The organism is Mycobacteriales bacterium (genome assembly GCA_035995165.1).
In the GTDB taxonomy this organism is placed as follows: Bacteria; Actinomycetota; Actinomycetes; order Mycobacteriales; family CADCTP01; genus CADCTP01.
On the sequence record DASYKU010000019.1, the window covers coordinates 1 to 57,237 of the forward strand.

The 57,237-nt window shown below is 73.4% G+C and carries 55 protein-coding genes (1 of these 55 only partly in view); 18 read left to right on the forward strand and 37 right to left on the reverse strand.

Annotated features, from left to right (window positions below; translation table 11 throughout):
• The 3 genes from VGP36_02965 to lysS form a co-directional block, all read right to left on the reverse strand.
• On the reverse strand, positions 1–1,932 hold a 1,932-nt coding region (locus VGP36_02965; protein HEV7653684.1), incomplete at its 3' end, for an ATP-dependent Clp protease ATP-binding subunit.
• A 422-nt stretch (positions 1,933–2,354) separates the two neighbouring features.
• The gene (locus VGP36_02970; protein ID HEV7653685.1) at positions 2,355–2,708 is read right to left on the reverse strand and encodes an Lsr2 family protein; all 354 of its coding nucleotides are present in this window, start codon (positions 2,706–2,708) and stop codon (positions 2,355–2,357) included.
• A 67-nt stretch (positions 2,709–2,775) separates the two neighbouring features.
• Positions 2,776–4,272: a lysine--tRNA ligase gene (lysS, locus tag VGP36_02975; GenBank protein ID HEV7653686.1), complete on the reverse strand. Its 1,497-nt coding sequence runs from the start codon at positions 4,270–4,272 to the stop codon at positions 2,776–2,778.
• A 90-nt stretch (positions 4,273–4,362) separates the two neighbouring features.
• Here lysS and VGP36_02980 point away from each other — a divergent pair, with 90 nt between their 5' ends.
• A complete protein-coding gene (locus VGP36_02980) occupies positions 4,363–5,124 on the forward strand; it encodes a class I SAM-dependent methyltransferase (protein HEV7653687.1) in 762 nt (253 codons plus the stop codon).
• On the opposite strand, the gene VGP36_02985 is transcribed toward VGP36_02980, so the two are convergent.
• Genes VGP36_02985 through VGP36_03000 form a run of 4 tightly spaced genes read right to left on the reverse strand, consistent with a single transcriptional unit; the run spans position 5,106 to position 10,391 of the window.
• A complete protein-coding gene (locus VGP36_02985) occupies positions 5,106–5,858 on the reverse strand; it encodes a type III pantothenate kinase (protein ID HEV7653688.1) in 753 nt (250 codons plus the stop codon). The two genes, VGP36_02980 and VGP36_02985, sit on opposite strands and share 19 nt — an antisense overlap.
• Before the next feature lie 5 nt (positions 5,859–5,863).
• Positions 5,864–8,500, reverse strand: a complete 2,637-nt coding sequence (locus tag VGP36_02990) for an L-aspartate oxidase (protein ID HEV7653689.1) — start codon at positions 8,498–8,500, stop codon at positions 5,864–5,866.
• Positions 8,497–9,321: a pantoate--beta-alanine ligase gene (gene panC / locus VGP36_02995; GenBank protein ID HEV7653690.1), complete on the reverse strand. Its 825-nt coding sequence runs from the start codon at positions 9,319–9,321 to the stop codon at positions 8,497–8,499. The genes VGP36_02990 and panC overlap by 4 nt, the downstream gene beginning before the upstream one ends.
• Positions 9,318–10,391 carry a DUF2520 domain-containing protein gene (locus VGP36_03000; protein HEV7653691.1) on the reverse strand — a complete coding sequence of 358 codons (1,074 nt, stop codon included), beginning with the start codon at positions 10,389–10,391 and terminating at the stop codon, positions 9,318–9,320. Before VGP36_03000 ends, panC begins: the two co-directional genes overlap by 4 nt.
• 122 nt (positions 10,392–10,513) lie before the next feature.
• On the opposite strand from VGP36_03000, the gene VGP36_03005 reads away from it, so the two are divergent.
• Positions 10,514–11,584 carry an SAM-dependent methyltransferase gene (locus tag VGP36_03005; protein ID HEV7653692.1) on the forward strand — a complete coding sequence of 357 codons (1,071 nt, stop codon included), beginning with the start codon at positions 10,514–10,516 and terminating at the stop codon, positions 11,582–11,584.
• Here the strand turns inward: VGP36_03005 and VGP36_03010 are convergent.
• A complete protein-coding gene (locus VGP36_03010; protein HEV7653693.1) occupies positions 11,581–13,128 on the reverse strand; it encodes an ankyrin repeat domain-containing protein in 1,548 nt (515 codons plus the stop codon). The genes VGP36_03005 and VGP36_03010 overlap by 4 nt on opposite strands.
• A 171-nt stretch (positions 13,129–13,299) precedes the next feature.
• On the opposite strand from VGP36_03010, the gene VGP36_03015 reads away from it, so the two are divergent.
• Positions 13,300–13,632: a hypothetical protein gene (locus VGP36_03015; protein HEV7653694.1), complete on the forward strand. Its 333-nt coding sequence runs from the start codon at positions 13,300–13,302 to the stop codon at positions 13,630–13,632.
• A gap of 144 nt (positions 13,633–13,776) precedes the next feature.
• A complete protein-coding gene (locus VGP36_03020) occupies positions 13,777–14,847 on the forward strand; it encodes a hypothetical protein (protein HEV7653695.1) in 1,071 nt (356 codons plus the stop codon).
• Between the two features lie 24 nt (positions 14,848–14,871).
• Here the strand turns inward: VGP36_03020 and VGP36_03025 are convergent, their stop codons facing one another.
• Genes VGP36_03025 through VGP36_03040 form a run of 4 tightly spaced genes read right to left on the reverse strand, consistent with a single transcriptional unit; the run spans position 14,872 to position 19,644 of the window.
• Complete coding sequence (locus tag VGP36_03025; GenBank protein HEV7653696.1) at positions 14,872–15,483, reverse strand: ATP/GTP-binding protein; 612 nt, start codon at positions 15,481–15,483, stop codon at positions 14,872–14,874.
• Positions 15,464–15,820, reverse strand: a complete 357-nt coding sequence (locus VGP36_03030) for a DUF742 domain-containing protein (GenBank protein ID HEV7653697.1) — start codon at positions 15,818–15,820, stop codon at positions 15,464–15,466. Before VGP36_03030 ends, VGP36_03025 begins: the two co-directional genes overlap by 20 nt.
• A gap of 30 nt (positions 15,821–15,850) precedes the next feature.
• Entirely contained in the window at positions 15,851–16,264 is a 414-nt protein-coding gene (locus VGP36_03035; GenBank protein HEV7653698.1) for a roadblock/LC7 domain-containing protein, read from the reverse strand.
• 5 nt (positions 16,265–16,269) lie between these two features.
• Positions 16,270–19,644 carry a nitrate- and nitrite sensing domain-containing protein gene (locus VGP36_03040; GenBank protein ID HEV7653699.1) on the reverse strand — a complete coding sequence of 1,125 codons (3,375 nt, stop codon included), beginning with the start codon at positions 19,642–19,644 and terminating at the stop codon, positions 16,270–16,272.
• Positions 19,645–19,966: 322 nt separating this feature from the next.
• On the opposite strand from VGP36_03040, the gene VGP36_03045 reads away from it, so the two are divergent.
• The 4 genes from VGP36_03045 to VGP36_03060 all read left to right on the forward strand — a co-directional run bounded on the left by VGP36_03045 (position 19,967) and on the right by VGP36_03060 (position 24,242).
• Entirely contained in the window at positions 19,967–21,277 is a 1,311-nt protein-coding gene (locus VGP36_03045; GenBank protein HEV7653700.1) for an ABC transporter substrate-binding protein, read from the forward strand.
• A gap of 279 nt (positions 21,278–21,556) precedes the next feature.
• Positions 21,557–22,342 (forward strand): ABC transporter ATP-binding protein, encoded by a 786-nt coding sequence (locus tag VGP36_03050; GenBank protein ID HEV7653701.1) that lies wholly within the window; start codon positions 21,557–21,559, stop codon positions 22,340–22,342.
• Between the two features lie 11 nt (positions 22,343–22,353).
• Entirely contained in the window at positions 22,354–23,535 is a 1,182-nt protein-coding gene (locus VGP36_03055; protein HEV7653702.1) for an ABC transporter substrate-binding protein, read from the forward strand.
• Entirely contained in the window at positions 23,532–24,242 is a 711-nt protein-coding gene (locus VGP36_03060) for a class I SAM-dependent methyltransferase (GenBank protein HEV7653703.1), read from the forward strand. Before VGP36_03055 ends, VGP36_03060 begins: the two co-directional genes overlap by 4 nt.
• A 3-nt stretch (positions 24,243–24,245) precedes the next feature.
• Here VGP36_03060 and VGP36_03065 read toward each other — a convergent pair whose 3' ends face one another.
• From VGP36_03065 to dacB, 20 genes are all read right to left on the reverse strand, one after another.
• Positions 24,246–25,091 (reverse strand): ABC transporter permease, encoded by an 846-nt coding sequence (locus VGP36_03065; protein ID HEV7653704.1) that lies wholly within the window; start codon positions 25,089–25,091, stop codon positions 24,246–24,248.
• Positions 25,092–25,186: 95 nt separating this feature from the next.
• Positions 25,187–26,200, reverse strand: coding sequence for a 2OG-Fe(II) oxygenase family protein (locus VGP36_03070; protein HEV7653705.1), 1,014 nt, complete (start codon positions 26,198–26,200; stop codon positions 25,187–25,189).
• A gap of 41 nt (positions 26,201–26,241) precedes the next feature.
• Positions 26,242–27,663 (reverse strand): amidohydrolase, encoded by a 1,422-nt coding sequence (locus VGP36_03075; protein HEV7653706.1) that lies wholly within the window; start codon positions 27,661–27,663, stop codon positions 26,242–26,244.
• Between the two features lie 2 nt (positions 27,664–27,665).
• Positions 27,666–28,847, reverse strand: a complete 1,182-nt coding sequence (locus VGP36_03080; protein HEV7653707.1) for an ABC transporter substrate-binding protein — start codon at positions 28,845–28,847, stop codon at positions 27,666–27,668.
• Positions 28,848–28,921: 74 nt separating this feature from the next.
• Positions 28,922–29,674, reverse strand: coding sequence for an ABC transporter permease subunit (locus VGP36_03085; GenBank protein HEV7653708.1), 753 nt, complete (start codon positions 29,672–29,674; stop codon positions 28,922–28,924).
• A 304-nt stretch (positions 29,675–29,978) separates the two neighbouring features.
• On the reverse strand, positions 29,979–30,785 hold the full coding sequence (locus tag VGP36_03090; protein ID HEV7653709.1) for a class I SAM-dependent methyltransferase: 807 nt from the start codon (positions 30,783–30,785) through the stop codon (positions 29,979–29,981).
• Positions 30,782–31,519, reverse strand: coding sequence for an ABC transporter ATP-binding protein (locus VGP36_03095; protein ID HEV7653710.1), 738 nt, complete (start codon positions 31,517–31,519; stop codon positions 30,782–30,784). Before VGP36_03095 ends, VGP36_03090 begins: the two co-directional genes overlap by 4 nt.
• Positions 31,520–31,565: 46 nt before the next feature.
• Positions 31,566–32,573 (reverse strand): DUF6779 domain-containing protein, encoded by a 1,008-nt coding sequence (locus VGP36_03100; protein HEV7653711.1) that lies wholly within the window; start codon positions 32,571–32,573, stop codon positions 31,566–31,568.
• 34 nt (positions 32,574–32,607) lie between these two features.
• Positions 32,608–33,519, reverse strand: coding sequence for a glycine betaine ABC transporter substrate-binding protein (locus VGP36_03105; GenBank protein ID HEV7653712.1), 912 nt, complete (start codon positions 33,517–33,519; stop codon positions 32,608–32,610).
• A gap of 122 nt (positions 33,520–33,641) precedes the next feature.
• Positions 33,642–34,967 carry a sensor domain-containing diguanylate cyclase gene (locus tag VGP36_03110; protein HEV7653713.1) on the reverse strand — a complete coding sequence of 442 codons (1,326 nt, stop codon included), beginning with the start codon at positions 34,965–34,967 and terminating at the stop codon, positions 33,642–33,644.
• A 108-nt stretch (positions 34,968–35,075) separates the two neighbouring features.
• A complete protein-coding gene (locus tag VGP36_03115) occupies positions 35,076–35,561 on the reverse strand; it encodes a DUF3180 domain-containing protein (protein ID HEV7653714.1) in 486 nt (161 codons plus the stop codon).
• The gene (folK, locus tag VGP36_03120) at positions 35,558–36,028 is read right to left on the reverse strand and encodes a 2-amino-4-hydroxy-6-hydroxymethyldihydropteridine diphosphokinase (protein ID HEV7653715.1); all 471 of its coding nucleotides are present in this window, start codon (positions 36,026–36,028) and stop codon (positions 35,558–35,560) included. Before folK ends, VGP36_03115 begins: the two co-directional genes overlap by 4 nt.
• A gap of 63 nt (positions 36,029–36,091) precedes the next feature.
• Positions 36,092–36,454 carry a dihydroneopterin aldolase gene (gene folB, locus VGP36_03125; GenBank protein HEV7653716.1) on the reverse strand — a complete coding sequence of 121 codons (363 nt, stop codon included), beginning with the start codon at positions 36,452–36,454 and terminating at the stop codon, positions 36,092–36,094.
• The gene (gene folP, locus VGP36_03130) at positions 36,447–37,349 is read right to left on the reverse strand and encodes a dihydropteroate synthase (protein HEV7653717.1); all 903 of its coding nucleotides are present in this window, start codon (positions 37,347–37,349) and stop codon (positions 36,447–36,449) included. The genes folB and folP overlap by 8 nt, the downstream gene beginning before the upstream one ends.
• Complete coding sequence (gene folE / locus VGP36_03135; protein ID HEV7653718.1) at positions 37,346–37,903, reverse strand: GTP cyclohydrolase I FolE; 558 nt, start codon at positions 37,901–37,903, stop codon at positions 37,346–37,348. Before folE ends, folP begins: the two co-directional genes overlap by 4 nt.
• Positions 37,904–37,920: 17 nt before the next feature.
• Positions 37,921–40,476, reverse strand: a complete 2,556-nt coding sequence (gene ftsH, locus VGP36_03140; GenBank protein HEV7653719.1) for an ATP-dependent zinc metalloprotease FtsH — start codon at positions 40,474–40,476, stop codon at positions 37,921–37,923.
• A gap of 210 nt (positions 40,477–40,686) precedes the next feature.
• Entirely contained in the window at positions 40,687–41,235 is a 549-nt protein-coding gene (hpt, locus tag VGP36_03145) for a hypoxanthine phosphoribosyltransferase (GenBank protein ID HEV7653720.1), read from the reverse strand.
• A gap of 24 nt (positions 41,236–41,259) precedes the next feature.
• Entirely contained in the window at positions 41,260–42,237 is a 978-nt protein-coding gene (locus VGP36_03150; protein ID HEV7653721.1) for a tRNA lysidine(34) synthetase, read from the reverse strand.
• Positions 42,238–42,313: 76 nt separating this feature from the next.
• The gene (locus VGP36_03155) at positions 42,314–43,393 is read right to left on the reverse strand and encodes a zinc-dependent metalloprotease (protein HEV7653722.1); all 1,080 of its coding nucleotides are present in this window, start codon (positions 43,391–43,393) and stop codon (positions 42,314–42,316) included.
• Between the two features lie 45 nt (positions 43,394–43,438).
• Entirely contained in the window at positions 43,439–44,824 is a 1,386-nt protein-coding gene (gene dacB / locus VGP36_03160; protein HEV7653723.1) for a D-alanyl-D-alanine carboxypeptidase/D-alanyl-D-alanine-endopeptidase, read from the reverse strand.
• Positions 44,825–44,913: 89 nt separating this feature from the next.
• Here dacB and VGP36_03165 point away from each other — a divergent pair, with 89 nt between their 5' ends.
• Positions 44,914–45,429 (forward strand): inorganic diphosphatase, encoded by a 516-nt coding sequence (locus tag VGP36_03165; GenBank protein ID HEV7653724.1) that lies wholly within the window; start codon positions 44,914–44,916, stop codon positions 45,427–45,429.
• A gap of 164 nt (positions 45,430–45,593) precedes the next feature.
• On the opposite strand, the gene VGP36_03170 is transcribed toward VGP36_03165, so the two are convergent.
• Positions 45,594–45,779: a hypothetical protein gene (locus tag VGP36_03170; protein ID HEV7653725.1), complete on the reverse strand. Its 186-nt coding sequence runs from the start codon at positions 45,777–45,779 to the stop codon at positions 45,594–45,596.
• 51 nt (positions 45,780–45,830) lie between these two features.
• Between VGP36_03170 and VGP36_03175 the strand changes: the two genes are divergently transcribed.
• From VGP36_03175 to VGP36_03190, 4 genes are read left to right on the forward strand one after another with little or no spacing between them, the layout of a single operon-like run.
• A complete protein-coding gene (locus VGP36_03175; GenBank protein ID HEV7653726.1) occupies positions 45,831–46,415 on the forward strand; it encodes a class I SAM-dependent methyltransferase in 585 nt (194 codons plus the stop codon).
• A gap of 36 nt (positions 46,416–46,451) precedes the next feature.
• Positions 46,452–47,030, forward strand: a complete 579-nt coding sequence (locus VGP36_03180; GenBank protein HEV7653727.1) for a helix-turn-helix transcriptional regulator — start codon at positions 46,452–46,454, stop codon at positions 47,028–47,030.
• Positions 47,027–48,481: an MFS transporter gene (locus VGP36_03185; protein HEV7653728.1), complete on the forward strand. Its 1,455-nt coding sequence runs from the start codon at positions 47,027–47,029 to the stop codon at positions 48,479–48,481. The genes VGP36_03180 and VGP36_03185 overlap by 4 nt, the downstream gene beginning before the upstream one ends.
• A gap of 24 nt (positions 48,482–48,505) precedes the next feature.
• Complete coding sequence (locus VGP36_03190; protein HEV7653729.1) at positions 48,506–49,474, forward strand: DUF72 domain-containing protein; 969 nt, start codon at positions 48,506–48,508, stop codon at positions 49,472–49,474.
• A gap of 7 nt (positions 49,475–49,481) precedes the next feature.
• On the opposite strand, the gene VGP36_03195 is transcribed toward VGP36_03190, so the two are convergent.
• Complete coding sequence (locus VGP36_03195; GenBank protein ID HEV7653730.1) at positions 49,482–49,979, reverse strand: pyridoxamine 5'-phosphate oxidase family protein; 498 nt, start codon at positions 49,977–49,979, stop codon at positions 49,482–49,484.
• A gap of 30 nt (positions 49,980–50,009) precedes the next feature.
• Here VGP36_03195 and VGP36_03200 point away from each other — a divergent pair, with 30 nt between their 5' ends.
• The 3 genes from VGP36_03200 (at position 50,010) to VGP36_03210 (ending at position 52,718) form a co-directional block, all read left to right on the forward strand.
• Positions 50,010–50,609: a hypothetical protein gene (locus VGP36_03200; protein HEV7653731.1), complete on the forward strand. Its 600-nt coding sequence runs from the start codon at positions 50,010–50,012 to the stop codon at positions 50,607–50,609.
• A gap of 104 nt (positions 50,610–50,713) precedes the next feature.
• A complete protein-coding gene (locus tag VGP36_03205; protein HEV7653732.1) occupies positions 50,714–50,971 on the forward strand; it encodes a PspC domain-containing protein in 258 nt (85 codons plus the stop codon).
• Between the two features lie 202 nt (positions 50,972–51,173).
• Complete coding sequence (locus tag VGP36_03210; protein ID HEV7653733.1) at positions 51,174–52,718, forward strand: M28 family metallopeptidase; 1,545 nt, start codon at positions 51,174–51,176, stop codon at positions 52,716–52,718.
• 325 nt (positions 52,719–53,043) lie between these two features.
• Here the strand turns inward: VGP36_03210 and VGP36_03215 are convergent, their stop codons facing one another.
• On the reverse strand, positions 53,044–53,781 hold the full coding sequence (locus tag VGP36_03215) for a DUF1775 domain-containing protein (GenBank protein HEV7653734.1): 738 nt from the start codon (positions 53,779–53,781) through the stop codon (positions 53,044–53,046).
• Positions 53,782–53,819: 38 nt separating this feature from the next.
• Entirely contained in the window at positions 53,820–54,920 is a 1,101-nt protein-coding gene (gene trpS, locus VGP36_03220) for a tryptophan--tRNA ligase (GenBank protein ID HEV7653735.1), read from the reverse strand.
• 30 nt (positions 54,921–54,950) lie between these two features.
• Here trpS and VGP36_03225 point away from each other — a divergent pair, with 30 nt between their 5' ends.
• Both VGP36_03225 and VGP36_03230 read left to right on the forward strand, forming a co-directional pair.
• Complete coding sequence (locus VGP36_03225) at positions 54,951–55,298, forward strand: MmcQ/YjbR family DNA-binding protein (protein HEV7653736.1); 348 nt, start codon at positions 54,951–54,953, stop codon at positions 55,296–55,298.
• 144 nt (positions 55,299–55,442) lie between these two features.
• Positions 55,443–56,273 (forward strand): aldo/keto reductase, encoded by an 831-nt coding sequence (locus VGP36_03230; GenBank protein ID HEV7653737.1) that lies wholly within the window; start codon positions 55,443–55,445, stop codon positions 56,271–56,273.
• Position 56,274: 1 nt separating this feature from the next.
• Here VGP36_03230 and VGP36_03235 read toward each other — a convergent pair whose 3' ends face one another.
• On the reverse strand, positions 56,275–57,237 hold the 3' portion of the coding sequence (locus tag VGP36_03235) for an amidase family protein (GenBank protein ID HEV7653738.1). The gene runs 372 nt beyond the window's last position; the window shows 963 of its 1,335 coding nt (coding positions 373–1,335); its start codon lies off the right edge, out of view — the gene reads right to left on this strand; the stop codon is at positions 56,275–56,277.

Below are 57,237 nucleotides of genomic sequence, written 5' to 3' on the forward strand. Positions count from 1 at the left end.
ACCGTCGGTCAGCCGGCCGTCCTCCAGCACCTGCAACAGCGTGTTGAAGACGTCCGGGTGGGCCTTCTCCACCTCGTCGAACAGCACCACCGAGAACGGCTTGCGCCGCACCTTCTCGGTCAGCTGGCCACCCTCGTCGTAGCCGACATAACCGGGAGGGGCACCGACGAGTCGGGACACCGTGTACCGGTCGTGGAACTCCGACATGTCCAGCTGGATGAGCGAGTCGTCGTCGCCGAACAGGAACTCCGCCAGCGCCTTGGACAGCTCGGTCTTACCGACACCGGACGGGCCGGCGAAGATGAAGGAGCCACCGGGGCGCTTCGGGTCCTTCAGACCCGCACGAGTACGCCGGATCGCCTGGGAGACGGACTTGATCGCCTGCTCCTGGCCGACCACGCGGCGGTGCAGTTCCTCCTCCATGTTCAGCAGCCGGGCAGTCTCCTCCTCGGTCAGCTTGAACACCGGAATACCGGTCCAGGTCGCCAGCACCTCGGCGATCTGCTCGTCGTCGACCTCGGCGACGACGTCCATGTCGCCGGCCTTCCACTCCTTCTCGCGAGTGGCCTTGGCCGCGAGCAGCTGCTTCTCCCGATCACGCAGAGAGGCGGCCTTCTCGAAGTCCTGCGCGTCGATCGCGGACTCCTTCTCGCGCCGCACGCCGGCGATCCGCTCGTCGAACTCGCGCAGGTCCGGCGGCGCGGTCATCCGGCGAATACGCATCCGGGAACCGGCCTCGTCGATCAGGTCGATCGCCTTGTCCGGCAGGAAGCGGTCGGAGATGTAGCGGTCGGCCAGACCGGCCGCGGCGACCAGCGCGGCGTCGGTGATCGACACCCGGTGGTGCGCCTCGTACCGGTCGCGCAGGCCCTTGAGGATCTCGATGGTGTGCGCCACGGTCGGCTCGCCCACCTGGATGGGCTGGAAGCGCCGCTCCAGGGCGGCGTCCTTCTCCAGGTGCTTGCGGTACTCGTCGAGCGTGGTCGCGCCGATCGTCTGCAGCTCGCCGCGGGCGAGCATCGGCTTGAGGATGCTCGCGGCGTCGATCGCGCCCTCGGCCGCGCCCGCACCGACCAGCGTGTGCAGCTCGTCGATGAACAGGATGATGTCGCCGCGGGTGCGGATCTCCTTGAGGACCTTCTTCAGGCGCTCCTCGAAGTCACCGCGGTAGCGGGAGCCGGCCACCAGGGCGCCCAGGTCCAGCGTGTAGAGCTGCTTGTCCTTGAGCGTCTCGGGGACCTCGCCCTTGACGATCGCCTGGGCCAGGCCCTCGACGACCGCGGTCTTGCCGACGCCGGGCTCCCCGATCAGCACCGGGTTGTTCTTGGTGCGGCGGGACAGCACCTGCATGACCCGCTCGATCTCCTTCTCCCGGCCGATCACGGGGTCGAGCTTCGACTCCCGCGCCGCGGCCGTGAGGTTGCGACCGAACTGGTCGAGCACCAGGCTCGTCGACGGCGTGCCCTCGCTCGCCGTGCCGGCCGGCTCCTTGCCCTGGTAGCCGGACAGCAGCTGGATGACCTGCTGCCGGACCCGGTTGAGGTCCGCACCCAGCTTGACCAGCACCTGCGCGGCGACACCCTCGCCCTCGCGGATCAGGCCCAGCAGGATGTGCTCGGTACCGATGTAGTTGTGGCCGAGCTGCAACGCCTCCCGCAGGGAGAGCTCGAGCACCTTCTTCGCCCGCGGCGTGAACGGGATGTGCCCGGAGGGAGCCTGCTGCCCCTGGCCGATGATCTCCTCGACCTGGGAGCGCACGCCCTCCAGCGAGATACCCAGCGACTCCAGCGCCTTGGCGGCGACACCCTCGCCCTCGTGGATCAGGCCGAGGAGGATGTGCTCGGTACCGATGTAGTTGTGGTTGAGCATGCGGGCCTCTTCTTGCGCCAGCACGACAACTCTGCGAGCCCGGTCAGTGAACCGTTCGAACATGTGTCATCTCCTCACGTGCCCTCCCCCGGAGGGTTCCCTCTCCGATGAGGGAGGACACCGTCCGGGGACTGGTTCCCGGGCCTCGGCGCCCCGTTCCACTTCCCCACTCTAGCCGCGAGCAGTTCCGCCGTCCTTCCCAGAGGGGCAGGGGCGGAACCACGCTGACGACTCGTACGCCTTCCCGACGTGACGTCCCCGCCCGTCACCTGTCCAACTGTGCGCCCGACCGCGGCGTTCCACCGGCTGGTACGCCGACGGCGAACACCCCTCATGCATACGGCGCCGGGCCGCGCCCGGTTCGGCGCAGGCCCCCCGGACGCGGCGAGGGCGCCGGCGAACTCGTCGCCGGCGCCCTCGCGCCCGTACACACCGCCCCCGCTCCGCCCGGGTCGCGCGCTGCTCGCGCGCGGCCGGCCGGCCGGTCAGGCGGACTGGTTGTACTGCTCGATGATCGTGGCCGGGATCCGGCCGCGGTCGCTGACCTTCAGGCCCTTGCCCTTGGCCCAGGACCGGATGGCCGCGGCCTGGTCGCGGTCCATCGCCGTGCTGCCGCCGCTGCTGCGCCGGCTCGAGGAACGCCCGGTCGACGCACCGGAGGAACGGCCCGCCTTCCGCGCGGAGCCGACATACTTGGCGAACGCATCACGCAACTCGTTCGCGTTCTTCGCCGAGAGGTCGATCTCGTAGTTGCTGCCGTCCAGCGCGAAGCTGACCGTTTCCGAAGCCTCGCCACCGTCGAGGTCGTCGACGAGCAGCACCTGCACTTTCTGTGCCATGCGTGTCCTCTTTTCCGGGGGTCGGTGTCGTCAGCATATGGACAACTCCCCGGAATTCCAAGCGCACTTACTCGGGTCGTGTCAAGGGGAACAGGATCGTCTCACGAATGCCTCGCGCGCCGGTCAGCAACTGCAGAAGACGATCGATACCGAATCCGATCCCACCGGTCGGCGGCATCCCGTACTCGAGTGCTCTCAGGAAGTCCTCATCCAAGAGCATCGCGTCCGGGTCGCCGGCCGCGGCCTGCTCGGCCTGTTCCACCAGGCGGGCCCGCTGCACGACCGGGTCGGTCAACTCCGAATAGCCGGTGCCGCGCTCGACACCGCCCGCGTAGAGATCCCACTTCTCCACCAAGCCCGGGTCCGTACGGTGCGCACGGACCAGCGGGGAGGTGTCCAGCGGGAAATCGCGGACGAACGTCGGCGCCACCAGCGTGTGCTGAACCAGCGCCTCGAACAGCTCTTCGACCAGCTTTCCGGCGAGCCAGGCCGGATTCACCTCGAGATCATGCCGAGCGGCGATCTCTCGAAGCCGCGGCAAAGGTGCGGTGGGTGTCACCTCTTCACCCACCGCGTTTGATACCGCGTCGTAGAGGCGGATCGACGCCCATTCCCCACCGAGATCGTATTCGGTCCCGTCAAAATGTGTCACAACCGTTCCTCCGGAGAGCGCAACGGCCGACGCCTGGATGAACTCACGCGAGAGCGTGGCCATCGAGTCGTAGTCGCCGTACGCCTCGTAGGCCTCGAGCATGGCGAACTCGGGGCTGTGCGTGGCGTCCACGCCCTCGTTGCGGAAGTTCCGATTGATCTCGAAGACCTTCTCGATCCCGCCGACGACCGCCCGCTTGAGGAACAACTCCGGCGCGATCCGCAGGTACAGATCGATATCGAGCGCATTGCTGTGGGTCACGAACGGCCGGGCGGCGGCGCCGCCGTGCTGCAACTGGAGCATCGGCGTCTCGACCTCGACGAAGCCGCGCCGGTGGAACTCCTCGCGAATGGTCCGCACGACCGTGTAGCGGGCCTCGACCATGCGCTTGGCCTCGGGCCGGACGATGAGGTCGACGTACCGCTGCCGGACCCGGGTCTCCTCGCTCATCGGCTTGTGTGCGACCGGGAGCGGGCGCAGCGCCTTCGCGGTCAGCTGCCAGGCCTCGGCCAGCACCGACAGCTCGCCGCGCCGGGAGGTGATCACCTCGCCCTCGACGAACACCTGGTCGCCGAGGTCGACGTCGGCCTTCCAGGCCGCCAGCGAGTCCTCCCCGACCTTGGCCAGGGAGAGCATCGCCTGCAGCTCGGTACCGGACGCGCCGCCCTCGCGCAGCGTCGCGAAGCAGAGCTTGCCGGTGTTGCGCATGAAGAGGACCCGGCCGGTCACGCCCACGCGGTCGCCGGTGCTGGTGTCCGGCGGGAGGTCCTGGTGCGTGGCGACCACCTCGGCCAGGCTCGCGGTCCGAGCCACGCCGACCGGATACGGATCGGCGCCGGCGGCCTTCAACCGGTCGAGCTTCTCCCGCCGGACGAGTTCCTGCTCGGAATACTCCTGGTCGTCGTCGGTCACGGGAGGGATCGTCCCCTCGGCGGCTGCCTGCGTCACGGCGAACGAGCCTATCGGCCGTTCAGCACCGGCCGGTCAGTAGCCTCGGTGGACGTGGACCAGTACGAGGACCGGCGCACCTCCTGGACCGCGGCCGAGGTCGCGGTCACCTACGACCGGGGCCGCCCGGGCTACCCGGCGCAGGCCGTCGCGTTCGCGCTGGAACCGCTGCGCGGGCGGCCGGACCTGCGTGCGGTGGACGTCGGCGCGGGAACCGGCAAGCTGACCCAGGTGCTCTGCGCGGCCGGCGTCGAGACGGTCGCGGTCGAGCCCGCCACCGGGATGCTCAAGGTGCTCAAGCACGTGGTGTCGCGGGCCCAGGTGCTGGCCGGCAGCGCCGAGGAGCTGCCGCTGCCGGACGCCTCGGTCGACCTGGTCGCGGTCGGGCAGGCGTTCCACTGGTTCGACCTGCCGCGGGCGGTGCCGGAGCTGGCCCGGGTGCTGCGCCCCGGCGGCCGGCTGGCGCTGTTCTACAACTCCCGGGACGCCTCGGTGGCCTGGGTACGGGCGCTGGCCGGCATCGTCGGCGACCACGCCGACCACGCGGGCGCGCACCGGCAGCAGGATCCCGCCGTGATGGGCCCGTTCCAGCCCGAGGAGCTGCGCAGGTTCCGGCACGAGCAGGAGCTGGACGCGGCCGGGCTGGTCGACCTGGTCGGCTCCCGCAGCTACGTCATCCGGCTGCCGGACGAGGAGCGGGCGGCGCTGCTGGGCCGGGTGGTGGAGCTGACCCGGCTGCACCCGCAGCTGGTCGGCCGGCAGCACTTCGCCATGCCGTACGTCACCAGCGTGCAGCGCTACACGTTGCGCTCGTAGACCAGCCGCAGGCCGACCAGGGTCAGGTCGGGCTCGTGCTCCTGGATGGTCTCGCTCTCCTCGACCACGATCGGGGCCAGCCCGCCGGTCGCGATCACGGTCGCGGACCGGCCGAGCTCGGCCTCGATCCGCCGGACCAGGCCGTCGATCTGGCCGGCGAAGCCGTAGAGGATGCCGGACTGCAGCGCCTCGACCGTGCTCTTGCCGATCACCGCGCGCGGGCGGGTCAGCTCGACCTTGACCAGCCGGGCGGCCCGGGAGGCGAGCGCGTCGATGCTGATCTCGATGCCGGGGGCGAGCACCCCGCCGAGGAACTCGCCCTTGGCGCTGACGACGTCGAAGTTCGTCGACGTACCGAAGTCGACGACGATCGAGGGGCCGCCGTAGAGGTGGTACGCGGCCAGCGCGTTGACGATCCGGTCCGAGCCGAGCTCGCGCGGGTTGTCGTACAGCAGCGGGACGCCGGTGCGGACGCCCGGCTCCACGATCACCTTGGGCAGGTCGGGGTAGTAGCGGTCGAGCATCACCCGCAGCTGGGCCAGCACGGCCGGCACCGTCGAGCAGGCCGCCACCCCGTCGATCACGAGGCCGCCGAGCAGCCCCCGGAACGTCAGCGCGAGCTCGTCGGCGGTGTCCCGGGCGTCGGTCTTCACCCGCCAGGACTCGACCAGCTTCGGCCCGTCGAACACGCCGAGGACCGTGTTCGTGTTGCCGATGTCGATCGTGAGCAGCACGGGGGTCAGGATTCCCGGAGATCGAGCGCGATGTCGAGCACCGTGGCCGAGTGGGTGAGCGCGCCGACGGAGATGTAGTCGACGCCGGTCGCGGCGACGGCCTCGGCCGTGTCCAGGGTCAGCCCGCCGCTGGCCTCGGTCCGGGTGTGCGCGGGGCGGGTGATCGCCACCGCCTCGGTCATCTCGGCCGGGCTCATGTTGTCCAGCAGGATCAGGTCGGCGCCGGCCCCGACGGCCTCGCGCACGTCGTCGACCGAGTCGCACTCGACCTCCACCGGCAGGTCCGGGTACGCCGCCCGGACCAGCGCGAAGGCCCTGGCGACGCCGCCGGCCGCGATCACGTGGTTGTCCTTGACCAGCGCGGCGTCCGACAGCGACATCCGGTGGTTGACGCCGCCGCCCTGGCGGACCGCGTACTTCTCCAGGGCGCGCAGGCCCGGGGTGGTCTTGCGGGTGTCCCGGATCCGGGCGCCGGTGCCGGCGACCGCGTCGACCCAGGCCGCGGTGGCGGTGGCGACGCCGGAGAGGTGGCAGAGCAGGTTCAGCGCGGTCCGCTCGGCGGTGAGCAGGGACCGGGTCGGGCCGGTCACGGTCGCCAGCACGTCGCCGCGGCGGACCCGGTCGCCGTCGCCGGCCCGGAGCGTCACCCGGACCGTAGGGTCGACGGCGGCGAAGACGGCCGCGGCGACGGGGAGGCCGGCGACGACGCCGGCGGCCCGGGCGACCAGGTCGCCGGCCGCGCTCTGCTCGGCCGGGACGGTCGCGGCGGAGGTGACGTCGGTGCCGCCGGCCAGGTCCTCGGCCAGCGCGCGGGCGATCACGTCGGTCACGTACGCCGGATCCAGCCCGGCCCGGACCAACGCACCCTCCGCCGTCCCGCTCGTCACCCCGTCGGCCGTCTGCCCGCCGCCGGCCGGGCCGACGCCGGTCGCTCCGCCGCGGGCCGGGCCGACGCCGGTCGCGGCGCCGGCGCCGGCGGGGCCGCCGGTGGAGGGGGTCCCGCTGGTCACCCCGGCGGCCTGGTAGGTCTCGGTGAGTACGCCGTCGGCGCCGAGGCCGGCGAGCAGGTGCCCGTGCCAGCGGGCGTCGTCCCGGTCCGGGAAGTCCTCCCGCCAGTGACAGCCGCGGGTCTCCTCCCGCCGGATCGCGGCCGCGACCAGCGCGCTGGACACGGTGTGCAGGTTGGTCGCGTCCCAGGCCTCGGGCCGCGGCTCCACGCCGTCCCGGTCGGCGACGGCCAGCGCCCGCGCCGCCTCGTGCAGGCTCGCGTCGGTCCGGATCACGCCGGCCCCGGCGGACATCCGCCGGGCCAGCTCGTCTCGCCCGGCCGGGTCGACCAGGCCGGTCTCCAGCCCGGCCGGCACCGGGTCGGTCTGCGGCGGCAGCCCGCGGGCCAGGTCGATCCCGATCCGGCCGGCGAACACCAGCCCCTCCAGCAGGCTGTTGGACGCCAGCCGGTTGGCGCCGTGCACGCCGGTGCAGGCGACCTCGCCGCAGGCGTACAGCCCGGGGACGGTGGTCCGGCCGGACAGGTCCGTACGGACCCCGCCGGAGGCGTAGTGCGCGGCCGGGACCACCGGGATCGGCTCGCTCGCCGGGTCGATGCCGGCCTGCCGGCAGCGGGCCACGATCGAGGGGAACCGGCGCTGCAGCAGCTCCGCGCCGAGCGGCCGCGCGTCCAGCCAGACGTGGTCGAGGCCCTCGGCCTGCATGACCCGCAGGATCGCCTTCGCCACCACGTCCCGCGGCGCGAGGTCGGCCAGCCCGTGCACGCCCTGCATGAACGGCTTGCCGGCCGCGTCGACCAGGACCGCGCCCTCGCCCCGGACGGCCTCGCTGACCAGCGGCTGCTGACCGTGCGCCCCGGCCCCGAGCCAGAGCGCCGTCGGGTGGAACTGGACGAACTCCACGTCGGTCACCACGGCCCCGGCCCGCAGCGCCAGCGCGACGCCGTCGCCGGTGGAGACGGCCGGGTTCGTGGTCGCGGAGAAGACCTGGCCCATCCCGCCGGTCGCCAGCACGACCGCCCGGGCCAGCACCGCGCCGACGCCGTCCGGCGTCCCCTCGCCCAGCACGTGCAGGGTGATCCCGGCGGCCCGGCCCTCGGCCCCGGTGAGCAGGTCCAGCACGAGCGCGTGCTCGACCAGCGTGATGCCGGGATCGCGGGCGACCGCCTCCTCCAGCGCGCGCTGCACCTCGGCCCCGGTCGCGTCGCCGCCGGCGTGGACGATCCGGTTGCGGTGGTGCCCGCCCTCCCGGGTCAGCGACAGCCCGCCGGCGGGGTCCTGGTCGAAGCTGGCACCGAGCCCGATCAGCTCCCGGACCCGGTCCGGCCCCTCCTCGACCAGCACCCGGACGGCGGCCTCGTCGCAGAGCCCGACCCCCGCGACGAGCGTGTCCTGCTCGTGCTCGCGCGGCGAGTCGCCCGGGTCCAGCGCGGCCGCGATCCCGCCCTGGGCCCAGCGGGTCGAGCCGTCCTCGACGGTGAGCTTGGTGACGACGGTGACGGCGTGCCCGGCCGAGCGGGCGTGCAGCGCGGCCGACAGCCCGGCGATGCCGGAGCCGACCACGACCACGTCGGTCTCGTGGGTCCAGCCGGGGTCGGCGGCGGCCAGCCGGCGCGGCAGGCGCGGGTCGTTCATGCGGGTCCCAGGGTCAGCGGCAGGTTGTCGATCAGCCTGGTCGTACCCACCCGGGCCGCGACCAGCAACCGGGCCGGGCCGGTGGCGGGGGCCGGGCCGAGGTCGGGGCCGCGCAGGGCGAGGTAGTCGACGTCGACGCCGCGCAGCTGCTCGGTCGCGGCCATGAGCACGAGGCCCGCCCCGGCCGCGCCCGCGGCCGCTCCCGCGCGCAGCGCCCGGGACAGCGCGAGGGCCTGCTCGCGGTCCTCCGAGGACAGGAAACGGTTGCGGCTGGACAACGCCAGCCCGTCCGGGTCCCGTACGGTCGGGGCGCCCTCGATCCGGACGCCCAGCTCCAGGTCCGCGACCGTACGGCGGACGAGGGTGAGCTGCTGGTAGTCCTTCTCGCCGAACACGGCGACGTCCGGGCGGACCAGGCCGAGCAGCTTGGTCACGACCGTGAGCACGCCGGCGAAGTGGCCGGGGCGGCTGGCGCCCTCCAGCAGGTCGCCGAGCGGTCCGGGGTCGACGGTGACGGCGGGCGGGCCGTCCGGGTACATCTCCGCGGCCGAGGGGGCGAAGACGAGGTCGACGCCGAGGTCGGCCAGCCGGGCCAGGTCGGCGTCCAGGGTGCGCGGGTAGCGGTCCAGGTCCTCGCCCGGGCCGAACTGCAGCGGGTTGACGAAGAGCGAGACGGCGACGGCGTCGGCCTTCTTCGCCGCGTACCGCACGAGGTCGGCGTGGCCGTCGTGCAGGGCGCCCATGGTCGGCACCAGCGCGAGCGTGCCGGTTGAGCTGCCCCGGGCGGCGGCCAGCTCGGCCCGGGTGTGCACGAGGCTCATGCCGCCCGCCCCTTCCGCTTCCGCACGGGGACCGTCACGGCGTCGGTACGGCGCGGCTCGGCCGCGGCGGACCGCGCAGTCCGCCGATCGGCCGCCGCGGGACGGGGCTCGACCGGCGCGCTCAGCGCGTCGCGGGCCGGGCCCCGGGGCTCGGCCAGGGGCGCGCTGGAGGCGGTGCGGGGGTCGGGGATGGACTCGGCGGTGGCGAGGACGTCGAGGAGCGGGGCGGCCTGGGTCGGGGTGATCCGGTGCGCGGCCAGCGCGCGCCCGGCGGTCAGCCGGGCCATCGCCGCGTACCCGGCGACCGCGTCCGGCGCCTGCTCGCCGAGCACCCGCAGGTGACCGGCGACCGTGCCGGCGTCGCCCCGGGACACCGGCCCGGTCAGCGCCGCGTCGCCGTCGCGCAGCGCGTTGTCCAGGGCCGCGGTCAGCAGCGGCCGCAGCACCTGGCCGGGCTCGGCGACCCCGGCCCGGGCGAGCAGGTCGGCGGCCTCGTTCACGAGCGTGACCAGGTGGTTCGCGCCGACGACGAGCGCGGCGTGGTAGAGCGGGCGGGCCGCCTCGGCCACCTCGACCAGGTCCCCGCCGAGGTCGGCGACCAGCGCGGCCGCGTCGGCGAGGTGGTCGGTGGTCACCCCGAACGTCGTGCCCGGCAGCCGGCCCAGGTCCTCCGGGCCGCCGGTGAACGTCATGGCCGGGTGCGCGGCGATCGTCCGGGCGCCGGCCCGGGCCGCGGGCGCCAGCACGGCCGCGCCGTGCGCCCCGGAGGTGTGCACGACCAGCTGCCCCGGCCGCCAGACCCCGAGCTCGGCCAGCCCCGCGACCACCGGCCCGAGGACGTCGTCGGGCACGGCCACCAGAACCAGGTCGGCCCGCGCGGCGACCTCGTCGGCGGGCAGCAGCGGGACGCCGGGCAGCAGCCGGCGGGCGCGCTCGACCGAGCCGGCCGAGACCCCGGTGGCGGCGACGACGTCATGTCCGGCGGCGGCGAGGGCCGCGCCCAGGACGGCGCCGACCCGGCCGGTTCCGATCACGCCGACGGCCAGACGGCGGCGCTTCGATGCGCTCATATGCGATCCAGTCCTCGAGAAGGGGTACCGGTCGGGGCAAATGTACGTCCGCGCGGCGGCCCCCGGCGCTGTGATCTGCATTGCCCCCGCGTGACGCGGCGATGTCCCCGTACGCTGCGCCGATGCGGGAGGCGCGGCCCTGGCGGGAGGCCTGGGAGGCCGCGGTCTACGGGCCGGGTGGGTTCTGGACCCGGTCGGCCCCCGCCGCCCACTTCCGTACATCCGTGCACGTCTCGGACCTGTACGCGGGCGCGATCGCCGAGCTGCTGGGCCGGGTGGACACCGCGCTCGGCCACCCCGATCGGCTCGACCTGGTCGACGTCGGCGCCGGCGGGGGCGAGCTGCTGGCCGGCGTCGAAGCCCACCTCGACTCCGGCGTACGGCGGCGATTGCGCACGATCGCGGTGGAGGTCGGGCCGCTGCCGGCGCTGCGGGACGTGCGCCTGCTGCCCCCGGTGACCGGGTTGCTGGTCGCGAACGAGTGGCTGGACGACGTGCCGCTGGACGTGGTGGAGGTGGCGGAGGACGGGCCGCGGCTCGTCCTGGTCGACGCCGACGGCACCGAGTCCCTCGGTCCGCCCCCCGACCCCGCCGACCGGACCTGGCTCGACCGCTGGTGGGCCCTGGGCGCCCCCGACCCGACCCGCCTCGGCGGCTCGGGCGGGCCGGGCGGGTTGGGCGGGGTCGGGGAGCGGGGGGAGGTGGGGCGGAGTCGGGACCGGGCCTGGGCCGCCGCGGTCGGGCGGATCGCCCGCGGCGTCGCGCTCGCGGTCGACTACGGGCACGAGGCGACCGGCCGTCCCCGGCACGGCACGCTCACCGGCTACCGCGACGGGCTCCAGGTCCCGCCGGTGCCGGACGGCTCCTGCAACCTGACCGCGCACGTCGCGCTGGACTCCGCCGCCGCCGCAGGCCGTACGGCCGGGGCCGGCGACACCCGCCTCGACGACCAGCGCACCGCGCTGCTGGCCCTCGGCGTGGACCCGCGCCGGCCGCCGGTGAACCTCGCCCGCACGGACCCGGCCGCGTACGTCGAGGCGCTCCGCACCGCGGCCGAGGCCGGCGAGCTCACCGACCGGGCCGGCCTGGGCGCGTTCGGCTGGCTCGTCCAGGGCGTCGGCATCAAGGTCCCGTTCCCCCCGATCGCGAGCCGCGCCCGGGTCCGCCGCGCCCCCGCGCCGCCACCCCCCTAACCCGCCGGGCCAGTCGCGGCCGACCCGCCCGCCGGGCCGCTCCCGGCCGACCCGACCGCCGGGCCAGTCCCGGCCGACCCGCCCGCCGGGCCGGTCGCGGCCGACCCGCCCGGCTCGGGCGAGTCGGGCGCCAGGGCGGGCTCGGCGGCGCGGAGGTAGGTGACGAGCTCGGGGTGGTGGGCGTGGACGGCCCAGTCGACCGGCCGCCCGCCGAACCGGTCGTCCCGCGCGTCCAGGTCCGCGCCCAGCTCGACCAGCCGCCGCGCCAGCTCCAGCGACCCGGCCCAGGCCGCGGTGTGCAGCGCGGTCTGCCCGTCCGCCGGCGCGCTGACCGGGAACCCGAGCCGGACCGCGAGCCCGGGGTCGGCGCCGGCGTCGACCGCCTCCGCGACGAGCCCCGGTCGCGCCGCCAGCGCCGCCGGCAGCACCGCCGGGTCGACCCCGTCCTCGTCCCCGGCCAGGACGGCCGCGACCAGCGCGTCCACCGGCGACAGCGTGATCGGCGTCGCCCCCGCCGCGAGCAGCAGCGCGACGATCTCCCGGTGCCCGGCCGCCGCGGCCAGTGACAGCGCCCGGCCCTCGGGCGAGACCGCGTCCGGGTCGACCCCGTGCCCGAGCAGGAGCCGGACCCGCTCGGTGAACCCGTGCGCCGCGGCCCAGGTCAGCGGCCGGGCCAGCATCTCCGCGGGCGTCTCCAGCGCGCCGCCGAGCCGCTGCCGCCAGACCCCGGACGCCTCCCGGCCCAGCCCGTACTCGAACAGCAGCGGGAGGAAGTCGTCGTCGGGGACGAACATCCGGTTGTAGAGCGTCTGCCCGTCGTTGGGGTCGGCTCCGGCCGCGAGCAGCAGCCGGCCGAGCTCCAGCGATCGGGGGTGCCGCGGCTGCCGGCCCGGTCCCTGCTCGCCCTCGCCGAAGACGCCGGTGAGCGCGGTGAACGGCGGCGTCAGCCCGTGCCAGGCGTACCCGGCGTCGGGGTCGGCGCCCGCGTCCAGCAGCAGCGTCGCGGCCCGCAGCGGATCGGCCTGCGGCACCCGCGAGTACGTGAGGTAGAGCAGCGGCTCCCACCCGTACGGGCCGCCGGGCCGGGACGCGGCCCCCGGATCGGCGTCCAGGTGCGCGGCCAGCGCGACCGCGTCGCCCGCGGCCGCGGCCGCGAAGACCGACCCCTCGGCCAGCGCCGGCCGGAACGACACGACCGCCGCCGCCCACCGGTCCGGCCCGTCGTCGCCGGAGTAGACCAGGCAGGCCAGCCGGCAGTAGTCGTCGGCCGGGTCGGCCGAGGCCGGCGTCGCGTCCGGGTCGCGGCGGAACTCGGCCAGCCGCTCCAGCTGGGCCCGCGCCACCGGCCAGGACGCGAAGCCGCACTCGCGGGCCACGACGAGCTGCGCCGCCGACAGGGCGAAGGAGGGCCCCGGCTCGAACCGGTAGCGGGCGACCAGCGCGACCGCGTCCCGGTCACCTGTCCGGACGGATCGCTGCAGTCGCCGGGCGAGCCGGCGCAGGTGGGCGATGCTCGGATCGTCGGGCAGCCGAAGGGTGGGCACGCGGACTCCTCTCGTCACCCGCCGTCCGCGAGGCCGGGCCGAAAGGAGGCGTACGGGCCGTGCTGAAAGCCGTGCTCAGGTGGGGTGAACCTGCCCGCGGACCGGTGGCGCCCTGCGCGCCCGGTCCGAAGATTAACGCGCTCCGAACGTGACTGCGCTACTTTCTCCGCCGTGCGTGAGCTGCAGCAGTACGTGGCGGAGACGGCGGACCGGCTCGGGTTGCATGCGACGCCGGCGACCCTGCTCCTCGACCTGCAGGCGCGGGTCGGGGCGCTGGCCGACGAGGTGGTCCGGGCGACCGAGCACGGGCGGCGCCCGTTCCGGCCGACCCAGGACTGGGAGGCGTTGCTCGGCGACGTGACGTTCGCGCTGATCACGCTGGCCGACCAGACCGGGATCGACGCCGACCGGGCGGTCCGGGTCGCGGCCGACCGGATGTACCGGTCCGCGATGGCGCAGCAGCGCCAGCAGCCCGCCACAGAAGCCTGGCCCTTCTCCGGTTGACCCGCCCACCGCCCCGAGCCGGACCGCCCGGACCACGGCGTGAGCCGGCCGGTCGAGCCCACCCGGACCACGGCGTGAGCCGAATCCCCGAGCCCACCCGGACCACGGCGTGAGCCGAACCCCCGAGCCCACCCGGACCACGGCGTGACCCGGACCCTCGTCGTCGGGACCGGAGCGGGGGCCGAGCACCTCGGGGCCGAGGTGGTCCTGCCGCTCGGCCCGGCGCACCCGTCCGCGCACGGCGTCCTGCAGGTCCGCCTCACCCTCGACGGCGACACGATCGTCGCCGCCGAGCCGATCGTCGGCTTCATGCACCGCGGCGCGGAGAAGCTGTTCGAGGTCCGCGACTACCGGCAGATCACCGTGCTGGCCAACCGGCACGACTGGCTGTCGGCGTTCGGCAGCGAGCTGGGCGTCGTCGCCGCGGTCGAGCGGATGCTCGGCCTGGAGGTGCCGCCCCGGGCGGTCTGGCTACGGACCCTGCTGGCGGAGCTGAACCGCATACTCAGCCACCTGATGTTCCTGGGCGGACACGAGCAGCGGGAGATCGTGCAGACCGTCCTGGAGGAGGCGACCGGCGGCCGGATCCACTTCATGGCCAACCGGGTCGGCGGCCTGAAGGACGACGTCCCGGCCGGCTGGACCGACCGCGTCCGCCGGACCGTCGCCACCGTCCGCGCCGCCGTCCCCGAGATTCCCGAGGTCGCCCCCGGGATCGGCGTCCTCACCCGGGCCGACGCGCAGTCGTACGGGGTGAGCGGCCCGGTCGCCCGCGCCTCCGGCCTGGACGTCGACCTGCGCCGGGACGAGCCGTACCTGGCGTACGGGCAGCTGCCGGTCGCCGTGGTCACCCGGACGGCCGGCGACGCCCGGGCCCGGTACGAGTGCCTGCACGACCAGGTACACGCGTCCCTCGACCTGGCCGACGCCGTGCTGGACCGGCTGCCGGAGCTGACCGGCCCGGTGAACGTCCGGCTGCCCAAGACGGTGAAGGCGCCCGAGGGCGCCGTCTACGAGTGGACCGAGAACCCGCTGGGGATCAACGGCTACTACCTGGTCTCGCGCGGCGAGCGGACGCCGTGGCGGCTCAAGCTGCGCTCGGCGTCGTTCAACAACGTCCAGGCGCTGAAGACGCTGCTGCCCGGGACGAAGGTCGAGGACCTGGTCACGGTCCTCGGCTCCCTCTTCTTCGTCGTCGGCGACATCGACCGGTAGGGGCGACATCGACCGGCGCCGACCTTACCGCCGCGCGGTCAGCTCCTCCTGCGTACGCCGCATCGCGTGCTCGACCAGCGTGATCAGCGTCTGCTTGGTCGACTCCCGCGACCGGGCGTCGGTCTGGATGACCGGCGTCTTCCCGCCGACCGCCAGCGCCTCCCGCACGTCCTCGATCGAGTGCGTGAGGATCCCGTCGAACCGGTTGACCGCGACGATGAACGGCAGCCGCCGCGCCTCGAAGAAGTCGATCGCGGCGAAGCAGTCGGTCAGCCGGCGGGTGTCGACCAGTACGACCGCGCCGATGGCGCCGCGGACCAGGTCGTCCCACATGAACCAGAACCGGTGCTGTCCGGGCGTGCCGAACAGGTAGAGGATCAGGTCGCTGTCCAACGACACACGGCCGAAGTCCATGGCCACCGTGGTGGTGGTCTTGTTGGGCGTGTGCGAGAGGTCGTCGACCCCCGCGCTCGCCTCGGTCATGACGGCCTCGGTGGTGAGCGGCTCGATCTCGGAGACCGCGCCGACCAGCGTCGTCTTGCCGACGCCGAACCCACCGGCGATGACGATCTTCGCCGAGGTCGTCGCCGCGCTGGAGTCCACGTAGGCGGTCTGCCTAGAGGTTTCGAAGTCCATTCAGCACCCTCTGCATCAACGCAAGATCAGGTCGGTCGGTCGTGGCCTGCGCCTGGTGCACGCGGACCAGGCCCTCCTGGGCCATGTCACCCACGATGACGCGGGCCACCCCGAGCGGCATCCGAAGATACGCGGCGATCTCCGCGACCGAGCGGGCGCGCCGGCACAGGTCGCAGATCTGCTGGCGCTCCGGCGCCGTCGACTCCGCGCTCCGGTCCCCCAGCCTGGTCGTGGAGACCAGCGCCTCGATGGCCAGCTCGTAGTCCGGCCGGGTCCGCCCACCGGTGACGGCGTACGGCCGTACCAGCGGACCCTGCTCGGGCTGGAAACTGCTCACCCCGCGGCTGCTCTCTGGGAGGAGTGGACGTCATCGGGGCAGGACGGCCTGCAGCTCGTTGCGCACTGCCGGCGTGAGCACGTCACCGGTGCGCTCCACGAGCAGCGCCATCTCGTAGCCGACCAGGCCGACGTCGCAGCTGGTGGCCGCGAGCACGGCCAGGCACGAGCCGTCGCTGATCGACATGAGGAACAGGAAGCCCCGCTCCATCTCGATCACCGTCTGCACCACGTTGCCGGCCTCGAAGCACCGGGCGGCACCCTGGGTGAGGCTGGTCAGCCCGGAGGCCACCGCGGCGAGCTGGTCCGCGCGGTCACGCGGCAGTCCCTCCGAGGAGACCAGCAGCAGCCCGTCGGCGGAGACGACCACCGCGTGCGCCACCCCCGGCACCCGGTCGACGAAGTTGGTGACGAGCCAGTTGAGGTTCTGGGCCGCGGGGCTCAACGACATCACGACTGCTCCTGGGATTGCTGGACGAGAACTTCGGACGGGTCGCGCTCCCCGTTGTCGCCATTGTCCGCACGGTCGGCGTGCCGACCGCGTCGGACTCCCTGGTGGTAACTCGCCAGCCGGCTGCGCACGGCCTCCGGTGACCGGTACGCCGGCCGCGCGGGCTCGGGCGGCGCGGCCTGCGGGCCGTCCGCCCCGCCGGGCATGAGGTGGGCCTGGGGCACCCGCATGGGCAGCCCCGCCCGGGTGGTGCCGCCGCTGGTCGGCTGCAGCAGCCGCTCGGCGGCGCGCCAGCCCTCGTCGGCCGGCGAGGCCCATGCCTCGTCGGGCGCCGGGGACTGGGCCGGAACCGGCTGGGGCGTGGGGGGCGCCGCCGCAGCCGGAGGAGCACCTGCCGCCGCTGGAGCCGCGGGGGCCGGCGGGGCCGCGGGGGCGGCACCGGACTGCGTCCGGGGGGTGGCCGGCCGCTGCCGGAACCACTCGGACTGCAACTGCTCGAAGATCGGGGTGCGCTCCTCCGGCCCACCGGCGGTCGGCGTCCCGAAGGGTGTGCCCGGGCCGATCGCGGAGGCGGCCGAACCGAGGCCGATCGCGGGCTGCTCCGGCCGGGCCGGCGGGCCGCCGAGCGGCGGCACCGGCCGCGGCCCGGACCCGGAGTCCGGGGCACCGCGGGTCGGCAGCGGCGACCGCGCGGGCAGCTGCTGCTGCTCGGCCAGGCCGGCGCCGCTGCCCGGGGCGGGCGGCACGACGCCGTTGCCCAGGTGCCCACCGCCGTTGGAGTTCGCGTTCGGCGCCGGCGGCAGCACCGGCCGGCCGGTGGGGATGCCGTTGGCCGGGGCGCCGTTGACCGGCAGGTCGACGCCGCGCATGCCCTCGGCACCGCCGGCGCTGGCGCCGTCGCCACCGCTGGCCGAGGCCGGCGTACGCCGCGGCAGCGGCGAGGAGCCCGGGACCGGCTGCTGGTCGGGCGGACCGCCCGGCCGGCCGCCGAGGGACCGGCGCGGCAGGTCCGCGCCCGGGCCGGGGCCCAGCGGGCGCGGGCCCGGGCCGACCGGGCCACCGAAGGCGGGACCACCGGGGGCACCCGGCGGCAGCGAGAGCGCGCCGGGGTTGCGGCCGGGGCGGCCGTCGGCCGGGCTGCCGGTCATCAGCGGCGGCTGGCCGCCGTGGGCCTCGTCCGCCCGCGGATCGAACCGGTTGGCCAGCACGTCGATCGGGACTCGCACGAACGCGCTGACGCCGCCGGTCTCGGACTGGCGCAGCCGGACGGTGATGCCGTGCCGGGTGGCCAGCCGGCCGACCACGTACAGGCCCATCATCCGGGAGACGGAGACGTCGAACTCCGGCGGGTTCGCGAGCCGCTCGTTGGAGTCCGAGATCTCGTGCGCGCTCATGCCGATGCCGCGGTCCTCGATCTCCACCATCGCGCCGCCGTCGGACAGCCGCTGGCTGTGCACCAGCACCTTCGACTCGGGCGAGGAGAAGACCGTCGCGTTCTCCAGCAGCTCGGCCACCAGGTGGACGAGGTGGTTGACCGCGTGGCCCATCACCTCGACGTCCGGGACGCCGGTCAGCTGGATGCGGTGGTACTGCTCGACCTCGGAGGTGGCCGCGCGCAGCACGTCCACCAGGGGGATCGGCCGGCCCCACCGGCGGCCCGCGTCCTCACCCGCGAGAACCAGCAGGTTCTCCGAGTTGCGGCGCATGCGGGTCGCGAGGTGGTCCAGCTTGAAGAGGTTGGCCAGCTGATCCGGGTCCTGCTCGCCGGTCTCCAGCTCGTCGATCAGCTTGAGCTGGCGCTCGACCAGACCCTGCGACCGGCGGGAGAGGTTGACGAACATGTCGTTGACGTTGCGGCGCAGACCGGCCTGCTCGGACGCCAGCCGGACCGCCTCGCGGTGGAGCTGGTCGAAGGTCGCCGCGACCTCGCCGATCTCGTCCCGCGTGTCGATGCCGATGGGTTCGACTTCTGCCGGTGCCGCCGGCGCGTCTGGTCGTTGCAGCCGGGCGATCGCGTCCGGCAGCCGGTGTTCGGCGACGTCACGGGCGCCGGCCTGCAGCCGCCGCAGCGGGACGATCATCGAGCGGGCGATCAGCAACGAGGTCAGGAACGCGATCACCAGGATCGCGGCGATCACGACGCCGGTGGTGATGGCCTGCCGCTGCGCGTCGGACCGCAGGTCGCGGGTGGTGCCGACGACGCCGTCCAACAGGCTCGTCTCGACCACGCGCATGGCCTGCAGGTACGTCGTGGCGGCCGAATACCACTGCTGCGCGTCCAGCGACAGCGTCTGGTCGTTCTGCTGCCGGCTGACGGTGTCCTCGAGCCGCTTGACCGCGAGCACGGCCTGGCCGTTGACCAGGGTGTCGTACTGGGTCAGCTGGTCGGGGGTGGCGTCGGCGCGGAACCGCTGCAGTGCCGCCAGCCGCTCGGCGATCGCGGAGGACAGCTCCTGCTGCTGGCCGAACTGGAACCGGCCCGGAGCCTGGGCCTGGTTGCCGCTCTTGTCGGTCTCGATGCCGCCGTTGGACGCGACGCTGTAGAGCAGCGCCCGCTCCTGGGACAGCGTCTCCTTCAGGTCGCCGAGCGCGGTGAGGCCGGCGACCTGGCTGTTCAGGTCGGTGTTGGCGGTGCCCTGACCGATCTCACGGTTGATCTGCAGCAGCGAGTTGATCATCGCCGTGTACTTGCCGGTGAGCGCGCCCTCGGTGAGCAGCTGCTGGCGCAGCGACGACCGCAGCGAGGTCAGCCCGTCCAGCTGGGTCCGGGCGTCGTCGATCCGGGTCTGCGCCTGCGAGCCGACGTCACCCAGCGCCGCGTCCGCCGACCGGTACGCCGCCAGCGCGCTGTCCACGTTGCGCTGCTGGGACTGAAGCGCGATCAGCTCGCTCGCGATCGGGACCGGCACCGTCTTGGCGGGCGCGGTGTCGGTGGCCTGGTTCTCCGGAGCCGCGTTGAAGTCGGTCGCCTTCTTGATCGCGGCCGAGTTGTCGGGCAGCCGCCCCTCGGCCACCCAGCCGGCCGCGATGTCCCGCTCGGCCTGCAGCTCGTGCTCGAGCGCGCTGGCGTTCCGGCCGAACTCGGCCACCGCCGCACCGCGGCCGAACTCGCGGGCGCTGCCGATCTGGGCGCCCATGTTGATGCTGGCCAGCACGAGGAACGCGATGGCCGGCACCAGCAGCACGGCGGCGAGCTTGGAGCGCACCTTCCAGTGCCGCGGCGACAGGCCGGCCCGGGTCCGCCCCTGCTTGGGCGGGGTGGGCGCAACGGTGGCGCCGCCGGGGGCGTTCTCTCGGGGGGCCTCGGACGGGCGTTGCAGCGTCATCGTGCCGCCGCCGCCCGCTCCGGGCTGGCCGTCCTGCTCACCGCGCATGCGACCTGCTGCAGACGCGGAACCACCACCCTGGGGCGGCGGACTCGAGGCGGCCGAGTGCTCCGCGGGTAGTCTTTCCACCAGCTCTCGCGACCTTCCCACGTGCCGACGCGGTTTCCGAGTACTTCTCGGGCACTATAGGGCCACGGGCGACCCCGCCGTGAACGCTGTGACGCTAGTCAGCTCTCCGCGATCAGCCGGTCACATTGCGCTGCACTTGGCTCGGCGTCACCCGTGACGGGGTAGCCTGCGCGGGTCCCGGCATCCCCGGCTCCCCGGAGTCCGAGACCCTCCCCGCCCCCGCAGTTGAGGACCAGTCTCCATGACCGTCCGGCGACCCGTCCGCCGCAATCGCCTCGCCCTGCTGATCGTCCCCGTGCTGGCCCTCGCGGTCGCATGCACCGGTGGCAGCGGGAGCGACTCCCCCGCCGCCGCCAGCGGTCAGACGCTGAAGATCGGCCTGCTGACCCCGCTGAAGGGTCCGGACGCGACCGCCGGGACGGAGGCTCTGCGCGGCGCCCAGCTCGCGGTCGACGTGATCAACGGGCTGAACCCGTCGATCCCGCTGCCGCTGGCGGCCGAGGCCGGGCTGCCGAACCTGGGCGGGGCCAAAGTGACCCTGCTGCACGCGGACACGTCCGCCGGCAACGACCCCCAGGTGGTCGCGGGCACCGCGGTGACCACCATGGTCTCCGACCAGGGGGCCCAGGCCCTCATCGGCGCGTACGACCCCCAGGTCACCGAGTACGCGAGCCAGCGCTCCGAGCGGTACGAGATCCCGTTCATCAACGCCGACAGCCCGGCCACCTTCCTCACCGACGCCGGCCGGGACTGGTTCTTCCGGGTCGGCCCGTCCTGGCGTACGTCCGGGCAGGCGTTCTTCTCGCTGCTGAGCGAGCACGACGCGAGCCCCGGCAGGATCGTCGTGATGCACGCCAACGACAAGGCCGGCCAGGACGTGGTGACCACGGTCAAGGAGCTGGCGGCCGAGTCCTCCCCGGACCTGAACGTGACGGACGTCGGCTTCAGCGAGGACGGCTCGGACATCGGCAAGGCGGTCGACGCGGTGCGGGCGAAGAACCCCGACACCCTCTTCCTCTACGTCACCCCGGCCACCGTGCAGGCGACGCTGCAGGCGTTCGCGGCCCGGCAGTACAAGCCCAAGGCGGCGCTGTCGTTCTCGCTCGGCTACCTGAACGCGGCCGCGTTCGCCCCGGCCGCCGCGGCCGCGGACGGGCTGATGCGCTCGGTGTCCTGGTCGATCGAGGCGGCCGAGCGCAACCCGGCCGCGCGCGCGGTCACCGCGCTCTACCAGCGCCGCTTCAACAGCACGATGACCGAGGCGGCCGCGTCGGCCTTCACCGCGGTGATGACGGTGGCCCAGGCCGCGAACAACGCGGGCAGCACCGACAACCAGCGGATGCGCAGCGCGCTGCTCAGCCTGAACGTGCCGGGCGAGCAGACGATCATGCCGTGGGCCGGCATCCAGTTCGACGAGACGCACCAGAACACGCTCGCGCAGAGCCTCATCGAGCAGTACCACAACAGCGCGTACAAGATCGTCTACCCGAACGACGCGGCCGGGGCGAACTCGGCCCTGGTCTACCCGGCCCCCAACTCCGTCGGCGGCTGATCCCTCCCGCTCCACCCCGGCCCGGTCACGCCCCCTGAGGGGCGGACCGGGCCGGTTTCATGGTCGGGTCGGGTGCGTACTCCGATCGGGCTAGTACCTGGGGGCCGCGGTCACTGGCCGGATGCCCCCACTTGCCTGTGCACACAGCTCGTTGGGTACGGTCACTAGTCAAGTGACCTGATCCCGCCCTTCTCGGACACACGTCGTGATGAAGGCTTGTCTCCGGTCACTACGAGTGAGTTAGAGAAGGGTCGAGGCCGGATCATGGACGGCAGCGCCATGGCGCGCTCTTCGGCGACTCTGCCGACCGCCCTGAACTTCAGCGGGGTGGCCAAGCGGTTCGCCACCGGCACCCTCGCGATGTCCGGCATCGACCTGCGGCTGCGGCCCGGCGAGTTCGTGGGGATCGTCGGTCCGTCCGGCTGCGGCAAGAGCACGCTGCTGCGGCTGGCGGCCGGGCTCAGCAAGCCGACCAGCGGCACGGTCGAGGTCGCGGCCGGTCGCCCCGGGTACGTCTTCCAGGACCCGGTGCTACTCCCCTGGCGTTCGGTCGCCCGCAACATCGAGCTGCCCGCGGAACTGCGCGAGCTGCCCAAGCGGGACCGCCGGCGCCGGGTGGCCGAGGCCATCGACCTGGTCGGTCTGAACGGGTTCGAGCGGCACCTGCCCCGGATGCTCTCCGGCGGCATGAAGATGCGGGTCTCGCTGGCCCGCGCACTGCTGCTCGACCCGGACCTGCTGCTGTTCGACGAGCCGTTCGGCGCGCTCGACGAGCTCACCCGGGAGCGGCTCAACGACGAGCTGCTCCGGCTCTACACGGCCCGGCGCTTCACCGGGCTGTTCGTGACGCACTCGGTCGCGGAGGCGGTCTTCCTCTCTTCCCGGGTCGTGCTCATGTCGCCCCGGCCGGGACGGATCATCGCCGACGTCCCGGTGCCGTTCGAGTACCCGCGCTCGCGCGGGCTCCGCTTCACCCCCGAGTTCACCGCCCTCACCGCCCGGGTCTCGGCCCGGTTGCGGGGCCTTGACGGTGACGAGCCACAGCAGAGCGGTTCCCACACCTGAACAGGAGAGCCATGCGAGCACGCAGGTCCCGGCGGTTCGTCGTGACGGCCTTGGCCGCCGTCACCGCGATCATCGCCGCCGGCTGCAGTAATTCCAGCACGGGCTCCGGCGGCCAGACCGTCGCGAGCAGCGCCGCCTCCGGGGGGGCGAGTTCGCTGAAGGGGGTCTGCCCCGACACCGTGACCTTCCAGACCAACTGGTGGGCCCAGGCCGAGTACGGCGGGCTCTACCGTCTCGTCGGACCGAACCCGACGATCGACGGCGCGAAGAACACCGTGACCGGCGCGCTGGTCGACAACGGCACCGACACCGGCGTCAAGATCAAGATCAACGCGGGCGGGCCGGCGAACAACTTCACGCCGTCCACCTCGCTGCTCTACACCGACAACTCGATCACCTTCGGCGGTGCCGACCTCGACCAGGTCGCGCAGGTCAGCGGCAGCGGCAAGCCGGTGCTGTCGGTGTTCGCCCCGCTGGACCTGAGCCCGGTCGTGCTGCTCTGGGACCCCAAGCAGCACCCGGACTTCAACACGATCGCCGACATCGGCCAGACCGACACCAAGGTCATCTACTTCCAGGGCGCGACGTACATGGCGTACCTGACCGGCGCGGGGCTGCTGCGCCAGAGCCAGGTCGCGCCGAGCTACGGCGGCACCCCGGACCAGTGGAAGGCCGCGAAGGGCGACCTGGTCCAGCAGGGCTTCGTGACCAACGAGGTCATCCGCTACCAGACCGACCCGTCCGTGTGGGGCAAGCCGGTCTCCTTCCAGCTGATCGCCGACTCCGGCTACCCGGTCTATCCGGAGACGCTGACCATCCGGCCCGACCGCAAGGCCGAGCTCGCGCCCTGCCTGAAGAAGCTGGTGCCGATCATGCAGCGGTCGACGGCGGCGTACTTCGCCAGCTCGGCCCAGACCAACGCGTTCATCGGCGATGTCAACGCCAAGATGCCCAAGTCCTTCGGCTACTCGAAGGAGCAGGGCGACGCGGCGTTCAAGGCGATGAAGGACAACGCGATCATCGGCAACGGCCGCAACAACGCGGTCGGTGACTTCGACATGACCCGGGTGCAGCGCATCCTCACCATCGTCACGCCGATCTTCGCGGCGCAGAAGACGCCGATCAAGGACGGGCTGACCCCGGACCAGATGGTCACCAACGAGTTCATCGACCCCTCCATCGGGGTGAAGTGACGAGCGAAGGCGCTCTGTTCGACCCGCTCGCCGAGCTCTACGAGCGGTACGCGGAGATCAACGACGGGATCTACCGGCCGTGGCTCACCCAGGCGGTGGCCACGGCCGGCCCCGGCGGCCCGCAGGCCCGGGCGGTGGACCTGGGCTGCGGGTCGGGCCGGTTCGACGGCCTGCTCGCCGACCGGTACGGCTCGGTGCTCGCGGTCGACATCGCCGCGCGGGAGATCGAGCTGGCCCGGGCCCGGCACGCCCGGGTCAACGTCACGTACGCCGAGCGCAGCCTGCTCGACGTGACCCCGGCCGCGGACGGCCGATTCGACCTGGTGTTCAGCGTGAACACGCTGTTCCACCTCCCCGGCCCGGAGCGGGTGCTGGCGCACGTCCGGGACCTGGTCGCGCCGGGAAGTTGGGCCGTCCTGGTCGACATCGTCTCCGGGGCCGGCGGCGCGCCGACGGCGCCGCTGCTGCGGCGCTGGTCCGGGGTCAAGGAGGCCGGCCGTACCCTGCGGCGGCGCCGCTCGCTCTCCGACGCCTGGCTGGTGCTGCGGCTGCGTCAGCACCGGGCCTGGATGCGGCACACGGCGACGAACAAGCCGCTGACCCGCGACGCCTTCCACATCCTGTACGGAGCGGCGTTCCCAGGCTGCGAGTTCACCGACACCATCGACCCGTACGTGTGCGCGATCCGCTGGCAACGGCCGGGCTGAGCCCTACTCCGACAGCGGCTCGCTCGCCGCGGTCTCGTGCCAGGAGCCGACGACCCGCCGGGCGAGCCAGCCGAAGAACCAGAACACGACCAGGCCGAGCAGCGAGGACAGGATCACCGCGCCGAACAGCTGTTCCGAGCGCAGGTTCTGCCGGTAGACGTCCATCAGCTGGCCGATGCCGATCGCGCCCTGCTTGAAGAAGAAGTCGCCGACGATCGCGCCGATCACCGACAGCCCGGCCGCGATCCGCAGTCCGGCGAAGATCGCCGGCAGCGCGGCCGGCCACTCCAGCTTGCGCAGCCGCTTGCCCCGGCCGGCGCCGTAGAGCGTGAACAGGTCGTGGTTGGAGCGGTCGATGCCGCGCAGCCCGAACAGGGTCGTGCTGATGATCGGGAAGATCGCGATGAGCACGCAGACCAGCGTCCGGCTGAACAGGCCGAAGTCGAACCAGAACCCGATCAGCGGGGCCAGCGCGAGGATCGGGATGGTCTGCAGCACGACCGCCCACGGGTAGACCGCGCGCTCGACCCAGCGGGCCTGGCTCATGAGCACGGCCAGCCCGATGCCGAGCACGGCCGCGATCGCCAGGCCCATCATCGCCACCCCGGCGGACAGGCCGAGGGCGCGGAGGAGCACCTCGAGGTTGCCCCGGTCCAGGAACGCGACCTTCACGATCCGGTGCGGCGGCGGCAGCAGGAACCGGCGCTCCTCGTCCAGGATCTGGTAGCTGACCAGGTACCAGAGCCCGATCACGAGCGCGAACAGCAGGAACGGCGGCAGCGCGAGCCGCAGCAGGGCCAGCGGGCCGCGGCGCCGGCGCGGGAACGGCGCCTCGTCCGTGAGCTCCATCGCGACGAGCTCGTCGGCCCCGGCGGAGGCCGGGACCGAAGGCCCCGGCGGCCCTGCCGGCCCTGGCGGCACAGTGACCGTGCTGTCGCTCAACGTCAGTGCTCCGGCGAGGCGTACATCATGCCGATGCGGTCGGCGAAGTAGTCACCGAACTCGACCGGGGTGCCCTCCTCGGTCCCCGGAGCGGGCGGCAGCGCCGGCCCGACGATCGTCTGTGGCGCGGGCTGGACGAACACCGGCACCGAGATCCGCTCCGCCCGTTCCGCGCACACCACGCGGTGCAACGCGGAGCGGTAGCGGCCGCCGGAGACCAGCACGAGCAGGTCGCCCGCGTTCACCACCAGGCCGCCCGGCACGGTCGGCACCGGGATCCAGGCCGTCGGGTTCTCCCGGTCGACGACCTGCAGGCCGCGCTGCCCGGAATGCAGCAGGCCGGTCATCATGCCGAGGTCGGTGTGCGGACCGAGGCAGCTCTGGTCCGGCAGCGGCACCTTCTTCTGCGGCGGGTAGTGGTTGACGACCAGGTTGGTCATCGCGCCCGCACAGAGGCGGGTGAAGTGGTCCGGGGCCAGCCCGAGGTCCTGCGCGTGCAGCGCCAGCAGCGTGAAGATCTGGCTCTCCATCGCGGCGAAGTACGCCAGCGCGGACTCGCGGAAGCCCGGGTTGTCCGGGATCCGGTTCGGGTGCACGAACGCGGCCCGGTAGCGCGGCGGCAGGGCCTGCAGGTCCCGCCAGCCCAGCGCCTCGTCGTACGGGTTGAGGGCCCAGGCCTCGGCCGCGTCCTCGTCGGTGTTCACGCCGATCCCGCTGGCGGCCCGGTAGCGGGAGGTGAACCCGCGGCGGGTGGCGTCGGCCAGGGACGGGCCCCAGCGCGCCTTCTCCTCCTCGGGCCGGTGGAAGAACTCCAGCGCGGCCTGGTTCAGCCGGGTGAACACCGGCTCCGGGACGATGTGGTCCACGGCCACGTAGAAGCCGCTGCGGCGCAGCGCGTCGCCGAGCTGGCCGGCGATCTCGGCGCGCCGTTTCGGGTCGTCCAGACCGGCAAGGCTGATGACCGGGACGTATCCGTCCTCGTTGATCGAGTCGGTGTCCGGGAGCGTGATCGTCATCGTTCCTCCTGCCAGGGTCGGGACAGGCCTCCTTCAGTACGCTACCTGCCCGGATCAGCCGGTCGCGTCCCGGCCGGGCCCGGGTCCCGGCGGGCGAGCTCGGAGTCCAGCCCGGCGTCGCAGGCGAGTTTCACCGCCAGCTCGCGGGCCCGCGGCAGCAGCTCCGCCAGGTCCACGCCGACCGCCCGGCCGCCGGTCACGACCGGCTCGCCGGCCACCCAGACCGTGTGCACGTCCCGGGGCGAGGCGCAGTAGACCAGCTCCTGGTACGGGTCGTGCACGTTCGACAGCGACGGGCTGGCCTCGGCGAACAGCACCAGGTCGGCCTGCTTGCCCGGCTCCAGCGAGCCGATCTCGGCGTCCAGCCCGAGCGCCCGGGCGCCGTCGATGGTCGCCATCGCCAGCACGTCCGGCGCGGTCAGCGCGGTCGCCTGCAGGTGGTGCACCTTCTGCAGCAGCGCGGCGATCTTCAGCGTCTGCAGCATGTCCTGGCTGTCGTTGCTGGCCGGGCCGTCCAGGCCGAGCCCGACCGTGACGCCCTCCCGGCGCAGCCGCGGCACCGGCGCCACCCCGGAGGCGAGGATCATGTTCGAGACCGGGTTGTGCGCGACCGCGACGTCGTGGCGGCGCAGCAGGTCGATGTCGGTGTCGTCGAGCCAGACGCAGTGCGCGGCCACCACCTGGGCGTCGAGCAGGCCGGCCCGGGCGGCGTACTCGATCGAGCCCATGCCGCGGTCCATCCGCGACTGGGTGACCTCCTCGCGCACCTCGTGCAGGTGCACGTGCAGCCGCGGGGTGTCCCGCAGCAGCTCGGCGGTGGCCCCGATCAGCTCGTCCGAGGAGGCCGGCACGGTCGCCAGCCCGACCCGGAACCGGGACCGCCGGGATGCGGCCGCGGCCGCGGCGAGGGCCTCGTGCTCGGCCAGCACCAGCTTCAGCGGTCGCGGGTTGCTGTCGTCCTGGGCCCCGTACGAGACGTCGCCGCGCAGGCCCAGCTCCTCCAGCGCCTGCACCACGCCGGGCGTGGACGGCTCGGCGCCGGGGGCGTGGCAGAACATGTCGGCCACCGTGGTCACCCCGGACAGCGCCGCCTCCGCTCCCTTGAGCAGCGCCCCGACGTACGCGACCTCGCGGGTGAGGAACGGTTCGATCGGCCCGACGACGTGGACGAACCACTCCCAGAGCGTGTGGGTCTCGCCGATGCCGGTGACCAGGCCCTCGGAGAAGTGGCCGTGGGTGCTGACGAAGCCCGGGGTGAGGATGCCGGTGCCGTCGCCGGTCACCTCGGCGTCCGGGAAGTCCGCCGCCAGCCGCGGGTACGGCCCGACCGCGGCGATCCGGTCACCCCGGATCGCCACGGCACCGTCCCGGACGTGCCCGGCCGGCCCGGAGGTCAGCACGTGCCGGGCCCGGACGAGGAGGGGACGCGCGGGCTCCCGCGCGCCCCCCGACTCGGTCGTCACCGCTACTTGGCGGTCGTGCTCAACCCGATGGACGGGTCGACGAACTCGTTGGTGTAGAGGTCGGACGGCTGCAGACCGGTCTTGATGGTCTTGCGCTGCGCGGCGAAGATCGGCGTGAGGATGTCGATCATGCGTTGCATCCGGTCGTTGGCCATGTTGCCCAGCGTCTTGTCCGGGCCGTTGCCGACCAGGCCGAGGTTCTTCAGCGTCTTGACCGCGTAGTCGGCCATGCCCGGCGAGTACGTCCAGAAGTCGTGCAGGGTCTGGACGGCCTTGATGACCAGCGTGTTGGTCGCGGCCGGGTTGGTGATGAAGTCGACCGAGGCCTGCTGCAGGATCGGCACCAGCTTCTTCAGGCAGGGCGCCAGCTTCTCCTTGTCGGCCGGCCGGATGCTCAGGGCCTCGCCGTACATCGGGTAGCCGGTGTCGTTGACCAGCTGCAGGTCGGTGTCGTACGAGTGCCCCTCGACCTCGGCCTTGAAGATGTACGGCTCCGAGGTGGCGAAGCCGGCGTTGGCGATCGCGCCGTCGGAGGCGACGAACTTCGACGGCGTGCCGTCGTAGGAGCCGTCGAGCTGGCTGGCCCGCACCAGGCCCGCACCGAGCAGGTACTGCATGTACGTGTCGGTCTGGAAGTACAGGATCTTGGTGTTGGTCTGGCCGATGTCCGCGATCGTGTTGAAGTCCGGGTGCTTCTTCTTGTCCCAGGCGATCATGATCGGGCTGATCTCCAGCGGCGCGACGACCGCGAGGGTCGGCTGCGACTGGGAGTTCTGCACGGCCTCGTCGGTGGAGACCTGGCCGAGGGTGATCGACTTGTCCGCGTACATCTGGGCCGAGACCTGCTGGAAGCCGATGGCGGGGCCGCCGTTGCGGATCTCCACGGTCACGCCGGTGTCCTGACCGGAGGCGACCAGCGGGCCCTTCAGGACCTTCTTGTTCTTGTCGACCGTGTAGCCCGGGCCGAGCAGCTGGTAGAGGTTGCCGTACTCGCTCTCGGGGAACCAGTCGGTCTGGATCACCACGTTGGCCGGGCAGACGCCCTTGAGGCTCAGCGCGGCCCCGGACGCCTTGGGCGCCGGCGCGCTCTGGTCCGTGGTGGTCGAGTTGCTGCTGCACGCCGCGGCGGTCAGCAGCAGCGCGATGCCGCCTGCCACCATCGGGGCGAGCTTGCGTTGACGCATCGTTCTCCTCGTGAGGTGCGGGGTTGCTGGCCGGCCCGGGAGCCGGCCTGGGGAGAGGGAGAGAGAGGGACGGGTCAGGCGGGCCTGTCGTACGCCGACGAGCCGTACCAGCCGCCGGTCGCGATCCGGTTGATGGCCCCGAACAGCGAGAACGCCAGCACGCCGAGGAGAGACGCGGCGAGGGCGGCGCCGAAGAGCTGCTCGGACTGCAACCGGGCCCGGTAGAGGTCGATGAGCACGCCGATCCCGGCCTGGCCCTGCTTGAAGAAGAAGTCGCCGACGACGGAGCCGACGATCGCGAGCGTGGCCGAGACCTGGAAGCCGGTGAGGATCGCCGGCATCGCCGCCGGCAGCTGCAGCTTCCACAGCCGGACCAGCCGGTTGGAGCGGTGCAGCGTGAACAGCTCGTGCTGGCCCCGCTCGGCCGCCTGCAGCCCGAACAGGGTGCTGGAGATGACCGGGAACAACGCGATGAGGACCGTCACGATGAGCCGGCTGGTGAGGCCGAAGTCGAACCAGAAGCCGATCACCGGCACCAGCGCGAGCGTGGGCACGCACTGCAGGATCACCGCGTACGGGTAGATCGAGCGCTCCACCCAGCGGGCCTGGCTCATCGCGATCCCGAGCGCCATCCCGATCACGATCGAGATGAGCAGGCCGAGCGCGGCGATCCAGGTCGAGAGCCAGAGCGCGGTGAAGATGTCGGTCCGGTTCTGCGCGTCGAAGAACGACACGATGATCACCCGGTGCGGCGGCGGCAGCAGGAAGCGCCGATCGGCGTCGAGGAACACGTACGAGATGTAGTACCAGACCCCGAGAACGATCATCAGGGTCACCAACGGTGGGAACCAGGTGGCGAACAGCCCCCGACGTCGACGTGCCCGTCGGAACGGAGCGCCCACCACCGCTCCTCCACCCGTTTCCGGCAAACGGGTGTCCACGCTCATCCGAACGCCTCCCGGATCTCGACCCTGCACGGCGGTCCGCTCGGCGTATATCACGGACGCTGCGTGTCGCCTAAATGTCTCTCTGTAGTCCCCCCGTGTCGACATACCGTATAGCACGTCACCCGGCTGCGGCATGCGTATGGCGAACTGCATCACGGAGAGTGACCAACGGTTTCGGACGCATCTACGCTTCGGCACCCGGAGTGGGACGAGCGGCGCTCTTGCGGGCGACCCACACGCACTCCGACGGCCACCGACGGGCCCAATCCACGTCCACGAACGGCCAGGGCGTCGTCCCGTCCTCCGGAGCGCGGATCTCGGTCAGCCCCTCGACGTCGAAACCGGCGTCGCGCAGCACCCGGAACCACTGCCCGTACGGCAGCTGGAACTCGGTGGTGCCGAAGGCGGGGGTGTCGATCTCGTACAGCCCGAAGTACGGCCGGATCAACCGGTCGGTGGCCAGCCCGCTGGCGTCGGTCCTGCTGCAGATGGTGAGCAGCGGGCTCGCAGTGAGGAAGATCAGCCAACCGCCGGGGCGCAGCAGCCGGGCCGCCTCCGGCACCCAGCGGTGCGGGTCGCACCAGCTGCTCGCGCCGTACTCGGACAGGGCCAGGTCGAAGCGGCCGTCCGGGTAGTCCACCCGCTCGGCGTCGCCGTGCACGAGCGGGAACTCCAGGCCGTGCTGCTGCTGGAGCTCGCGGGCGAAGCCGAGCTGCTGGGCCGAGGCGTCCAGGGCGACCGGGCGGGCGCCGGCCCGGGCCAGCCAGGCCGAGAAGTACGCGGTGCCGCAGCCGAGCTCGATCGTGTCCATCCCGGCCACGTCCGGCAGCAGGCGCAGCTCGGCCTCGGGGATGCTCCAGTCGCCCCAGTTCGGCTCGGCCGCCCACATGGCCGCGCCGTACTCGCGCTGCTGGGCGAACTCGCCCTCGGCGCCGGTGAGCGAGTCCCAGAACCGCTGCGCCTGCTGGAGGCGGTCGTCCGGCCCGGTCACGGGGCCGGCCGCCGCGGCACCTCGCGCAGCAGGTCCGAGACCTCGCCGGCGACCTTGCCGAACTCCTCCGAGTAGCGCAGGTCCGGCTGTCGCGGGTACCCGAACGGCACCGGCACGTCGCCGAGGATGCGGCCCGGCCGCGGCGACATCACCACCACCCGGGTGGACAGGAACACCGCCTCGGCCACCGAGTGGGTGATGAACAGCGCGGCGAAGTGCCGGTCCGCGAACAGCTGCAGCAGCTCGTCGTTCAGCCGCTCCCGGGTCATCTCGTCCAGCGCGCCGAACGGCTCGTCGAAGAGGAACACGTCCGGCTGCAGCACCAGCGAGCGGGCCAGCGAGGTCCGCATCCGCATGCCGCCGGACAGCGAGCGCGGCCGGTGCTTCTCGAAGCCGTCCAGCCCGACGACGCGGATGGCGTCGGTGACCCGGGCCTCCCGCTCGGCCTTGGGCAGGTGCTCCAGCTCGGCCAGCAGCCCGACGTTCTTGCGGACCGTACGCCAGGGCAGCAGCGTCGGGTCCTGGAAGACGTAGCCGACGTGGTCGGAGGAGACCGTCACGGTCCCGGTGGAGGCGTGGTCCAGGCCGGAGGCCAGCCGGAGCAGGGTGCTCTTCCCGCACCCGGACGGGCCGACGACCGAGACGAACTCGCCGCGGTCCACCACGAGGCCGACGTCCTGCAGCGCCTGGGTGCCGTCGGGGAAGGTCCGGCCGACGCCGGCGAACTCCAGCATCGGGGCAGTCACGTTCCGGGATAGTAGTCGGGCGGCCTGAGGCCGGTCAGCGGCCCAGGAGCCGGGACATGACCTCGTTGTCCTCGCCGTCCTCACGAGCGCGGCGTCGACGCGGTGGTACGGACTCGCCCGCGGCGGGCTGTCTCGGCGCGGGCGGGACGGGCGGCGACCCGTACTGCCGGCCGGGTGGCGGCGGGACGTAGGCCGGGGCCGGCGACGCGTAAGTGGGCGACTCGTAGCGCGGCGGCGCCGGCGTCTCATGGGACCGTGGCTGTCGGGGCGGTTCGTAGGCCGGTGGGGTCGAGTAGGTCGGTGGGGTCGAGTAAGCCGGTGGGGTCGAATAGGGCGGTGGGGTCGAATAGGGCGACGGGGCCGAGTAGGTCGGCGCCGGCGTGTACGACGGCGGGAGCGGATCGCTGAGCGGGTCCGGCCCGGGGTCGGCGTAGTTCGGGAACGGCGAGTAGCCGGAGGCGCCGTACGCCGGCGGCTCGTCGAAGATCGACGGCGCGGCCGGCTCCGGCGGCGGCACGGTCAGCTCCGGCGGCACCGGCATGCCGATCCCGAGCCGGCGGGCCTCGTCCTGCAGCGCCCGCAGGCTGCCGCCGATCAGCCGGGTGGTCTCGATCCGCTCCATCCGCAGCTCGCCGTCGAGCCGCTCGATCATCTCGCCCCGCATCCGGCCGACCTCACCGCGCAGCGCGGCCACGTCCTCGGCCAGCCCGCGCTCGAGCTCGCGGCGGAGGTAGACCTCCAGCTGCAGCTCGTACTCGCGGCGGGCCGCGACCTCGCGCTCCAGCTCGATCTCGTACGTCTTGCGCAGCTCGAGCGCGCTGCCGGGCCCGTCCCCGTCCGGCTCGGTCTCCCGCCGGCGCGGCGCCGCGAACGCGGCCAGCACGAACGCCCAGAGCGCGCCGACCACCGCGACCCGCAGCGTCTGCGGGTCGTCGCTGATCACCACCGCCGCGGTCGAGGCCAGCGCGATGAGCACCGCCAGCCCCAGCGCGGCCGAGCGCAGGCCGCCGCGACCGGCTGATCCGGAGCGGGCGGGGGCCATCGGGTCACCTTAGGGGACGCACGTGGCGAACTGCTCAGATGAGCCGCGCGTCCTGCAGGAAGCGTTTGGCCAACCCGTCCGGGTCCTGGCCGTCGAGGTCCTGGCGCTTGTTCAGCTCCTGCAGCTTCTCCGTCGTCAGGGCCCGGTTCACGCTGTCCACCACCGCGCGGGCGGCGGCCGGCAGCCGGCTGCGGTAGAGCGCGAGGATGTTGCCGGCCGGCTGCAGCAGCAGGTCGTCGCGCAGCACCACCAGGCTGTCGGCCGCGATCCCGCCGGCCGAGGACTGCACGGTGCCCACGTCGACGGTGCCCTTGCGCAGCGCGGCGAAGATCTGCGGGGCGGACACGTCGCCGAGCTCGTCCACGCCCTTGAACCGCAGGCCGTAGCGGGCCTGCAGGCCGAGCAGGCAGAAGTCGTCGGTGGCGCAGCCGGTCGGGCCGCCGAGCACCAGGTCGCCGTTGAGCTTGGCCAGGTCCGAGACGGCGGCCAGCTTGTCGTCGTCGGCCAGCGTCTTCGGCACCGCGAACGCGGTCTGGTCGGTCGCGATCGAGGGCCGGGTCACCCCGAGCGGGCGGTCGGTGAGCAGCCCGTCCAGGATCCGGGCGGTGTGCTCGACGTCACCGGACGGAGCGGCCGGCCGGTGCGCGATCGGGACCCCGGTACGCAGGTACTCGGTGAGCGGGGCCAGGTAGTCCGGCACCACGTCCAGCTCGCCGCGCTGCAAGGCCGGCACGTACGCGGCCCGGCTGCCGGCGTCGAACCGGGTGGTGACGGCGAAGCCGGCCTTGGTCAGGGCCTGCGCGTACATCCGGGCGATGATCTGCTGCTCCGGCGCCAGGCCCGCGCCGACGACGACCGTCGGCTCGGCCGTGGCCGGCTTCGGGTCGCTGCCGGTGCAGCCGCTGACCAGCAGCACGGTCAGGACCAGCAGCAGCGCGGACTTCACCAGCGCTCGCCCACCCTCCCGGTCGTGTACGGCTCGCCCGACCGGGACCGGTCACGACCATTCGAGGGGGACAGCCAACCACGCGGACCGTACGGCCCGCGTCCGGGTTTCCGGTTCGGGGTCTACTTGACCGCGCGCAGGGCCGCCGTGGCCGGCCGCGGCACGAACACCTCGGCGTTGCGGGTCGCCTGCTTGACCTTGTACATGTTCGCGTCGGCCGCGCCGAGCAGCCGGGCGGCCGGGAAGTCGGGATCGTCGGTGGACGCCTGGCCGATACTGGCCCGGACGTTGACGATGCCCTCCTCGAACGCGACCGGCGCGGCCACCGCCTGGGCCAGCCGGTGCGCGATCTCCTCGGCCGGCACCTCGTGCGGCAGCGACTTGAGGATGACCACGAACTCATCGCCGCCGAGCCGGCCGATCGTGTCGGTCGGCCGCAGCGCGCCCCGCATCCGCTCCGCCGCCGCCCGCAAGACCCGGTCCCCGACCGCGTGCCCGTGCATGTCGTTGACCTGCTTGAAGCCGTCGAGGTCGGCGAACAGGACGTGCACCTGGCCGGGTTCGGCCCGCAGCGAGCGCAGCGCGGCGCCGAGTTTGTGCAGCACCAGGCCCCGGTTGGGCAGCCCGGTCAGCGGGTCGTGGGTCGCCTTGCGGTGCAGGTCGTACTCGGTGTTCTTCTGCTGGGTCACGTCCACCAGGTGGACGATGTACGACTTCTGCCCGACCAGCGCGGACACCGAGGCGTGCACCCAGCCGTCGCCGCCGGCCCCGGTCCGGTAGCGGAAGGTGCCGGAGACGTCGTCCTCGGTGCCGTCCACGACCCGGTCGAAGTCGCCGCGGACCCGCTCCGAGTCCTCCGGGTGCAGGTGGTGCCAGATCAGGTCGCCGTGCAGCGTGGCCATCCGGCGGCCGAACAGCCGGGCCAGCGCGGCGTTGACGTCGAGGAACATGCCCGCCCGGTCGACGATCGCCATCCCGGTCGGCGCGTTCTGGAACGCGGCCCGGAACTTCTCCTCGGCCGCCCGGACCTGGGCCTCGGAGCTGCGCCGGTGGGTGATGTCGCGGGCGACGATCAGCGCGCCGTTGCGGCCGCTGAAGGAGACCTGCCGGCCGGCCGCCTCGATCTGCACGGCCTGGCCGTCCAGCCGGATCAGGGTCTCCTCGACGTACTCGAGGTTCTTGCCGTCGACCATTCCGCTCAGCCGCAGCTCGGCCTCGGACCGGATCGCCTCGTCCATGAAGTCGAGCGCCGGCCGGGTCTGCAGGTCGGAGATCTTGCTGGCGCCGAGCAGCTGCAGGCCGCGCCAGTTGGCGAAGGCGTGGTAGCCGTCGACGATCACGAACACCGCGTCCGGGGAGAGCTCGACCAGAGCCCGGAAGTGCTCGTCGGACGGGCCGACGACAAGGGAGCCGGCCTCCGGCTCACCTTCTCGACTGTGCCTGCCCATCCCACCCCACTCAGGACCGATGACGACCCCAACTGATCCTAGGAAGTTAACAGTCCGATCGCGTTACGTCGCGGGTTCTTGTGGACGCTTCCGAGCTGCGACAAGTAGTTAGGCCCCGGTTGATCCATCCGGCCTAGTCCGCGTCTCGCTGTCCGGCGGTGCCGGGGCCCGGCAGCAGTATTCGAGCCACAGTCCGGCCCCGGCCAGGGCCAGCCCGGCGACCACCCCGACGCTCCCGGTACGGGTGTCGCCGCCGGCCGCCATGAGCTGCCCCAGCCGCGGTACGGCATAGAGCAGCAGGCCGGCCCAGCTGCCGGTCACGACCGCGCCGACGACCGCACTCGCCTTGGCCAGCGCGAACATCTGCGCCGCGACCAGCGGCTGCACCGGCAGCGCGCCGGGCCGCCGGCGGATCCGGTCGCGCAGCTGGTTGGCCGCGAGCGTCTCGGCGATGGCCAGCAGCACCAGCGAGAGCGGCACGAACCAGCTCAGCCGCGGCAGGTCGCCGTACCACTGGCGCAGGGCGAGCCAGGTGATGCCGGTCACAGCCAGGGCGTAGCCGATCAGGTCCCGGATCCGGGTTGGGCTGATCACCGCAGCACCAGGTCCGTACGGCGGACATCGTCGCTGTCCGTTATCAGGTCTGCAATACGACCCTGTCCGGTCAGGACCGCGTCCGGCTCGACGTCGGTCCAGGGCACCAGCACGAACGCACGCTCGTGGGCGTGCGGGTGCGGGAGGGTCAGGTCGGGGTCGGGATTGACCACGCCGTCCACGTCGATCACGTCGACGTCGAGGGTGCGCGGGCCCCAGTGCACCTCCCGGGTCCGGCCGGCGGCCTGCTCGCAGGCGTGCGCCCGGGCCAGCCAGCCGTACGCGTCGGTGCCGGGGTCGTCGACGACCAGGATCGCGTTGAGGTAGTCGTCCTGGTCGACGCCGCCCCAGGGTGCGGTCTCGTACACCGGGCTGACCGCGATCGGGTCGAGGGCGGCGACGACGGACTTCAGGTGCGCCAGCCGGTCGCCGAGATTCGACCCGATGGACAGCACGGCCCGGCTCACCGGCGCCGCCCGCTCGTCGGGGCGCTCATCGGTGGACCGCCGGGCCGCTCGGGGCCGGGGGGCTCACCGGCGGGACCGCCGGGCGGTCACCGCCACGTCGGCGAACTCGCGCTCGATCGGAGCCTGCGGCTTGTGCACCGTGACCTCGGCCGCGATCACCCGCTCATCGGCCATGCAGAGCTCGGCCAGCCGGGCCGCGAGCGTCTCGATGAGGTTGACCGGCTCGCCCTCGACCACGGTCGCCAACTTCTCGGCCAGCCCGCCGTAGTCGACGGTGTCGGCGAGGTCGTCGCTGGCCGCCGCCGGCTTGCTGTCCAGCCAGAGCGTGGCGTCGACGACGAAGTCCTGGCCGTCCCGGCGCTCGTGCTCGAAGACGCCGTGGTGGCCGCGGACAGTCAGGCCGGTCAGCGTGATCCGGTCAGCCACGGGTCCACCCCCGCGGTCGCGGGACCGGCGGGCCGGCCGGGTCCTCGTCGGCGGCGGGCTGCTCGGCCGCCCGGGACCAGGCCCCGACGACCTTCAGCGCGTCCCGGGTCGGGGGCACCTCGTGCACGCGGACACCCCAGGCGCCCATCACCGCGGCCAGCACGCTGGTCGCCACCGTCGCGTTCTCCCGGGCGTCGACCGGGGCCGGGGTGCCGTCCGGGCCGGCCAGCAGCCGGCCGAGGAACGCCTTGCGGGAGGCGCCGACCAGCACCGGGAACCCGAGCGCGGTCAGCTCGTCCAGCCGGGCCAGCAGGGTCCAGTTGTGCTCGGCGGTCTTGGCGAAGCCGAGCCCGGGGTCGAGCACGATGTTGTCCGGGTTGACCCCCGCGGCCACGGCCGCGTCGACCTGCCGGGCCAGCTCGGCGCCGACGTCCTTGACCACGTCGTCGTACCGGGCCAGGGCCTGCATGTCGCGGCTGTGGCCGCGCCAGTGCATGAGGATCCAGGGCACCCCGGCGGCGGCGACGACCTTGGCCATGGCCGGGTCGGCCAGCCCGCCGCTGACGTCGTTGACGATGCGGGCGCCGGCGTCCAGGGCGGCTTCGGCCACCGCGGCCCGGGAGGTGTCGACGCTGACCGGGACCCCGCCGGCCGCCAGCGCCCGGATCGCCGGCGCCACCCGGCGGATCTCCTCCTCGGCGTCGACCCGCTCGGCGCCCGGGCGGGTCGACTCGCCACCGACGTCGACGAGGTCGGCGCCCGCGGCCGCGAGTGCCAGGCCGTGCGCGACGGCGGCGTCGAGGTCGGCGTACCGGCCGCCGTCGCTGAACGAGTCGGGCGTCACGTTGAGCACGCCCATCAGCACGCACCGGTCCGGCCGGGGCAGTCCGGTCATCTGCCCAGGATGAGGCTCATCGCCTCGGCACGGGTGGAGGGCTGGGTCTGGAACTGGCCGCGGACGGCGGAGGTGACCGTCCGGGCGCCGGGCTTGCGGATGCCGCGCATCGACATGCACAGGTGCTCGGCCTCGATCACCACGATCGCGCCGCGCGGCTCCAGCCGGCGCATGATCGCGTCCGCGACCTCCGACGTGAGCCGCTCCTGCACCTGCGGGCGCTTGGCGTAGAGGTCGACGACGCGGGCGAGCTTGCTCAGGCCGGTGATCCGGCCGTCCGCGTTCGGGATGTAGCCGACGTGCGCGACGCCGTGGAACGGGACCAGGTGGTGCTCGCAGGTCGAGTACATGTCGATGTCCTTGACCAGGACCATCTCTTCGTGGTGCTCGTCGAAGGTGGTCTGCAGGACCTCGGACGGGTCGACGTAGAGGCCCGCGAACTGTTCCGCGTAGGCCCGGGCGACCCGCTCGGGCGTACGCCGCAGGCCCTCCCGCTCGGGGTCCTCCCCGAGCGCGATCAGCAGGTCCAGAACGGCCGCCTCGACCTTGGCCATGTCGAACGAGCCGGTGGTCAAGCGCGCGGTCCCGGTCGGCCGTCCTCCGGGGGCCAGCCGCCCTGCTCGCCGCCCCAGCGCTGGCCGTACTGACCGGGCTGGCCCGGCTCCTGCTCGCCGTAACCCTGGTTCTGGCCGCCGTAACCCTGGTCGCTCTGACCCTGGCCGCCGCCCTGGCCCTGGTCCTGACCGCCGTAGCCCTGGCCCCGGTCGCCGTAGCCCTGGCCCCGGTCGCCGTAGCCCTGGTTCTGACCGCCGTAGCCCTGGTTCTGACCGCCGTAGCCCTGGTTCTGACCGCCGTAGCCCTGGCCCTGGTCGCCGTTGCCCTGACCCTGGTTCTGGTTCTGGCCGCCGTGGGACTGGTCCGGGCCGGAACCGTGATCGCCGCGGGCCTGGCCGCCGGAGCCGTCCGGGGCGGAGCCGTTGCCCTGCGGGGGGCGCTGGTCCGGGGTGCCGTAGCCGCCGGCGCCGTTGCCGTAGTCCGGTCCGCCGGCATATCCCGGCGCGCCGCCGTACCCGGGCTGGTCGTACTGCCCGTAGCCGGTCTGGGCCGGGTGCCCCTCGGGCGTGGTGTGCCCGTTGCTCGATCCGTTGGTCCCGTACGGCCGGGGGCCCGGCGACGGCATCCCCGGCGCGGTCCCGTTGGCGGGACCGCGGCCCGCACCGACGGCCTGCAGCTCGGACGGCGTCATCACCGGCGGCTTGTCCGACGGCGCCCGCCGGCCGAAGCCCGCGTACGTGTTGTGGGGCGGCCGCTTGGCCACCGGGGCGAGGATCCGGGCCAGGTCGTCCTTGCTCAGGGTCTCCTTCTCCATGAGCTCGAGGACCAGGTCGTCCAGGACGTCCCGGTACTCGTTGAGGATCTCCCAGGCCTCGTCGTGCGCCATCTCGATGATCTGGCGGACCTCGGTGTCGATGTCCGTGGCGACGGTCTCGGAGTAGTCCCGCTGGTGGCCGTAGTCCCGGCCGAGGAACGGCTCGGACTCCTTCTGGCCGTACTTCACCGCACCGAGCTTCGAGCTCATGCCGTACTCGGTGATCATCGAGCGGGCCAGCTGGCTGGCCTTGGCGATGTCGTCGCTGGCGCCGGTGGTCGGCTCGTGGAAGACGAGCTCCTCGGCGGCCCGGCCACCCAGCGCGTACACCAGCTGGTCGATCATCTCGGACCGGATCTGGGTGTAGCGGTCCTCGGTCGGCAGCACCAGCGTGTGCCCGAGGGACCGGCCGCGCGGCAGGATCGTCACCTTGTGCACCGGGTCGAGGTTGGGCAGCGCCCAGGCTGCCAGTGCGTGGCCACCCTCGTGGTACGCGGTGAGCTTCTTCTCCTTCTCGCTCATCGCCCGGGTCTTGCGCTCCGGACCGGCGATGACGCGGTCGATCGCCTCCTCCAGCGACGCCATCTGGATGACGTTGCCGTTCTGCCGGGCGGTGAGCAGCGCCGCCTCGTTCACCACGTTGGCCAGGTCGGCACCCGTGAAGCCGGGGGTGCGCCGGGCGATCACGCCCAGGTCGATGTCCGGGCCGAGCGGCTTGCCCTTCGAATGCACGGCCAGCACGGCCTTGCGGCCCTGCAGGTCCGGCCGGTCCACCGCGATCTGCCGGTCGAACCGGCCCGGCCGCAGCAGCGCCGGGTCGAGGATGTCGGGCCGGTTGGTGGCCGCGATGAGGATGACGCCGCCCCTGACGTCGAACCCGTCCATCTCGACCAGCAGCTGGTTGAGGGTCTGCTCGCGCTCGTCGTGGCCGCCGCCCATGCCGGCGCCGCGATGCCGGCCGACGGCGTCGATCTCGTCCACGAAGATGATCGCCGGCGCGTTGGCCTTGGCCTGCTCGAACAGGTCGCGCACCCGGGAGGCGCCGACACCGACGAACATCTCGACGAAGTCCGAGCCGGAGATCGAGTAGAACGGCACCCCGGCCTCGCCCGCGACCGCGCGGGCCAGCAGGGTCTTGCCGGTGCCGGGCGGGCCGTAGAGCAGGACGCCCTTGGGGATCTTGGCCCCGATGGCCTGGAACTTGGCCGGGTTCTCCAGGAACTCCTTGATCTCCTGGAGCTCCTCGATGGCCTCGTCCGCGCCGGCCACGTCGGCGAACGTCGTCTTCGGGGTGTCCTTGCTGACCAGCTTGGCCTTGGACTTGCCGAAGTTCATGACCCGGGAGCCGCCGCCCTGCACCGAGTTCATGATGAAGAACAGCAGGAAGACGACGAGCAGGATCGGGACCAGGCTGATCAGCAGGCTCACGAAGATGTTCTGCGAGTTGATCTTGGTCTCGAACTTCTGCCCCTTCTGCTGGAGCTGCGTCCCGATGCTCTCGTCCAGCCCGGTCGGGAAGGCCGCGGTGATCTTCTCGTGCCCGTCGACCGGTTGCTTCAGCGTGATGTCCAGGGTCTGCTCGCGGTCGTTCACCACGACGTCGTCGTAGTTCCCACTCTGGATCTGGGCGAGCGCCACGGATGTCGGGACATTGCTGAACCCGCCGTTGCCTCGGAACAACGCGGGCACGGCAAGGACGACGATGAGGCCGAGGACTATCCAGAACCACGGCGACTTGAGTATGCGACGACGATCCATACGCTCAGCGGAGGCGCCGTGCCCGGCGGACTCCGTCCCTCCCGCTCCAGCTGGTGGGCGCCCCCGGCGCGCACGGCGATCAGTCCCTGACAGGAAAGGTACACCGGGCCCGCTGACGACGCGGACCACCACCGGTCGGTGGCCCTCGCCCGGCGCAACGGACGAGACGTCCGCTGCGTTCCGCCGTTCGCAAGTGGCGCGGTCAGTCGTTCAGCGGGTGTAGACCTCCGGCTTGAGCCGGGCGATGTACGGGAGGTCCCGGTAGCGCTCGGCGTAGTCGAGACCGAACCCGACCACGAACTCGTTCGGGATGTCGAAGCCCAGGTAGCGCACCGGCACCTTGATCTTCACCGCGTCCGGCTTGCGCAGCAGCGCCATCACCTCCAGCGAGGCGGGCTGCCGGGACTCCAGGTTGCGCAGCAGCCAGGACAGCGTGAGCCCGGAGTCGACGATGTCCTCGACCACCAGCACGTGCCGGCCGGAGATGTCGCGGTCCAGGTCCTTGAGGATCCGCACGATCCCGGACGAGCTCGTCGACGACCCGTACGAGGAGATCGCCATGTACTCCATCGTCACCGGCCGGCTCAGCGCCCGGGCGAAGTCGGCCATCACGATGGCCGCGCCCTTGAGCACCCCGACCAGCACCGGCTCCCGGTCGGCGTAGTCCGCCGAGACCTCGTCGGCCACCTGCTGGATCCGGGCGGCGAGCTGCTCCTCGGTGAGCAGGACCTCGTCGATGTCGCCGTCGTAGGTGTGCACCGCTCCCCGTCCTGACCCCGTCACTCAGCTCGACCGGTCGAGTCGCAGCATGCCAGACGACCGGGACACCACCCGCCCGGAGGGGAGCGAGACCGGTCCCTGCCCGTGCCAGTCGGTCACCAGCGCGTCCAGCGCCCGCAGCTGCACCGCGGTCAGCGGTCCCCCGGCCCACGCCCGCAGCACCCGCGTCCGCACCGCGCGGGGATGTCGCGCGAGCGCATCCGGGTCCAGGACCGGGCCGTCCGGGGTCAGCGCGGCGGCCAGGGCGTCGAGCGCGTCGAGGTCGTCGCGGAGCAGGCCGGCGGTGCGGGCCAGCGCCTCGGCCGTGCCGCCCTGCAGGATGTCCTCCAGCAGCGGCAGCACCTCGGTCCGGAGCCGGACCCGGGTGAAGCGGGGGTCGGCGTTGTGCGGGTCGTCCCGGTACGCCAGCCGCTCGGCCACGCAGGCCTCCCGGGTGGCCGCCCGCCGGACCCCCAGCAGCGGCCGGACCCAGCGCCCGTCCACCGGCCGCATCCCCGCGATCGACCGCGGCCCCGACCCGCGCCCCAACCCCAGCAACACCGTCTCGGCCTGGTCGTCCAGCGTGTGCCCCAGCACCACCACCCACCCCGGGTACGGCACCCCGGCCGGCGCGGGTCCCGCGCCCACGCCGGCACCGGCGGACCGGGCCGTCCCGGGGGCCGGGGTGACGGCCCCGGCGGCGGCCCCGGCCGCATCAGCGAGGGCCGCGTAGCGGGCGGTGCGGGCGGCGGCCTCGGGGCCGCCATCGATGCCGACCGTGACCCGGCGGACCAGCACGGGGTCGAGACCCAGGGCCCGGCCGAGCGACGCCGTCTCGGCCGCCCAGTCCGCCGACCCGTCCTGCAGCCCGTGGTCGACGGTGACGAGCCCGGCGGGGATCCCGAGCCGCGGCGCCTCGAACGCGGTCGCCGCCGCCAGCGCGACCGAGTCCGGCCCCCCGCTGCACGCGACCAGCACGCCGGCCGGCCGGAGCTCGGTCAGCGCCCGCCGGACCGCGACCCGGACGGCCGCGACCGCCGGCGCCAATCCCTCCCGCACCGCCCGGACGGTAGACCGCTCAGGCGGAGGCGGCGGGGCGGAACCCGTGTACGCGCTGGACCCAGTCCAGCGGCGTCGCCAGCTCCGACTTGAGCGGCAGCGTCTCGGCCGACGTCCAGATCTGGTTGAAGCCCTCGATGCCGACCGCGTCCACGACCGCGCCGACGAACCGGCTGCCGTCCGCGTACTGCCGCATCTTGACGTCGAGGCCGAGCAGCCGGCGCAGCAGCTTGTCCATCGGGCCGGCGCCCTTGCGACGCTGCCCGAACCGCTCCCGGATCACGCCGATCGAGGGGACCACATCCGGGCCGACCGCGTTCATGACGTATTCCGCGTGGCCCTCGACCAGCGACATGAACGCCGTCAGCCGGTCGAGGATCTCCCGCTGGGCCGGGCTCTGCACCAGCCCGAGCAGGCCCTGCGAGTCCCCGCCGCCGCGCAGCGCCTGTCCGAGCTGGGAAGTCAGCGCGGACAGCCGCTCCCGCAGCGCGTCCGGGTCAAGGTCGGTCGCCTCCACCAGCGCGTCGATCTCGCCGGTGAGGTGCCCGCGCAGCCAGGGCACCGCGGTGAACTGCAGCCGGTGGGTGACCTCGTGCAGCGCGACCCAGAGCCGGAAATCGACCGGCGAGACGCCCAGCGTCCGCTCGGCCTCGACCACGTTGGGCGCGACGAGCAGCAGCTGGCCGCCCGGGTCGGCGAAGAACTCGAACTGCCCGAGCACCTTGCTGGACATGAACGCCAGCACGCCGCCGGCCTGCAGCCCGGTCGCCTTCGGCCCGACGGTCTGCTCGAACTTGCCGGCCGGCTTCGGGCGCCGCTCCTCCAGCGTCTGCACCAGCGGGGTGAGCAGCCGGGACATGCCCTCGGCGTTGACCTTGACCCAGCCGGGCCGGTCGACGACGCGGGTCGGCGGGACCGGACCCTCCGCGTGCAGCCCGGTGATCCGCTCCACGTGCGCGGCCGCGACCTCAACCTGGTCCCGCAGCGAGCGGACCGCGGCGTCCGCCTCCGAGCGGGACACCTCCGGCCCGGGCGAGATCAGCCGGCTCGCGGTGGAGACGGCGAGATCCCAGTCGACCATTCCGGGCTGGCTGCTCATGCCGCAACGGTACGCCGGGGCTCAGACACCGCCAGTCACCCAGGCCTACCTGCAGCCACAGCCCGCGAGGGCGGCGGCGACCACGTCGAGGGCGGCCTCGGCCGGCAGCGTGCCACCGACCGGGACGCGGTCGGCGACCACGGCGAACACCAGCAGCCGCCCGTCGGCGCCCCGAACCAGCCCGGCCAGCGAGCTGACCCCGTCCAGCGTGCCGGTCTTGGCCCGGACCTCGCCGGCGGCCAGCGCGGCCGCGCCGGTGCGGTAGCGGTCGTCCAGCGTGCCGAGGTAGCCGGAGATCGGCAGGCCCGGCACCAGCGCGTGCAGCCGCGGGTCGCTGCTGCCGGTGGCGACCCGGAGCACGCCGGCCAGCAGCGCGGGCGTGACCTTGTCCTGGGCGGACAGGCCGCTGCCGTCGAGCAGGTGGTCGCCGCCGGCCGGGAGCCGCAGCCGGCTCAGGACCGTACGGGTCGCGTCGGCGGCGCCCTGGAAGCTGGCCGGCGTCCCCTCGGCGATCGCGATCTGCCGGGACAGCACCTCGGCCAGCACGTTGTCCGAGTCCAGCAGCATCCGCTCGACCAGCCGCGGGACCGGCGGCGACTCGACCTCGGCCAGGGTGGCGGCGCCGGGCGGCGCGGTGCCACGGACGACCGCCGCCGTGGGCGCCCCGAGCGCGGCCGCCAGCGCCTGCCCGGCCTCCAGGTCCGGGGTGGTCGAGCGGGCCCGCAACCCGTCCTGCCGGCCGGCGTCGACCATCGTCGCGCTGACCGGCGTGATGTAGCCGCCGGTGACGTCGCGCGGGTCCCAGGTCGGTGCCATCCCGGGCCCGGCGAACAGCGAGGAGTCCACGACCACCCGGGTCACCGCCCGGACCCCGGCCTTGCGGGCGGCCGCGGCCAGCGTGCTGACCCGGGCCGCGCCCGCGTAGTCCGGGGCCTTCCCGGGCGGGGCGGCCGACAGGGTCGGGTCGCCGCCGCCGACCAGCACGACCTCGCCCGGACGGGCGCCGGCCACCACCCTCGTGCTCAGCCGCTGGTCCGGCCGGGTCACCGACAGCAGCGCGACCGAGGTGAGCAGCTTCGCGGTCGAGGCCGGGGTGACGTACGTCGTGGAGCCGCGGTCGTAGAGGACCTCGCCGGTGTCCGCGTCCAGCACCGTGGCCGAGACCCGGCCGCCGAGGCGGTCGTCGGACAGCGGCGTGATCAGCGCCTTACCCACGCCGGACGCGGTCTGCGGGGTGCCGTCGGCGGGCGCGGCCAGCACCGGCGGCGGGGTGACCAGCGGGCTCGGGGTCGGGCTCGCGGAGGCGGCCGGTGCCGCCACCGCCGGGGGGTCGCCGCGGCCGGCCAGGTAGAGCCCGCCGCCGACCCCGGCCGCGCCGACCACGAGCGCGCTGGCGCCGGCGATCGTGGCCCGAGTCCGTGTCCACCGCACGTTCGAGAGCCTAGGGGCCGCTCGGAGAGGTTCGCCGGGGGCCGCCGCACCCTAGACTTTCGGCCAACCGTTCTTGGGAGGGGCGAGCAGTGGACTTCGACGTCTTTGTCGAGATCCCCAAGGGGGAGCGGAACAAGTACGAGTTCGACCACACCATCGGACGGATCCGGCTGGACCGGACGCTGTTCACGGCGACTCAGTACCCGGCCGACTACGGCTTCATCGAGGGCACCCTCGGCGACGACGGGGACCCGCTGGACGCGATGGTGCTGCTGCAGGTGCCGACGTTCCCGGGCTGCCTGATCCGGTGCCGGGCCATCGGGATGTACCGGATGCGGGACGAGATGGGCGGCGACGACAAGGTGCTCTGCGTGCCGGCCGCCGACCCGCGGATGGAGCACCTGCGCGACATCCACCACCTGCCCGAGTTCGAGCGGCTGGAGATCCAGCACTTCTTCAACGTCTACAAGGAGCTCGAGCCGGGCAAGTCGGTCGAGGGCGCGACCTGGGCCAACCGGACCGAGGCGGAGGCCGAGATCGTCGTCTCCCGCAAGCGCCTGGCCGACAACGACGAGGAGATCGCCTCCGGCTCCCCCGACCACTGATCCCCGGGCCCATCGGCCGTCCCGGCCGATTCCCGGTCCCGGCCCGAGGAGCGGCCCCGGCCGTACCGCGGGAGCGTCGATGTCCCGGGCCGGCCGCCAGGCGGGCTGGGACGGCAACGGGCCCGGCCACGGAGGTGGCGGGGCCCGTTGGCTCAGCAGGGGCCTCAGAAGTTGATGTCGGGACCCGGGTTCGGCATCGGTCCGGGGCTCGGTGCCGGCGGCATCGGGTCCGGCATGGGCGGGCTCGGGTCCGGCGCGGGCGTCGGCGGCATCGGGTCGGGCGCCGGTCCCGGCGGGGTCGGGTCCGGGGCCGGGGCGGGCGGTTCCGGGTCGATCGGCGGCATGGACATGATCAGGTGTTACCCCGAAATCGCCTGGACGCACCGGCTTACGGTCGAAGCATGCTGCCGCCGGAGGTCGTCGCCTACTACGAGTGCGGCGACGAGCAGGATCGGCTGACCGCCCGGATCGGCCGGATCGAGTGGGCCCGGACCTGGGATCTGCTGCAACGGCACCTGCCGGCGCCGCCGGCGACGGTGCTGGACGTCGGCGGCGGCCCGGGGGCGTACGCGATCCCGTTGGCGCTGGCCGGGCACCGTGTCCACCTGGTCGACGCCATGCCGCTGCACGTGCAGCAGGCCCGCGATGCCGCCGGGACGACGCTGGCCTCGGCCGAGGTCGGCGACGCCCGCGCACTCGCCTTCCCGGACACGAGTGCCGACGCGGTGCTCCTGCTCGGCCCGCTCTACCACCTGCTCGAGGCGGCCGAGCGGGACGCCGCGCTGGCCGAGGCCCGGCGGGTCCTGCGTCCCGGCGGGGTCGTGATGGTCGGGATCGAGGGCCCGGGCCGGCTGCTCGCCGACGTCGACGACTGGCTGGACGATCCGGACCGCCGCGAGTGGCTGCTGCACCAGCTGCGCCGGGTCGAGGCCGAGCCGTCCCTGCTCGGCGCCAGCCAGCACGTGATGGCGGTCGCCGACAAGTGAGTTGACGCGCGGAACTACTCACGTGAGAGTGGTCGCGTGAGTTCGAGCCGCCTGTACGTCCTGATGCTGCTGGAGCGCCACGGCCCCATGCACGGCCACCGGATGCGGCTGACCGCCCAGCAGGACCGCCTCGACCTGTGGACCGACGTCCGGCCGGGCGCGCTCTACAACGTGCTCAAGCGGCTGGCCGCCGAGGGCCTCATCGAGGCGACGGCCAGCGAGCGCGCGGGCTCGTACCCGGAACGCACCGTGTACGAGCTGACCGCCGCCGGCCGCAAGGCGCTGACCGTGCTGCACGACGCCGCGCTGCGCCGGGTCGTGCAGCCGCCGGATCCGTTCGACCTGGCCCTGGCCGCCGGCGACCTGGCCGACCCGGAGCAGCTGCGGCACGCGCTGTCCGACCGCCGGGACGCCCTGGCGACCCAGCGCACGGCGCTGGCGCACCAGCTCCAGTTCGCCGACCCGTACCTGTCCGTCGCGGAGCGGAAGGTGCTCGGGCACCTGAAGGTCCGGCTGGACGCCGAGATCGACTGGCACGAGGACGTGCTGGCCGAGCTGCCCGAGATCCTCGCCGACTTCGACCGGCGCCGGTCCCTTCCGATGGAGGAGCGATGAGCACCGAGCCGGTCACCAGCCCACGCCAGGTGCCGGCCCCCGCCGGCCGCAGCCTCGCCGTCCTGCTGGTCGGCGCCTTCATGGCGCTGCTCGACACGACCATCGTCAACGTCGCGCTGCCGAGCGTGCAGCAGGGCATCGGGGCGAGCTCCAGCCAGCTGGAGTGGGTCGTCTCCGGCTACCTGCTCGCGCTCGGGCTGGCGCTGATCCCGGCCGGCCGGATCGGCGACCGCATCGGCCACCACCGGCTCTACGTCGCCGGCCTGGCCTGCTTCACCGCCGCCAGCCTGGCCTGCGGGCTGGCCCGCAGCCCGGGCCAGCTCATCGCCGCCCGGGTCGTGCAGGGCCTCGGGGCGGGCGTGTTCTTCCCGGCCATCGCCGCCCTGATCCAGTTGCTGTACGCGGGACCCGCCCGGGGCAAGGCGTTCGGCGCGCTCGGCGCGGTCATCGGGCTGTCGACCGCGCTCGGCCCGCTGGCCGGCGGGCTGCTCATCCAGGTCGCCGGGGCCGACGACGGCTGGCGCTGGGTATTCCTGGTGAACGTGCCGATCGGGCTGGTCGGCGTCCCGCTGGCCTGGGCGCTGCTGCCCCGCGACTCGGCCCGCCACGGCCACCGGCAGGCGGTCGACGGCGTGGGTGTCGCGCTGCTCACGGCCGCCCTGCTGGCCCTGCTGGTGCCGCTGATCGAGGGGCAGCGCCGCGGCTGGCCGGCCTGGACGTACGCGACGCTGGCCGCCTCGGCCGTGCTGCTGGTGGTGCTGGGCTGGTGGCTGGTGCGGGTGGAGCGGCGCGGCGGCGACCCGCTGGTGTCCCCGCGCCTGCTCCGGCAGCGCTCGTTCGCGGCCGGCACCGTCCTCGCCCTCGTCTACTTCGCCGGCTTCACCAGCGTGTTCTTCGCGCTGTCGATCCTCTGGCAGACCGGCCTCGGGCACAGCGCGCTCTCGGCCGGGCTGGTGCTGCTGCCGTTCCCGGTCGGGTCGCTGATCACGGCCGCCTTCTCGGACCGCTTCTCCGCCCGCCTCGGCCGTACGGTGCTGGTGCTCGGGTGCTCGATGCTCGCTGCCGGGCTGGCCGCCGTGCTGGTGATCCTGGAGGTCACCGCGCCGTCGCCGGCCGGCTGGCAGCTGGTGCTGCCGCTGGCGATCGCCGGGCTCGGGAACGGGTTGTTCATCGCGCCGAACATCGACTTCGTCCTGTCGGCCGTGCCGCCGCGGGAGGCCGGGGCGGCCAGCGGGGTGCTCAACACCGGCCAGCGGATCGGCTCGTCCATCGGGATCGCGGTGATCGGCACGATCCTGTTCGGCACGCTGCACGTCGCCGGCCCGCAGGACGTCGCCCGCGCCTTCATCCACAGCGCCGAGCTGGCCACCGGGGCCAGCGTGGCGATGGTGCTGGTGGCGCTGGCGCTGATCTTCGCGCTGCCGCGGCGGCTGAAGCACGCATGGCAGTGAGCCGGACGTGGTAGTCAGCGCGACGTGAGCGACATCCGGACCGGCATCTCGGGCTGGCGGTACCCGCCCTGGCGCGGCGTCTTCTACCCGCCCGGCCTGCCCCAGCGCCGCGAGCTGGAGTACGCCTCCCGCCGGCTGCGCACGATCGAGATCAACGGCTCCTTCTACTCGCTGCAGCGGCCGGAGTCGTACGCGCGGTGGGCGGCCGAGACGCCCGACGACTTCCTGTTCGCGGTGAAGGGGCCGCGCTTCGTCACGCACATGAAGAAGCTGGCCGGGGTCGAGGCGCCGCTGGCCAACTTCTTCGCCTCCGGCGTGCTGGCGCTCGGGGCCAAGCTCGGGCCGGTGCTCTGGCAGCTGCCGCCCACCCTCGGGTACGACGCCGAGCGGCTGAGCCGGTTCTTCGCCCAGCTCCCCCGCACGACCGGCGAGGCGGCGGCGCTCGCGGCCGGGCACGATGAGCGGATGGAGGGCCGGGCGTTGCTCACTGCCGCGGTCGACCGGCCGCTGCGGCACGCGCTGGAGGTCCGGCACGGCTCGTACGAACGGGCCGAGTTCGTCGAGCTGCTGCGGGCGCACGACGTCGCGCTGGTGGTCGCGGACACGGCCGGGAAGTGGCCGGCGCTGCTCGACGTCACCGCGGATCACGTCTACGTCCGGCTGCACGGCCACGAGGAGCTGTACGTCAGCGGCTACGACCCGCCCGCGCTGGAGCACTGGGCGGCCCGGATCCGGACCTGGGCCGCCGGCGGCACGCCGGCGGACGGCACCACGCTGGCGCCGCCGGCCCCGCGGCAGGACCGGGACGTCGTCGTCTACTTCGACAACGACGTCAAGGTCCGGGCGCCGTTCGACGCGATCGGTCTCGCCGGCCGGCTCGGTGTCTCGCCGCCGGAGGACCCGACGCTGCCGGTCGGCCGCCATCGCGAGGTCGAGGAGGAGGCCCGCACCGAGTGGCCCGGCATCGCCCGCACCGCCCGCACCGACCCCTGACCTCCCTTCAGGTGCGGGCGCGGCGGCGGTAACCGACCCCCTCGTGCCAGGACTCGATGACCATGTGCGGCAGCTCGATGTGCACCAGCACGACCTCGGTCGGCTCGATCCGGAACAGGTCGGACCCGTCCGGCTCCGGCGCCGGATCGGGCCTCCCGTACGCGGTCCAGAACGCGGCCAGCTCGGCCGGGTCGGTGACCAGCACCGCCCGGCCGGCGAACTTCGCGTCCCCGGGCCAGGACTCCGGGTCGCTCTCGTCCGCGTCCTCGGACTGGGAGTGGAACGCGACCCGGGGATCGCGCCGCAGGTCCCGCCCCTTCACCGCGTCCGGCATCGAGCCGGTGAACACGTCGTCGCCGGCGAACTGGATCTCCGCCCCGCTGATCCGCGGCGATCCGTCGCCGCGCACCGTCGCCATCGTCTTGTGCTTGTGCCGGTCGAGCACGGCCCGCACCCGGGCCGCGAACTCCGGTGCATCCTTCTCGAACTCCGCCCACCGCGCCATGGCCCCATCCTGCCGAGGAGCACCGACGAAATGGACCCCTTCGAGCGGCTCGCGGACGCGACCCGGCGACTGGCCGAGCTGACCCGCGACCGCGCCCGCACCGGGCGTACGCACCAGGACGCCGACGACGAGACCGGCACGGTCGCGACCGACGGCGCGCTCGCCTTCGACCCGGTGCCGCTGCTGCGGGCGCTGGACTCTGCCGGCGCCCGGGTCTGCGTGATCGGCCAGGTCGCCGGCATCCTGCACGGCTCGGCCGAGCTGACCGGCGACCTCGACCTGCTCTGGGACGGCGACCCGGGCGCGGCACCGGCGCTGGCGGCGGGATTCGCGGCCGCCGGCGTCACGCTCACCGACGACGACGGCACCCCGGTCGGACCCGGCGGGCTCGCGCGGCCGAAGGTGCTCTTCACCGGCCCGACCGCGACCGGGGACTGCTGCACGCCCGCGCTGCCCTGGGGCGACCTGCCGGTCACGGCGTACCTGGACCGCTGCGAGGTCGCGACCGGACCGGACCTCACGCTGCGCTGGCTCCGCCTGGAGGACCTGATCGCGATGCGCCGGGCGGTCGGCCGGCCCAAGGACCGGCGCCGGGCGGCCGAGCTGGCGGCACTGCGGGGAGAACCCTGAGGCGGGGAATCCGGGTCCGGGTCCGGGCTGTCCCCGATGTGGCGGGGGTCGGTCCCGGCGCACTCTGGATCCCGTCACCGAGACAAGGAAATGAGGGAATCACCGTGAACGAGATCCACGCCCGGTTCGCGCAGGAGGGTCTGGTGCGGCCGCGCGAGGGCCGCGTGCTCGCCGGCGTGGTGGCCGGTCTGGGCCGCCGCTTCGGCATCGACCCCTGGCCCGCCCGGCTGCTGTTCATCCTGATCCTGCTCGTCATCCCGGGCAGCCAGATCCTGATCTACCCGCTGCTGTGGCTGCTGATGCCGCGCGAGACCGCCGCTCCGGCAGCTCCCTTCGGTCCGGCCGACCCCAGCGTCGCCTGACCACCACCCCACGGACGGCCCGGACCGAGCAGGTCCGGGCCGTCCGGTCCATCCGATGCCGAAACATCACCGCACGGTTTTGTCGCTGACTGTCGGTGCGGTAAAGGGCATGCAAGTATCCCCAAGTCCGGACCAATGACGGTCCGACGACAAAGGGGGTTCGATGCGTCTACCCACCCGGTCGCGGGCACGAGCGGCCACGATGATCGCGCTGCTCGCCGCCGGCTCGGTCGTGCTGTCCGCCACCCCGGCGTACGCCGCCAAGGCCGCCGCCAACACCACGCTCGGCACCAAGCTGGCCCGCGAGGTCACGGTCAACGGCGTCAACCGGCACCTGATCGCGCTGCAGCGGATCGCCGACACCAACGGCGGCACCCGCGCCGCGAGCACGCCGGGCCACGAGGCCTCGGCCACGTACGTGCACGACAAGCTGGCCGCCGCCGGCTGGAACGTCACCTACCAGGACTTCGACTACGAGTTCGCGGTCGAGACCGAGTCCTTCACCGAGGTCGCGCCGACGCCGCGCAGCGCCCCGACGATCGACATCATGGAGTTCTCCCCGCAGACCCCGGACGGCGGCATCACCGCGCCGCTCGCCGTGGTCCCGAACGGGCAGAACCCGACGGGCCCCGGCTGCGTCGCGACGGACTTCGCCGGTGCCACCTACACCGGCACGATCGCGCTGATCCAGCGCGGCGGCTGCGCCTTCGCGCTCAAGGCGCAGAACGCGGCCGCCGCCGGTGCGGTCGGCGTCGTCATCTACAACAACGCCGCGAACCCGGACGAGGAGATCAACGGCACGCTCGGGACCGAGGCGGACGCCCGCGTCCCGACCGGCGGCATCACTCGCGCCGAGGGCGAGCTGTTCGTCGCCGATGCGGCCGCCGGCCCGGCCACGGTGAACCTGGTCCTGCAGTCCCGCCCGGAGACCCGGACCAGCCGCAACGTCGTCGCCGAGACGCCGGGCGGCCGGGCGGACAACGTGGTGATGGCGGGCGCCCACCTGGACAGCGTCCCCGCGGGCCCGGGCATCAACGACAACGGCACGGGCAGCGCCGCGCTGCTCGAGCTCGGCCTGAAGCTGGCCGACGAGAAGGTGAAGAACAAGGTGCGGCTGGCGTTCTGGAGCGCCGAGGAGCTGGGCCTGCTCGGGTCCCAGGCGTACGTCGACACGCTGTCGTTCGAGCAGCAGCTCGACATCGCGCTCTACCTGAACTTCGACATGATCGGCTCGCCGAACTGGGGCGAGTTCGTCTACGACGGCGACGACTCCGACGGCGAGGGCGCCGGGCCGGGGCCGTTCGGCTCGGCTCAGATCGAGTCGCTGCTCACCGGTTACCTGAGCGGCGCCAAGGCCGTGCCGACCGAGGGCACCGACTTCGACGGACGCTCGGACTACGGGCCGTTCATCGCGGTCGGCATCCCGTCCGGCGGCACGTTCACCGGGGCCGAGGGGATCAAGACGCCGGAGCAGGCGGCGAAGTGGGGCGGCACGGCCGCGATCGCGTACGACGTCTGCTACCACCAGGCCTGCGACAACCTGGGCAACGTGAACCGGCCGATCCTGGACAAGAACGCGGACACGGTCGCGTTCACGGTCGGGCGGTACGCGCTGGACACCAGCGACATCAACGGTGTCGGCGCCCGCGGCGCGGCGGCGACCAGGGCAGCGGCGAAGGCCAGGGCCGCCCGAGCGGTCACCGCGGCGACCCGGGCCGCACCGGCCCCGAATGGCGCCGCGGCGTAACGGGACCCGGGCCGTCCGGGACCACCTGGCCCCGGACGGCCGGACCCCCGGGACCGAGCCGTCCGGACCCCGAGCCGGGCCGTCCGCTGATTTGGCTCCCCGAACGCCGGATCTCCGGGTAAGGTAAAGCTCGTGCCATAAACGCCAAGTCCCAGTCAAGGCGAGGACGGCACAGCGCCCAGGCGGGCGGCCGGATCCCCACGGTCCGGCCGCACCGGGGTCCGCCGGGGCGCGTGCAGGATGCGGTAAGGCGGGCGGCCCGGATCCCCACGATCCGGGCCGCCCTCAGGCCCACTCACGCCAACCGCGCGAATGGGACGTCAGGCTATCCGGCGGGCGGACCCGTCCGGCGTCGGGCGGCGATCACGATCCCACCCAGAATTACCACGCCGATCAGCACTCCGCCGAAAAGCCACTCGGCTGCGGCACCGGCGCCGCCGTCCTCGGCGGCCTCCGTGACCGGCGTCGCGGCCGGGCTCGAGGCGGCCGCGGTGCTCGGCGCGGGGGCCGTCGTGGCCGGCGCGGCCGTCGTCGGCGCCGGCGCGGTGGCCCGCGGCAGCACCGTCGCCCCGGCCGCCGCCTTCGTCAGCGCCACGATCGGCGCGGGCTGGTCCGGCTCCGGCACCGACGCCGAGGGCACCTCGATCCAGGCGTCCTGCGTGCCGTCCGCGTACGACTGGACGGTCTTGAGCACCAGCCGCTCTCCGGCCGGCAGCTGCCGGACCCGCAGGCCCAGCCGCAGCGACCGCCCGACCGGCAGCGCCGGCCCGGCCACGGTCGCGACCCCGCCGGAGCCGGTCAGCCGCCACCCGCTCGGCCCGGAGGCCAGCCGCAGATCGGCCGGCACCAGCCCGGACGGCAGCTGGATCCGTACGCCGGTGATCCCGGACGTGCTCGACTCGGCCTCGGCGGTCATGGTCAGCAGGACGTTCGTGGCCAGGGCCCGGGCCGGTGCGGCCTCGACCTCGACGTGGGCCAGGGCTGGGCCGGCAGCGGCAACGACGGTGGCGGCGCCGGCGAGCAGCACCACGACGCAGCGGCGAACGGTGGGGGCGATCGTCACATCCACCAAGGTCGTTCCCGCGGCCCGAACGGTTCCCGCTACAAGTGCATCAGTTGGTGCACCTCGGCCAGGGTCTTGCGGGCCGTGGTGCGGGCGATCTCGTTGCCCCGGTCCAGGACGTCCCGGACGATCGACGGGTCCGCGGCCAGCTCCGTGCGCCGGGCCCGGATCGGCCGGAAGTGCTCGTTGACCGCCTCGGTCACGTACGCCTTGAGCTTGGCCGAGCCGCCCGCCCCGATCTCGTCCGCGACCGCCTGCGGGGTGGTGCCCGCGGCGAGCGCGGCCAGCAGCAGCAGGTTGGCCACGTTCGACCGGCCGAGCGGGTCGTACGCGATGTGCGGGTCGGAGTCGGTGACCGCCTTCTTCAGCACCGCGGCCGTGGTCGACTCGTCGTCGCGGATGAAGACCGCGTTGCGGGCGCTCTTGCCCATCTTCCTGCCGTCGGTGCCCAGCAGCATCGGGGCCTCGCCGAACAGCAGCGTCGGCTCGTCGAAATACCGCTTCTTCTTCGAGTACGTCCGGTTGAAGCGGCGCGCGATCTTGCGGGTGATCTCCACGTGCGGCAGCTGGTCGCGGCCGCCCGGCACCAGGTTGCCGTGGCAGAACAGGATGTCCGCGGCCTGGTGCACCGGGTAGTTGAACATCAGCCCGGTCACGTTGCCGGCGCCGAGCGTCTCGATCTCGGTCTTCACCGTCGGGTTCCGGTCGATCTCGCTGACCGAGACCAGCGACAGGAACGGCAGCATGAGCTGGTTGAGCTCGGGCACCTGGCTGTGCCGGAAGGCCAGCCCGCGCTCGCTCTGGATGTCGAGCCCGACCGCGAGGTAGTCCAGCACGATCTCGGTCATCGAGTCCTGCAGCGCGGTAGACCCGGCCCGGTCGGTCAGGGCCTGGTAGTCCGCGAGCAGCAGCCAGGTCTCCACCCCGTACGACTGGACCTCGACCCGGCGCTGCAGGCTGCCGAAGTAGTGCCCGAGGTGCAGCGGGCCGGTCGGCCGCTCGCCGGTGAGGACGCGGAACTTCTCCGGCGACTCCTTCAGCCGGGCCCACGCGTCCGCCGACAGCTTCTCGGCCGCGTGCAGGCTGTCCTCCGCCGCGGACTCGTGGAACAGGCGGTCGGTGACGGCGGACTCACTCACACACCAACCGTACCGGGGCAGGATGCGGGCATGAGCCCCGAGGACCTGTTGCGGCACTGCCTGGCCAAGCCGGGCGCCTGGGAGGACCAGCCCTGGGAGGGCGATGTGGTCGCCAAGGTCGGGTCGAAGATCTTCGCCTTCCTCGGCGCGGACACCCTCGGCCTGAAGTGCGGCCGGACCCGGGCCGAGGCCGACGAGTGGCTGGCCCGCTACCCGGACGACGCCACCGTGATGGCCTACATCGGCCGGTACGGCTGGAACACGCTGCGGCTGCGCGGCGCGATCGGCGAGGACGAGCTCCTGGAGGCCCTCGACGCCTCGTACCAGGACGTCGTCGCCCGGCTGCCGAAGAAGGAGCGGCCGGCTCAGGTCCGGTAGCGGATCCGGCAGTCCGGCAGCCGTTCGGCGATGGACTCCTGGAACCGCGGCCGGGGTGCCCGGGTCGGCGCGGATCACACGGCTACCCCGGCGCGCAGCGGGGTACCACTGGGCCTGACACCCCCGAGGAAGGGACCACCACCCGTGTCCGCAGTGCCCACCATCCTGCTCAACAACGGTGTCGAGATCCCGCAGCTCGGGTTCGGCGTCTTCCAGGTGCCGCCGGAGCAGACCGAGGAGGCGACCCGGACCGCGTTCGAGGTCGGCTACCGGCACGTCGACACCGCCGAGATGTACGGCAACGAGGAGGGCGTCGGGAAGGCCGTCCGCTCCTCCGGGCTCGGCCGGGACGAGGTCTTCGTCACCAGCAAGCTCAACAACGGCTTCCACGCCCCGGACGCCGCGCGGACGGCGTTCGACGGCACGCTGGCCGCGCTCGGCCTCGACCACGTCGACCTGTTCCTCATCCACTGGCCGCTGCCGGAGGTCGGCGACTACGTCGAGACCTGGCACGCACTGGAGGAGATCTACCGCTCCGGCCGGGCGCGCGCGATCGGCGTGTCCAACTTCCAGCCGCACCACCTGCGCCGGCTGCTGGCCGCCAGCGAGGTCGTGCCGGCGGTGAACCAGATCGAGGTGCACCCGTTCCTGGTCCAGGACGACGTCCGGGCGTTCGGAGCCGAGCACGGCATCGTCACCGAGGCCTGGTCGCCGATCGCGCAGGGCCTGGTGCTGGACGACCCGGTGATCACGAACGTCGCCAAGCGGCTGGAGCGGACGCCGGCCCAGGTCACGCTGCGCTGGCACATCCAGCGCGGCGACGTCGTCTTCCCCAAGTCGGTCACCCGCTCCCGGGTCGAGGAGAACTTCGCACTCTTCGACTTCGAGCTGTCCGCGGACGACATGGCGGAGATCACCGCGCTGAACCGGGACCAGCGCACCGGTCCGGACCCGGACACCATGAACAGCGTCTGAGCTACACCCCCGGCGGCGGCCGGTAACCACCGATCTCCGCCGCCAGCAGCTCGGCGAACGTGATCGCGGTGTCGTCCTGGTAGCGCGGCCCGGCGATCTGCAGCCCGACCGGCAGCCCGTCCGGCGTCGGCCCGATCGGGGCGGCGAGGGCGGGCAGCCCGGGCAGGGCGGCGTGCGCGACCCAGAACGACTGGTCCGCGTACGGCCGGCCGGCCACCGTCCGGGCCGCGAACGGCCGGTCGTCGTGCGGCGGCGCGACGGTGAAGTCGACCGGGGACAGGAACACGTCCACGTCCCGGAAGTACCGCCGCCAGGCCGCCCGGTACGCCATCCGCCGGGCGTCCTCGCGCATGAACTCGGTCAGGCTGCCCTCGGCCTGGTCCGGGTCCTGCACCGCGAAGAACGCCCCGACCTGGGCGCCGAACGCGTCGTACCCCTCGATCGGGTCGACGCCGGCCGGCCAGCCCACCACCACCCGGGCGCCGGCCCTGGCGACCGCGTCGAGCGCGTCGGACAGCGCCGCGCCGACCTCGTCCGTCACCGGCGCGCGGGCCGAGTCCAGCACCACCCCGACCCGGTACGACCCGAGCCGCCGGTGCCGCGGCGCCGGCAGCTGCCAGCTGAAGCCGGGCAGCTCCGGCCCGGCCGTGACCGACAGCGCCAGCCGCAGGTCGGCGGGCGTGCGGGCCAGCGGCCCGATCGCGGAGAAGTACGCCAGCTCGCTCGGCAGCTGCAGCGGCCCCGGCGGCGCGAACCCGGTCGCCGGCATCAGCCCGGCCGTCGGCCGCAGCCCGTAGACCCCGCAGAACGCGGCCGGGATCCGGATCGAGCCGACCAGGTCCGAGCCGTGCTCCAGGTAGGTCAGCCCGGCCGCCAGCGCGGCCGCCGCCCCGCCGGAGGACCCGCCCGCGGCCCGGTCCGGGTCGTACGGGTTGACCGTCCGGCCCCAGAGCGGGTTGTCGGT

Excerpts from the sequence above, each read along its gene's own strand:
- VGP36_03085 (HEV7653708.1), bottom strand. The coding sequence starts at position 29,674 with ATGATCGTTCTCGGGGTCTGGTACTACATCTCGTACGTGTTCCTCGAC.
- VGP36_03110 (HEV7653713.1), bottom strand. The coding sequence starts at position 34,967 with ATGGGCAGGCACAGTCGAGAAGGTGAGCCGGAGGCCGGCTCCCTTGTC.
- VGP36_02970 (HEV7653685.1), bottom strand. The coding sequence starts at position 2,708 with ATGGCACAGAAAGTGCAGGTGCTGCTCGTCGACGACCTCGACGGTGGC.
- VGP36_03050 (HEV7653701.1), top strand. The coding sequence starts at position 21,557 with ATGGCGCGCTCTTCGGCGACTCTGCCGACCGCCCTGAACTTCAGCGGG.
- folP (HEV7653717.1), bottom strand. The coding sequence starts at position 37,349 with ATGACCGGACTGCCCCGGCCGGACCGGTGCGTGCTGATGGGCGTGCTC.
- VGP36_02990 (HEV7653689.1), bottom strand. The coding sequence starts at position 8,500 with ATGAACGACCCGCGCCTGCCGCGCCGGCTGGCCGCCGCCGACCCCGGC.
- VGP36_03195 (HEV7653730.1), bottom strand. The coding sequence starts at position 49,979 with ATGGCGCGGTGGGCGGAGTTCGAGAAGGATGCACCGGAGTTCGCGGCC.
- VGP36_03100 (HEV7653711.1), bottom strand. The coding sequence starts at position 32,573 with ATGGCCCCCGCCCGCTCCGGATCAGCCGGTCGCGGCGGCCTGCGCTCG.
- VGP36_03170 (HEV7653725.1), bottom strand. The coding sequence starts at position 45,779 with ATGTCCATGCCGCCGATCGACCCGGAACCGCCCGCCCCGGCCCCGGAC.
- VGP36_03070 (HEV7653705.1), bottom strand. The coding sequence starts at position 26,200 with ATGACGATCACGCTCCCGGACACCGACTCGATCAACGAGGACGGATAC.
- VGP36_03175 (HEV7653726.1), top strand. The coding sequence starts at position 45,831 with ATGCTGCCGCCGGAGGTCGTCGCCTACTACGAGTGCGGCGACGAGCAG.
- VGP36_03065 (HEV7653704.1), bottom strand. The coding sequence starts at position 25,091 with ATGGAGCTCACGGACGAGGCGCCGTTCCCGCGCCGGCGCCGCGGCCCG.
- VGP36_03210 (HEV7653733.1), top strand. The coding sequence starts at position 51,174 with ATGATCGCGCTGCTCGCCGCCGGCTCGGTCGTGCTGTCCGCCACCCCG.
- VGP36_03225 (HEV7653736.1), top strand. The coding sequence starts at position 54,951 with ATGAGCCCCGAGGACCTGTTGCGGCACTGCCTGGCCAAGCCGGGCGCC.
- VGP36_03185 (HEV7653728.1), top strand. The coding sequence starts at position 47,027 with ATGAGCACCGAGCCGGTCACCAGCCCACGCCAGGTGCCGGCCCCCGCC.
- VGP36_03080 (HEV7653707.1), bottom strand. The coding sequence starts at position 28,847 with ATGCGTCAACGCAAGCTCGCCCCGATGGTGGCAGGCGGCATCGCGCTG.
- VGP36_03055 (HEV7653702.1), top strand. The coding sequence starts at position 22,354 with ATGCGAGCACGCAGGTCCCGGCGGTTCGTCGTGACGGCCTTGGCCGCC.
- VGP36_03045 (HEV7653700.1), top strand. The coding sequence starts at position 19,967 with ATGACCGTCCGGCGACCCGTCCGCCGCAATCGCCTCGCCCTGCTGATC.
- VGP36_03040 (HEV7653699.1), bottom strand. The coding sequence starts at position 19,644 with ATGCGCGGTGAGCAGGACGGCCAGCCCGGAGCGGGCGGCGGCGGCACG.
- ftsH (HEV7653719.1), bottom strand. The coding sequence starts at position 40,476 with ATGGATCGTCGTCGCATACTCAAGTCGCCGTGGTTCTGGATAGTCCTC.
- VGP36_03155 (HEV7653722.1), bottom strand. The coding sequence starts at position 43,393 with ATGAGCAGCCAGCCCGGAATGGTCGACTGGGATCTCGCCGTCTCCACC.
- folE (HEV7653718.1), bottom strand. The coding sequence starts at position 37,903 with ATGGCCAAGGTCGAGGCGGCCGTTCTGGACCTGCTGATCGCGCTCGGG.
- VGP36_03005 (HEV7653692.1), top strand. The coding sequence starts at position 10,514 with ATGCGGGAGGCGCGGCCCTGGCGGGAGGCCTGGGAGGCCGCGGTCTAC.
- VGP36_03000 (HEV7653691.1), bottom strand. The coding sequence starts at position 10,391 with ATGAGCGCATCGAAGCGCCGCCGTCTGGCCGTCGGCGTGATCGGAACC.
- VGP36_03200 (HEV7653731.1), top strand. The coding sequence starts at position 50,010 with ATGGACCCCTTCGAGCGGCTCGCGGACGCGACCCGGCGACTGGCCGAG.
- panC (HEV7653690.1), bottom strand. The coding sequence starts at position 9,321 with ATGAGCCTCGTGCACACCCGGGCCGAGCTGGCCGCCGCCCGGGGCAGC.
- VGP36_03095 (HEV7653710.1), bottom strand. The coding sequence starts at position 31,519 with ATGCTGGAGTTCGCCGGCGTCGGCCGGACCTTCCCCGACGGCACCCAG.
- VGP36_03025 (HEV7653696.1), bottom strand. The coding sequence starts at position 15,483 with ATGGACTTCGAAACCTCTAGGCAGACCGCCTACGTGGACTCCAGCGCG.